Origin of the sequence: Amycolatopsis pithecellobii, from assembly GCF_009707865.1 — a bacterium.
GTDB lineage: Bacteria > Actinomycetota > Actinomycetes > Mycobacteriales > Pseudonocardiaceae > Amycolatopsis_E > Amycolatopsis_E pithecellobii.
Genome location: NZ_WMBA01000017.1, coordinates 1 through 55666, shown reverse-complemented (window position 1 = coordinate 55666; position 55666 = coordinate 1). Strand labels below are relative to the sequence as shown.

Annotated in this window: 61 protein-coding genes (1 of these 61 cut by a window edge); 27 read left to right on the top strand and 34 right to left on the bottom strand. The window is 69.4% G+C overall.

Annotated features, from left to right (window positions below):
- From GKO32_RS13775 to sigE, 3 genes are all read right to left on the bottom strand, one after another.
- Positions 1-931, bottom strand: partial view of a S1C family serine protease gene (locus GKO32_RS13775; protein ID WP_154757234.1) — the 5' portion only. Its footprint begins 584 nt before the window's first position; 931 of the gene's 1515 nt are visible here — the first part of the coding sequence; the start codon lies at positions 929-931; the stop codon falls past the left edge of the window.
- A gap of 81 nt (positions 932-1012) precedes the next feature.
- Complete coding sequence (locus GKO32_RS13770) at positions 1013-1666, bottom strand: anti-sigma factor family protein (protein WP_154757233.1); 654 nt, start codon at positions 1664-1666, stop codon at positions 1013-1015.
- Complete coding sequence (sigE, locus tag GKO32_RS13765; RefSeq protein ID WP_154757232.1) at positions 1663-2286, bottom strand: RNA polymerase sigma factor SigE; 624 nt, start codon at positions 2284-2286, stop codon at positions 1663-1665. Before sigE ends, GKO32_RS13770 begins: the two co-directional genes overlap by 4 nt.
- A gap of 175 nt (positions 2287-2461) precedes the next feature.
- Between sigE and GKO32_RS13760 the strand changes: the two genes are divergently transcribed.
- The 3 genes from GKO32_RS13760 to GKO32_RS13745 all read left to right on the top strand — a co-directional run bounded on the left by GKO32_RS13760 (position 2462) and on the right by GKO32_RS13745 (position 4675).
- Positions 2462-3103 (top strand): O-methyltransferase, encoded by a 642-nt coding sequence (locus GKO32_RS13760; protein WP_312867884.1) that lies wholly within the window; start codon positions 2462-2464, stop codon positions 3101-3103.
- A gap of 68 nt (positions 3104-3171) precedes the next feature.
- Complete coding sequence (locus GKO32_RS13755) at positions 3172-3393, top strand: hypothetical protein (RefSeq protein ID WP_246243664.1); 222 nt, start codon at positions 3172-3174, stop codon at positions 3391-3393.
- 508 nt (positions 3394-3901) lie between these two features.
- On the top strand, positions 3902-4675 hold the full coding sequence (locus tag GKO32_RS13745) for a helix-turn-helix transcriptional regulator (RefSeq protein WP_154757230.1): 774 nt from the start codon (positions 3902-3904) through the stop codon (positions 4673-4675).
- Here GKO32_RS13745 and GKO32_RS13740 read toward each other — a convergent pair.
- Positions 4650-5831, bottom strand: coding sequence for an MFS transporter (locus tag GKO32_RS13740; RefSeq protein WP_154757229.1), 1182 nt, complete (start codon positions 5829-5831; stop codon positions 4650-4652). The two genes, GKO32_RS13745 and GKO32_RS13740, sit on opposite strands and share 26 nt — an antisense overlap.
- A gap of 63 nt (positions 5832-5894) precedes the next feature.
- Here GKO32_RS13740 and GKO32_RS13735 point away from each other — a divergent pair, with 63 nt between their 5' ends.
- Positions 5895-6806: a LysR family transcriptional regulator gene (locus tag GKO32_RS13735; RefSeq protein WP_312867883.1), complete on the top strand. Its 912-nt coding sequence runs from the start codon at positions 5895-5897 to the stop codon at positions 6804-6806.
- Here GKO32_RS13735 and GKO32_RS13730 read toward each other — a convergent pair.
- Positions 6797-8149, bottom strand: coding sequence for a leucyl aminopeptidase family protein (locus GKO32_RS13730; RefSeq protein ID WP_154757228.1), 1353 nt, complete (start codon positions 8147-8149; stop codon positions 6797-6799). The genes GKO32_RS13735 and GKO32_RS13730 overlap by 10 nt on opposite strands.
- A gap of 111 nt (positions 8150-8260) precedes the next feature.
- Positions 8261-8428 carry a DUF3117 domain-containing protein gene (locus GKO32_RS13725; RefSeq protein ID WP_081617745.1) on the bottom strand — a complete coding sequence of 56 codons (168 nt, stop codon included), beginning with the start codon at positions 8426-8428 and terminating at the stop codon, positions 8261-8263.
- 175 nt (positions 8429-8603) lie between these two features.
- Between GKO32_RS13725 and GKO32_RS13720 the strand changes: the two genes are divergently transcribed.
- The gene (locus tag GKO32_RS13720) at positions 8604-9398 is read left to right on the top strand and encodes an enoyl-CoA hydratase-related protein (RefSeq protein ID WP_312867882.1); all 795 of its coding nucleotides are present in this window, start codon (positions 8604-8606) and stop codon (positions 9396-9398) included.
- Positions 9399-9402: 4 nt separating this feature from the next.
- On the opposite strand, the gene GKO32_RS13715 is transcribed toward GKO32_RS13720, so the two are convergent.
- From GKO32_RS13715 to GKO32_RS13705, 3 genes are read right to left on the bottom strand one after another with little or no spacing between them, the layout of a single operon-like run.
- Positions 9403-9969 (bottom strand): DNA-3-methyladenine glycosylase I, encoded by a 567-nt coding sequence (locus GKO32_RS13715; RefSeq protein ID WP_154757226.1) that lies wholly within the window; start codon positions 9967-9969, stop codon positions 9403-9405.
- Positions 9966-10421 carry an SRPBCC family protein gene (locus GKO32_RS13710; protein WP_154757225.1) on the bottom strand — a complete coding sequence of 152 codons (456 nt, stop codon included), beginning with the start codon at positions 10419-10421 and terminating at the stop codon, positions 9966-9968. Before GKO32_RS13710 ends, GKO32_RS13715 begins: the two co-directional genes overlap by 4 nt.
- Positions 10418-10714 carry a DivIVA domain-containing protein gene (locus tag GKO32_RS13705; RefSeq protein WP_312867881.1) on the bottom strand — a complete coding sequence of 99 codons (297 nt, stop codon included), beginning with the start codon at positions 10712-10714 and terminating at the stop codon, positions 10418-10420. Before GKO32_RS13705 ends, GKO32_RS13710 begins: the two co-directional genes overlap by 4 nt.
- Positions 10715-10823: 109 nt before the next feature.
- Between GKO32_RS13705 and GKO32_RS13700 the strand changes: the two genes are divergently transcribed.
- Complete coding sequence (locus GKO32_RS13700) at positions 10824-11495, top strand: lysophospholipid acyltransferase family protein (RefSeq protein ID WP_154757223.1); 672 nt, start codon at positions 10824-10826, stop codon at positions 11493-11495.
- 190 nt (positions 11496-11685) lie between these two features.
- Here the strand turns inward: GKO32_RS13700 and GKO32_RS13695 are convergent, their stop codons facing one another.
- The 3 genes from GKO32_RS13695 to dapE are packed head-to-tail and all read right to left on the bottom strand — an operon-like array spanning position 11686 to position 14145.
- Complete coding sequence (locus GKO32_RS13695; RefSeq protein ID WP_312867880.1) at positions 11686-12255, bottom strand: LOG family protein; 570 nt, start codon at positions 12253-12255, stop codon at positions 11686-11688.
- Complete coding sequence (locus tag GKO32_RS13690) at positions 12255-13025, bottom strand: LOG family protein (protein WP_154757221.1); 771 nt, start codon at positions 13023-13025, stop codon at positions 12255-12257. Before GKO32_RS13690 ends, GKO32_RS13695 begins: the two co-directional genes overlap by 1 nt.
- 10 nt (positions 13026-13035) lie before the next feature.
- A complete protein-coding gene (gene dapE / locus GKO32_RS13685) occupies positions 13036-14145 on the bottom strand; it encodes a succinyl-diaminopimelate desuccinylase (protein WP_154757220.1) in 1110 nt (369 codons plus the stop codon).
- 35 nt (positions 14146-14180) lie between these two features.
- Here dapE and GKO32_RS13680 point away from each other — a divergent pair, with 35 nt between their 5' ends.
- A complete protein-coding gene (locus tag GKO32_RS13680; RefSeq protein ID WP_208024398.1) occupies positions 14181-14609 on the top strand; it encodes a hypothetical protein in 429 nt (142 codons plus the stop codon).
- Positions 14610-14633: 24 nt separating this feature from the next.
- Positions 14634-15614: a 2,3,4,5-tetrahydropyridine-2,6-dicarboxylate N-succinyltransferase gene (dapD, locus tag GKO32_RS13675; RefSeq protein ID WP_312867879.1), complete on the top strand. Its 981-nt coding sequence runs from the start codon at positions 14634-14636 to the stop codon at positions 15612-15614.
- On the opposite strand, the gene GKO32_RS13670 is transcribed toward dapD, so the two are convergent.
- Positions 15589-16977, bottom strand: a complete 1389-nt coding sequence (locus tag GKO32_RS13670) for an FAD-dependent monooxygenase (protein WP_154757219.1) — start codon at positions 16975-16977, stop codon at positions 15589-15591. The genes dapD and GKO32_RS13670 overlap by 26 nt on opposite strands.
- A 50-nt stretch (positions 16978-17027) precedes the next feature.
- On the opposite strand from GKO32_RS13670, the gene GKO32_RS13665 reads away from it, so the two are divergent.
- Positions 17028-17645, top strand: a complete 618-nt coding sequence (locus tag GKO32_RS13665) for a TetR/AcrR family transcriptional regulator (protein ID WP_154757218.1) — start codon at positions 17028-17030, stop codon at positions 17643-17645.
- 9 nt (positions 17646-17654) lie between these two features.
- On the opposite strand, the gene dapC is transcribed toward GKO32_RS13665, so the two are convergent.
- Both dapC and fdxA read right to left on the bottom strand, forming a co-directional pair.
- Positions 17655-18737 (bottom strand): succinyldiaminopimelate transaminase, encoded by a 1083-nt coding sequence (gene dapC, locus GKO32_RS13660; RefSeq protein ID WP_154757217.1) that lies wholly within the window; start codon positions 18735-18737, stop codon positions 17655-17657.
- Positions 18734-19054, bottom strand: coding sequence for a ferredoxin (gene fdxA, locus GKO32_RS13655; RefSeq protein ID WP_139100190.1), 321 nt, complete (start codon positions 19052-19054; stop codon positions 18734-18736). Before fdxA ends, dapC begins: the two co-directional genes overlap by 4 nt.
- Before the next feature lie 107 nt (positions 19055-19161).
- Between fdxA and GKO32_RS13650 the strand changes: the two genes are divergently transcribed.
- From GKO32_RS13650 to GKO32_RS13630, 5 genes are read left to right on the top strand one after another with little or no spacing between them, the layout of a single operon-like run.
- Positions 19162-19890, top strand: a complete 729-nt coding sequence (locus GKO32_RS13650) for a GNAT family N-acetyltransferase (protein ID WP_154757216.1) — start codon at positions 19162-19164, stop codon at positions 19888-19890.
- A complete protein-coding gene (cofD, locus tag GKO32_RS13645; protein WP_166459535.1) occupies positions 19887-20882 on the top strand; it encodes a 2-phospho-L-lactate transferase in 996 nt (331 codons plus the stop codon). Before GKO32_RS13650 ends, cofD begins: the two co-directional genes overlap by 4 nt.
- On the top strand, positions 20875-22209 hold the full coding sequence (locus tag GKO32_RS13640) for a coenzyme F420-0:L-glutamate ligase (protein ID WP_154757214.1): 1335 nt from the start codon (positions 20875-20877) through the stop codon (positions 22207-22209). Before cofD ends, GKO32_RS13640 begins: the two co-directional genes overlap by 8 nt.
- On the top strand, positions 22206-22733 hold the full coding sequence (locus GKO32_RS13635; RefSeq protein WP_312867878.1) for an NUDIX hydrolase: 528 nt from the start codon (positions 22206-22208) through the stop codon (positions 22731-22733). Before GKO32_RS13640 ends, GKO32_RS13635 begins: the two co-directional genes overlap by 4 nt.
- Positions 22730-23089, top strand: a complete 360-nt coding sequence (locus GKO32_RS13630; protein WP_154757213.1) for a GntR family transcriptional regulator — start codon at positions 22730-22732, stop codon at positions 23087-23089. Before GKO32_RS13635 ends, GKO32_RS13630 begins: the two co-directional genes overlap by 4 nt.
- Here the strand turns inward: GKO32_RS13630 and GKO32_RS13625 are convergent.
- Both GKO32_RS13625 and manB read right to left on the bottom strand, forming a co-directional pair.
- Complete coding sequence (locus GKO32_RS13625; RefSeq protein WP_154757212.1) at positions 23082-23978, bottom strand: DNA-3-methyladenine glycosylase family protein; 897 nt, start codon at positions 23976-23978, stop codon at positions 23082-23084. The genes GKO32_RS13630 and GKO32_RS13625 overlap by 8 nt on opposite strands.
- Positions 23978-25057: a mannose-1-phosphate guanylyltransferase gene (gene manB / locus GKO32_RS13620; RefSeq protein ID WP_312867877.1), complete on the bottom strand. Its 1080-nt coding sequence runs from the start codon at positions 25055-25057 to the stop codon at positions 23978-23980. Before manB ends, GKO32_RS13625 begins: the two co-directional genes overlap by 1 nt.
- A 141-nt stretch (positions 25058-25198) precedes the next feature.
- On the opposite strand from manB, the gene GKO32_RS13615 reads away from it, so the two are divergent.
- The gene (locus GKO32_RS13615) at positions 25199-25546 is read left to right on the top strand and encodes a hypothetical protein (protein ID WP_166459537.1); all 348 of its coding nucleotides are present in this window, start codon (positions 25199-25201) and stop codon (positions 25544-25546) included.
- Between the two features lie 3 nt (positions 25547-25549).
- Here GKO32_RS13615 and GKO32_RS13610 read toward each other — a convergent pair whose 3' ends face one another.
- On the bottom strand, positions 25550-26419 hold the full coding sequence (locus GKO32_RS13610) for a glycosyltransferase family 2 protein (RefSeq protein WP_154757211.1): 870 nt from the start codon (positions 26417-26419) through the stop codon (positions 25550-25552).
- Between the two features lie 39 nt (positions 26420-26458).
- On the bottom strand, positions 26459-27067 hold the full coding sequence (locus GKO32_RS13605) for a LysE family translocator (protein ID WP_312867876.1): 609 nt from the start codon (positions 27065-27067) through the stop codon (positions 26459-26461).
- A 260-nt stretch (positions 27068-27327) separates the two neighbouring features.
- Between GKO32_RS13605 and GKO32_RS13600 the strand changes: the two genes are divergently transcribed.
- Complete coding sequence (locus GKO32_RS13600; RefSeq protein ID WP_154757210.1) at positions 27328-27855, top strand: hypothetical protein; 528 nt, start codon at positions 27328-27330, stop codon at positions 27853-27855.
- A gap of 221 nt (positions 27856-28076) precedes the next feature.
- On the top strand, positions 28077-28610 hold the full coding sequence (locus tag GKO32_RS13595) for a hypothetical protein (RefSeq protein ID WP_154757209.1): 534 nt from the start codon (positions 28077-28079) through the stop codon (positions 28608-28610).
- An 85-nt stretch (positions 28611-28695) separates the two neighbouring features.
- Here the strand turns inward: GKO32_RS13595 and GKO32_RS13590 are convergent, their stop codons facing one another.
- Positions 28696-29844 carry a glycosyltransferase family 4 protein gene (locus GKO32_RS13590; RefSeq protein ID WP_312867875.1) on the bottom strand — a complete coding sequence of 383 codons (1149 nt, stop codon included), beginning with the start codon at positions 29842-29844 and terminating at the stop codon, positions 28696-28698.
- A gap of 42 nt (positions 29845-29886) precedes the next feature.
- Positions 29887-30909 (bottom strand): glycosyltransferase family 4 protein, encoded by a 1023-nt coding sequence (locus tag GKO32_RS13585; protein ID WP_312867874.1) that lies wholly within the window; start codon positions 30907-30909, stop codon positions 29887-29889.
- On the opposite strand from GKO32_RS13585, the gene GKO32_RS13580 reads away from it, so the two are divergent.
- Genes GKO32_RS13580 through GKO32_RS13570 form a run of 3 tightly spaced genes read left to right on the top strand, consistent with a single transcriptional unit; the run spans position 30890 to position 35453 of the window.
- Complete coding sequence (locus GKO32_RS13580; protein ID WP_154757207.1) at positions 30890-31837, top strand: glycosyltransferase family 2 protein; 948 nt, start codon at positions 30890-30892, stop codon at positions 31835-31837. The genes GKO32_RS13585 and GKO32_RS13580 overlap by 20 nt on opposite strands.
- A 60-nt stretch (positions 31838-31897) precedes the next feature.
- Complete coding sequence (locus GKO32_RS13575) at positions 31898-34375, top strand: glycosyltransferase (RefSeq protein ID WP_154757206.1); 2478 nt, start codon at positions 31898-31900, stop codon at positions 34373-34375.
- A complete protein-coding gene (locus GKO32_RS13570) occupies positions 34368-35453 on the top strand; it encodes a glycosyltransferase family 4 protein (RefSeq protein ID WP_312867872.1) in 1086 nt (361 codons plus the stop codon). The genes GKO32_RS13575 and GKO32_RS13570 overlap by 8 nt, the downstream gene beginning before the upstream one ends.
- On the opposite strand, the gene rfbD is transcribed toward GKO32_RS13570, so the two are convergent.
- Together rfbD and rfbB are read right to left on the bottom strand one after the other, a co-directional pair.
- Positions 35429-36319, bottom strand: a complete 891-nt coding sequence (gene rfbD, locus GKO32_RS13565; protein ID WP_376765956.1) for a dTDP-4-dehydrorhamnose reductase — start codon at positions 36317-36319, stop codon at positions 35429-35431. The genes GKO32_RS13570 and rfbD overlap by 25 nt on opposite strands.
- An 8-nt stretch (positions 36320-36327) precedes the next feature.
- A complete protein-coding gene (gene rfbB, locus GKO32_RS13560; protein WP_154757204.1) occupies positions 36328-37320 on the bottom strand; it encodes a dTDP-glucose 4,6-dehydratase in 993 nt (330 codons plus the stop codon).
- A gap of 225 nt (positions 37321-37545) precedes the next feature.
- Here rfbB and GKO32_RS13555 point away from each other — a divergent pair, with 225 nt between their 5' ends.
- The 3 genes from GKO32_RS13555 to GKO32_RS13545 are packed head-to-tail and all read left to right on the top strand — an operon-like array spanning position 37546 to position 40758.
- Positions 37546-38850 (top strand): LCP family protein, encoded by a 1305-nt coding sequence (locus tag GKO32_RS13555; RefSeq protein WP_312867871.1) that lies wholly within the window; start codon positions 37546-37548, stop codon positions 38848-38850.
- A gap of 54 nt (positions 38851-38904) precedes the next feature.
- A complete protein-coding gene (locus GKO32_RS13550) occupies positions 38905-40071 on the top strand; it encodes an LCP family protein (protein ID WP_166459536.1) in 1167 nt (388 codons plus the stop codon).
- A 9-nt stretch (positions 40072-40080) separates the two neighbouring features.
- Positions 40081-40758 (top strand): TIGR03089 family protein, encoded by a 678-nt coding sequence (locus GKO32_RS13545; RefSeq protein WP_154757201.1) that lies wholly within the window; start codon positions 40081-40083, stop codon positions 40756-40758.
- Positions 40759-40768: 10 nt separating this feature from the next.
- Here GKO32_RS13545 and GKO32_RS13540 read toward each other — a convergent pair whose 3' ends face one another.
- Entirely contained in the window at positions 40769-40912 is a 144-nt protein-coding gene (locus tag GKO32_RS13540) for a hypothetical protein (RefSeq protein WP_154757200.1), read from the bottom strand.
- An 85-nt stretch (positions 40913-40997) separates the two neighbouring features.
- A complete protein-coding gene (locus GKO32_RS13535) occupies positions 40998-42179 on the bottom strand; it encodes an acyl-CoA dehydrogenase family protein (protein WP_154757199.1) in 1182 nt (393 codons plus the stop codon).
- A gap of 82 nt (positions 42180-42261) precedes the next feature.
- Here GKO32_RS13535 and GKO32_RS13530 point away from each other — a divergent pair, with 82 nt between their 5' ends.
- Positions 42262-43881: a class I adenylate-forming enzyme family protein gene (locus GKO32_RS13530; RefSeq protein ID WP_154757198.1), complete on the top strand. Its 1620-nt coding sequence runs from the start codon at positions 42262-42264 to the stop codon at positions 43879-43881.
- Here the strand turns inward: GKO32_RS13530 and purE are convergent.
- From purE to GKO32_RS13505, 5 genes are all read right to left on the bottom strand, one after another.
- Complete coding sequence (gene purE, locus GKO32_RS13525; protein ID WP_154757197.1) at positions 43864-44367, bottom strand: 5-(carboxyamino)imidazole ribonucleotide mutase; 504 nt, start codon at positions 44365-44367, stop codon at positions 43864-43866. The two genes, GKO32_RS13530 and purE, sit on opposite strands and share 18 nt — an antisense overlap.
- Positions 44367-45563 carry a 5-(carboxyamino)imidazole ribonucleotide synthase gene (locus GKO32_RS13520; RefSeq protein ID WP_312867869.1) on the bottom strand — a complete coding sequence of 399 codons (1197 nt, stop codon included), beginning with the start codon at positions 45561-45563 and terminating at the stop codon, positions 44367-44369. Before GKO32_RS13520 ends, purE begins: the two co-directional genes overlap by 1 nt.
- 6 nt (positions 45564-45569) lie before the next feature.
- A complete protein-coding gene (locus GKO32_RS13515) occupies positions 45570-46712 on the bottom strand; it encodes a glycosyltransferase 87 family protein (RefSeq protein ID WP_312867868.1) in 1143 nt (380 codons plus the stop codon).
- Positions 46690-48006, bottom strand: coding sequence for a glycosyltransferase 87 family protein (locus tag GKO32_RS13510; RefSeq protein ID WP_312867867.1), 1317 nt, complete (start codon positions 48004-48006; stop codon positions 46690-46692). Before GKO32_RS13510 ends, GKO32_RS13515 begins: the two co-directional genes overlap by 23 nt.
- Before the next feature lie 61 nt (positions 48007-48067).
- On the bottom strand, positions 48068-48931 hold the full coding sequence (locus GKO32_RS13505; RefSeq protein ID WP_312867903.1) for a nucleotidyl cyclase domain-containing protein: 864 nt from the start codon (positions 48929-48931) through the stop codon (positions 48068-48070).
- Positions 48932-49147: 216 nt separating this feature from the next.
- Between GKO32_RS13505 and GKO32_RS13500 the strand changes: the two genes are divergently transcribed.
- Positions 49148-51331 (top strand): sigma-70 family RNA polymerase sigma factor, encoded by a 2184-nt coding sequence (locus GKO32_RS13500; protein ID WP_312867866.1) that lies wholly within the window; start codon positions 49148-49150, stop codon positions 51329-51331.
- Between the two features lie 147 nt (positions 51332-51478).
- Complete coding sequence (locus GKO32_RS13495) at positions 51479-51997, top strand: GtrA family protein (RefSeq protein ID WP_312867865.1); 519 nt, start codon at positions 51479-51481, stop codon at positions 51995-51997.
- A 153-nt stretch (positions 51998-52150) separates the two neighbouring features.
- Here GKO32_RS13495 and GKO32_RS13490 read toward each other — a convergent pair whose 3' ends face one another.
- Both GKO32_RS13490 and GKO32_RS13485 read right to left on the bottom strand, forming a co-directional pair.
- Positions 52151-53440: a sensor histidine kinase gene (locus GKO32_RS13490; protein WP_312867864.1), complete on the bottom strand. Its 1290-nt coding sequence runs from the start codon at positions 53438-53440 to the stop codon at positions 52151-52153.
- 2 nt (positions 53441-53442) lie between these two features.
- Positions 53443-54135: a response regulator transcription factor gene (locus GKO32_RS13485; protein ID WP_154757276.1), complete on the bottom strand. Its 693-nt coding sequence runs from the start codon at positions 54133-54135 to the stop codon at positions 53443-53445.
- Between the two features lie 71 nt (positions 54136-54206).
- Between GKO32_RS13485 and hisN the strand changes: the two genes are divergently transcribed.
- Positions 54207-54974 carry a histidinol-phosphatase gene (hisN, locus tag GKO32_RS13480; protein ID WP_154757274.1) on the top strand — a complete coding sequence of 256 codons (768 nt, stop codon included), beginning with the start codon at positions 54207-54209 and terminating at the stop codon, positions 54972-54974.
- On the opposite strand, the gene GKO32_RS13475 is transcribed toward hisN, so the two are convergent.
- Together GKO32_RS13475 and GKO32_RS13470 are read right to left on the bottom strand one after the other, a co-directional pair.
- Positions 54960-55226 carry a hypothetical protein gene (locus GKO32_RS13475; RefSeq protein WP_312867863.1) on the bottom strand — a complete coding sequence of 89 codons (267 nt, stop codon included), beginning with the start codon at positions 55224-55226 and terminating at the stop codon, positions 54960-54962. The genes hisN and GKO32_RS13475 overlap by 15 nt on opposite strands.
- Positions 55223-55666 (bottom strand): TNT domain-containing protein (locus GKO32_RS13470; protein ID WP_154757195.1); only part of this gene is annotated, 444 nt, incomplete at its 5' end. The genes GKO32_RS13475 and GKO32_RS13470, both read right to left, overlap by 4 nt.

Genomic DNA, 55666 nt, shown 5'->3' with positions numbered 1-55666 from the left:
CCGCGATCACCGAATCCCCTGGCTCCAGATTCGAGGATTTGCCGATCTGGATGACGACCGGGTTGCGCACCGCGATCTTGATGACCGCGAGGTCGGTCTTCGGGTCGGTACCGACGACCTTCGCCTCGGTGCGGGTGCCGTCGGTGAACACCGCGGTGATCTTGGCCTGCGCGTCGTTCGTGGCCAGCGCGACGACGTGGTTGTTGGTGATGGCGTAGCCCGCCGGGTCGATCAGCACTCCGGACCCGACACTGCCGGACTGCCCGGATTTCACCTCGATCGACACGACCGCCGGCGCCACCCGCTGTGCGATGTCGGCGACGGACCCCGGCGCGCGTTCCTTACCCGCCTCCGCCTCGGAGATCGTGGCGCTGCCGGTGAGTGAGTCGCCGGCGCCGGCGATCCACCAGCCGACGAGTCCGCCGACAGCACCGATCAGCAGGGCCACCACACCGAGCAGGGCGAGCGCGACCGGTTTCACCCGCCGGCCGAACAGCACCTCGGGCAGCGAAAGCATCGCCCCGCGAGGCGGGTCTTCGTCGCCTGACTCCTCGCTCTGGGGTTCGAGTGCGGGACTGCCGAGCACCGCGGCCGCACCCGGGTCACGCCACGGGTCGGCCGTTTTGGACCACAGCGGGGACTCCGGCTCCGGGCCCTGACGATTGCCGTTGTCGTCACCGGGACGCTGAAGCCGCACGTCCTCCGCGCCGGCGGGACGGCCGAACGCCTCGGCCAGCGACTCCGGCGCCGGCGGTTTCGCGATGATCTGCCCGTTGTCCGAACGCGGCGTATACAGCTTGTCGAACGCGCCCTCGACACCCTGCGGCCTGCCGAAAGTGGCGGCCTGCGCGGGATCGACCGAGGGACGGTCCAACGGCTTCGGGGCAAGCCGGGGCTCGCCGGACTGCGCTGGATTGTTCGGCTGACTCATCGTTCCCCGGGGTGGACGGATTTCACGGCTCGGCGCGACCCTACGCCACCTGATTCTTCCGTCTCGACGGTGAAGCCGACGTCAGCGGCTCGGCTGCGCCGAAGTAGTGGTCGTGGTCGTCGTCGTGGTGACCGCAGCGGCCGGCTGGCCGCCGAGCTGCGCGCGGAGCACGCCCGGGTTCGCACCGGCGGGCTGCTGCGGGGTTTCGGCTGTGCCGCCACCGCCGGACGTGCCGACGATCGCGAGCGCGCTCAGCACGATGCCGGACACCACCACGCCCGCTCCTTGCGCGGCACGCCGGCGCACCGAACCGGACCGATGCGAGTTGAGCACCGCGGATCCGCTGCCGAGCCGGGTGCCGGAGCCGAGCGGCGCCGAGGAACCGAACGGCATCTGCCGCAGGCCGGCCACGCGTTCGGGCCGCTGGATGGCGACGAGCTGACCGTCCTCGGTCAGCGCGAGATTGTCCGGCGACATGGGCAGATCGGTGTGCTCGGGGATGGCGCGCAGGCTGGCCAGGAAACCGGCGGACATGCTCGGCGCCCCCGCGTCCTTGACCGCGGCCCTTGCCTGCCGCTGCGCCGACACCTCGGCCGCGCAGCACGGGCAACCGGCGATATGCGAAGCGGCCCGATCCCGCGCGCCCAGCGACAACTCGCCATCTACGAAGGCGACGACCACGTCGGGCAGCAGATGCGATTCGGGAAACAGGCCCCTGCCTCGCATGTCGGTCATGCGGAAGCCTCCAGGGGTTCCTCTTTCAGCGCGCGCCGCCGCTCCAGCGAGGCACGCAGCGCCTGCCGGCCACGGTGGATCCGGCTGCGCACGGTGCCCAGCTTCACGCCGAGCGTCGCGCCGATCTCCTCATAGGACAAGCCTTCGACGTCGCACAGCACCACCGCGGCACGGAACTCAGGCGGCAGCTCGTCGAGCGCGTCCTGCAGGTCCGGGTCCAGATGGGTGTCGCTGTAGACCTGCTCCGGGCTCGGGTCGTCCCCGACGATCCGGTCGGTGTCCTCGGGCAGGCCCTCCATCCGCACCCGCGAACGGCGGCGCGCCATGTCGAGGAAGAGGTTCGTGGTGATGCGGTGCAGCCAGCCCTCGAAGGTGCCGGGCTTGTACGACGCAAGGGACCGGAAGACGCGGATGAACGTCTCCTGGGTGAGATCCTCCGCGTCGTGGGCGTTACCTGTCAGGCGGTAGGCGAGCCGGTACACCCGGTCGGCGTGCTCCCGCACGACTTCGTCCCAGGACGGCGGCGTCCACGCGGCCTCGTCCACCGTCACCGGGCGGCCCTCGGTCACGAGCTGCTCGTTCATCGGGCTCTTCTGCATCGGCGGGGAAGGCACCTCCATCAGGCTGTTCTCCCTACTGCTCGTCCCAACGCGGTCTGATCGCGTTGTGTTCCCGGCTATGGGACTCAGCTTGCCCCTTGTCCTTATGTGTCTAGTGAGACCGGACTGAGAGGCGCCTGAGAGAAGTGTGCACGTCTTGCACGAATTTGCCGACGACCAGCGCTAGCCTTCCGGTGTGACCTCCGAGACGCACGCCGGCGTCGATGCCATCAACCTCGCTGTCGAGAGCTATCTGCCCGACGACGCCGTGTTGCTGGCCGCCCGGATGCGTGCGGAGGATCTCGGCTGCGCAGCGCTCGGCGGGGCCGCGGGTGCGGCGTTGTGCTTTCTCACCGCGAGCCTGCGGGCGCGTGCGGTGGTGGAGATCGGCACCGGCACCGGGGTCAGCGGGCTGTACCTGCTGCGGGGGATGGCGCCGGAAGGGGTCCTGACCTCCATCGATCTCGAACCGGAGTACCACCAGGCGGCCCGGCAGACGTTTCGCGACGCGGGTTTCGCGCCGGGGCGCACGAGGCTGATCATGGGCCGCGCGCTGGACGTGCTGCCACGCCTCACCAGCGGCGGCTACGACCTGCTGTTCGTTGACGCGCCGCGTGCCGAGTACCCGGGTTACTACGAGCACGGTGTGCACCTGCTGCGCGCGGGTGGCGTGATCGCGTTCCACGGGGTCCTCGCCCCGCGGTCCGACCCGGCCCGGCGGGACCCGGGTGTCCTCGCCGCTCGCGAGCTGGCCAGGGCGGTGCGCGAGGACGAACGCCTTGTCCCGACGCTCCTTCCCATCGGCGCCGGCCTTTTGGTCGCGGCGATGCGGGGCTGAGTCTGGCGGAGCTTGACGCATCCGCAGAGGCGCCACTCGCGCAGCTCACAGCCAGCCCGGACGGCCGCGTGACCATCCCGGCGCCGGTCCGGCGAGCCGCGGGAATCGAGTCAGGGCAGCGGCTGGTCGCACGCCGTATCCAGAATCGCGTAACCACGGCGACTGCCGGGCACACCGGCAGCGCCGCGGCTGAGCTGATCGCGGAACGGCGCGCTGAGGCGGCCCGCGAGGACTCGAGCGGCAACGCCACGGTGTCCGACGCCAAGGATCGCCGAACGGGACGGGCATGATCGCCGTGCTCGACGCCAGTGCAGTCCTGCCACTGCTGCGCACCGAGCCTGGCCACGAGAAGGTGGCAGATCTTTTGCCCGGCTCGATGATCTCCGCTCTCAACTACAGATGATGCGGCGGCGTTGATCGCGCTCGGCGCGACCGTCGCCGCGTTCGACGCCACCGCGGCCGCCAAGGCGGCAAAGCTGTGACCGGCGACCCGCAAGGCGGGGCTCTCTCTGGCCGATCGAGCATGTCTGGCCCTGGCCGACGACCTTCCGGACGGGGTGGCCGTGACGACCGATCGCGCGTGGGTTGAGCTCGAGCTCACCGTGCGGGTCGAGTTGGTCCGCTGAGCGTCCGCTGCGGACCGGTTTTTGTCGGTGCCCGAGCTCCAATCCGACCAAAAGTAGGCCGACCGCTCAACCGGAAGCCGAGCTACACAGGCTGTTTGCCGTAACTGTGGTCGGATTGGTATCGGTCGACACAGTACGGTGGCGCCATCGTGACTTCCGAGGAGGTGACCGGATGCGCAAGGCCGTGGTCGATGCCGCTCGCTTCATCGCCGGGCACTGCGGCGAGCGGATCACGTTGTGCGACGTGGCTGATCACGTCGGCTACAGCCCGTTTCACCTGTCCCGCGCCTTCGAACGCCAGCTCGGCCGGCCGCCGGGGCAGTTCATCGCGACACACCGGTTCCATCAGGCCAAACGGCTCCTGCTGGCGAGCGACGAACGCGTGATCGACATCTGCCACGCCGTCGGGTTCACCTCGGTCGGCACGTTCACCGCCCGGTTCACCAGCGCGGTCGGGCAGTCCCCTGCACGGTTCCGGCGATTACCCGAGTTGCTCGCGGACTCCCCGCCGCGGCCGATCATGGTGCCGGGCGCCGCGCGCGAGGGCGGAATGGTCACCGGGTCGGTGCGGTTGAGCGCCGCGGCCAGTGCGGCGGTCGGTGAGGCCGCGGTGTACGTCGGGCTGTTCCCCCGGCGCGCGGCTCGCGGCTATCCGGTGAGCGGCACCCTGCTCGGCCAGACCGGGGACTTTCTGCTCGCCGACGTCCCAGCCGGGCGCTACTGGCTGCTCGCCGCCGCCCTGCCTGCCAAGGCGTGCGCCGAGACGCAGCTGGTCCCCACGCGCACGGTCGCGGGTGCCGCGGCCGAACCGGTATGCGTCAGCCCGCGCGCCCCGCTCCACCACCGCGACGTGCAGCTGGACGTGCTGGCCGAATGGGACACTCCGGTGCTGGTCGCGTTGCCGCCGCTCGCGTCGCGGCTCACCGTCGCCGAGCGGTCAGCGTGACCACGGCGGCCGCGCCCGCGAGCCAGCACACGACCGCCACGACCAGCCAGCTCCAGCCGGCGTGTGCGAAGATCACGCTGCCCGTGGTTCCGCCGACGCTGCTGCCCAGGTAGTACGTCAGTGTGTAGGTGCCGGACGCCTGCCCGCGCGCCCCCTCGGGTGCCTCGGCCGCGGTCCAGCCGTTCGCGACCGCGTGCGCGGCGAAGAACCCGCCGGTCATCACCACGATGCCGAGCACCACCAGCACCAGCGAATCGGGCAACGTCAGCAGCACACCGGCCGCGGTGATCAGCAGCGCGCCCACGGCCGAGCGCAACCCTCCGAACCGCGCCACGGTCCGGCCCACGGTCGCCGAGGACACCGATCCGATGGCGTAGGCCAGGAACACCAGCGACGCGATCGCGGGCGAGAGGTTCAGCGGGGAGCCGGTCAGCCGGAACCCGACCGCGTTGTAGACCGCGACGAACGATCCCATCGCGAGCAGCGCCACGGTGTACTGCGCCAGCAGGATCGGTTTCTGCACGGCCATGCCGATTCCCGCCAGCACCCCGGTCCGTTCCGGCGACGGCCGGGCGGCCGATGGAGGCAGCGCAAAGACCGTCACCAGCGAGAAAATCGACCCGAGCACCCCCGCGACGGCAAGCGCGCCGTGGTAACCCAGCGGCCCGGCGCTGAGCCCGGCCGAGAGCCTGCCCAGCATGCCCCCGACCGAGTTGCCCGCGATCATCGCACCGACCGCCGCCGCGACCCCCGTCTTGCCGAGCTGCTCGACGAGATAGGCCGCGGCGACGCCGGTGAAGCCCGCGATCGAGATGCCCTGCAAAACCCGCAGGACCAGCAAAAAGCCGTACGACGGCGCGAACGGCAGCACCAGCGCCAGCGCGGCGGAGACGATGACCGACGTGAGGATCACCGGCCGCCTGCCCACGATTTCCGACAGCGCCGCGATCGGCAGCACAGCGATGGCGAGGGCGCCGGTCGCGACGCTGACCGCGAGCGAGGCACCACCGGGATCGAGGTGGTACTGGGCGGCGAGCTGCGGCAAAACCGACTGCGGCGCGTACAGCAATGCGAACGACGACAAACCCGCCGCAGCCACGGCAGTCTTCACGCGCCGGGCGCCGGCCGGCGCGGAAACGAGCAGGTCTGCGGTCATACGCTCGAAGCTAAGCGTGGCTAATCGATACGTCCAATACGTCAAACTGGCAACATCTATACGGTGACGTATGGAACTCAGGCGGAGCCCGCTGACCAGCGGCTCGTCGCCGCGCTGGTGCCTCATCTGGCGCTGCTGTCCGCACTACGTGAAACGCGCAACATCACCCGGGCAGCCGAGCTACTCGGCATCCCGCAGCCCACGGTGAGCCGGCGCCTGGCCGCGCTCGCCAACGTGGTCGGCGCCCCGCTGACCGAGCCGGACGGTCGTGGGATCCGGCTGACCAGGGTCGGCACGATTCTCGCCGACACCGCGGGCCAGGCGCTTCCGCCGGTCGAAGCGGGCGCGCGGCAGGTCCGCGAGGAGATCGAGCCGGACAGCGGGCATGTCGTGCTGGGCTTCCTGCATCTGCTCGGCCGTGCGCTGGTACCGAGCCTGCTGCGCGGGTTCCGGGCGAACCATCCGGGTGTGCGGTTCAGCCTCGTTCAGGGCTCGCGGCAGAACATCCTCGACCGGCTCACCTCGGGTGAGCTCGACGTCGCGCTCGTCGCGCCCATGCCCGAGGGCTTGGAATCGATCGCCATCGCCGAACAGGATCTGCTGCTGTCCGTACCGGCCGGGCACCGGCTCGCCGAGCGGCGGCGCGTCCGTTTCGCCGAACTCGCCAAGGAACAGTTCGTGATGCTGGAACACGGGTACGGGATCCGTCAGATCACCGACGCGCTGTGCGCGGAAGCCGGGTTCGAGCCGAAGGTCGTCTTCGAGGGGCAGGAGTCGGACACCGTGCGCGGCCTGGTCGCCGCCGGTTTCGGCGTGGCGGTGCTGCCGCGGTTCGGCGCGACCGCTCCGGCCGGTGTCGCGGAGATTCCGTTGTCGCCGAAATCCAGCCGGACGATCGGGTTGTGCTGGCGCCCCGGTGACCACTTCACACCCGCGGTGCGGGCCTTCCGTGACTATGTGCGCGCTCAGGCGTAGGACGCGGCAAGCTCCACCAGCGTCCGCGCCGCGAACCCCGTCGCACCGGGCACCACCTCGGCGTACGTGGTCTCCGCGCGTGCCGGGCCCGCGATGTCCAGATGCGCCCACGGCACACCGTCGACGAACTCGCGCAGGAACAGCGCGGCGGTGACGCCGCCGGGACCGCCCGGGGCCTGCCGCACGTCGGCGAGCTGGCCGCGCACCGCGTCGGCGTGGTCCTCCAGCAGCGGCATCCGCCACCATGCCTCGCCCGCCTGCTCCCCCGCCGCGAGTACGCGGGCGGCCAGGTCGTCGTCGGTTGCGAACAGGCCGCCCGTGCGCAGACCGAGCGCGACCTTCATCGCGCCGGTCAGCGTCGCGACGTCGACGACCGCGTCGGGGCGGAACCTGCGGATGCCGTAGACCAGCGCGTCGGCCAGGACCATGCGGCCCTCCGCGTCGGTGTTGCTGACCTCGGTGGTCATCCCGCCGTAGTGCCGGACCACGTCACCGGGGCGGTACGAACCACCGGACACCAGGTTCTCCGCCGCCGGGACCAGCGCGGTGACCCGAACACCGAGCCCGAGCCTGGCGATCGCGCTGGTCGCGGCGATGACCGCGGCGCCGCCGGCCATGTCCGTGCGCATCAGGTGCATACCCTCGGCGGGTTTGATCGACAGGCCACCGGAGTCGAATGTAATGCCCTTGCCGACCAGCAGCAGATGCCGCGATGCCCCGCGTGGCCGGTACGCCAGCTCGATCAGCCGAGGCGGGCTGGCCGAGCCGCCGCCGACCGCGAGCATCCCGCCGAAGCCCTGCTCGGCGAGCCATTTCTCGTCGTGGATCGTCGCCCGCACGCCGGACACCTCGCCGACGACCCGTTCGGCGGCCGCGGCGAGCCACTGCGGGTTCTTGATGTTCGAGGGCGAGTTCGCGAGGTCGCGCGCCAATGTCGCGGCGGCCGCGAGCTCCCTTACCCGGCCGACGATTTTCTCGTACTCGGGAACCGCGCGCTCGTGCGGCGTCAGCAACCGGAGGGTCCGCACCGCGGGCGCGGGCGCGGCAGTGACCTTGAACTGGTAACCGCCGAGCAGCGCGCCCATCGCCAGCTCGGCCACCGTCTGCCCGTCGGGCTCGGGACCCAGTTCGACCTGCACGGCGTTGGCCGGTTGGCCGTCGGACTGCGCCGCGCGGACGAGCGCGGCACCCGCCGTGCGCCAGTCCTGGGCCGAGCCTTCGCCGGCGCCGACCTGCCAGCGGAAGTCGCCGTCGCCGTCACGCACCTCACCGGCTTTGCCGCTGCCCAGGGTGGCGACCGGGATGCCACGGCGGCGGGAATCGGAGACCTCGATGTCGATCATGCGGCTGGGTACGGACGGCAACGGGAAGCGCGCCAACTTGGGAGACCTCCGGGCGGGGACAACGAAAGACCGGCGGACGGAACTGTCAGCCGGCTGGGGGAACGAGCAGCGTCAGCTCGTCGCCTCCTGCAGGGCGACGCCCAGGTCCTTGGCCTCCTCGGCCGAAAGCTCTACGACGAGTCGCCCGCCCCCTTCGAGCGGCACGCGCATCACGAGGCCCCGCCCCTCCTTAGTCACCTCGAGGGGACCATCTCCGGTCCGGGGCTTCATGGCCGCCATAGCGTGCTCCCTCCGTCTCAACCGGCGCGCCCGGGTCGCGCATGTCTGAGCCAACCGGGTGTCACACGCCATTCTCCCTCATCAGCGCGGGCGTGCGTACGCGGACCGATCTTTTCGTGTTTGCATAGGTGCTGGTATGCGGCTCGCCGATCGCCCATGCAGCAGGAGGACCCACGTGATCACCGAAGAAGTGTTGCTCACCGCCGACGCCGACGGAGTGCGGACGCTGACGCTGAACCGGCCGAACGCCTACAACTCGCTCACCGTGGAGCTGAAGGAACGGTTGCTCGCGGCATTGCAGGAGGCCGCGGACGCGCCGGACGTGCGTGCCATCGTGCTCACCGGCTCCGGAAAGGCGTTCTGTGCCGGGCAGGACTTGAAGGAACACGTCGCACGGCTGCAGGCCGGCGACTCGTCGCCGCTGCGGACCGTGCACGACCATTACAACCCGATCGTGCGGACCATCGTGGGGATGCCGAAACCGGTGATCGCCGCGGTCAACGGCCCGGCCGCTGGGGCGGGCGCGGCCTTCGCCTACGCCGCTGACCTGCGGATTGCCGCCGCTTCGGCGAACTTCATGATGGCGTTCGCGAACGTCGGGCTCGGGCCGGACTCGGGCGCGTCGTGGACGCTACAGCGGCTGGTCGGCTACGGCCGCGCCGCCGAGCTGATGCTGCTGGCGCGCACCGTGCCCGCGGACGAGGCGAAACAGCTCGGGCTGGTGGGCGACGTCGTGCCGGACGAGGAACTGGCCGAGCGCGCACATGCGGTCGCGGCGAAACTCGCGGCCGGACCGACTGTCACGTACGCGAAGATCAAGGAAGTGCTGGCCGTTTCCGCGGAGAGCAGCCTCGAGGACGCGCTGCTCGCGGAAGACGCGGCGCAGACCCTGCTCGGCGCGACCGCCGACCACCGCGAGGCGGTCGAAGCCTTTGTCGCCAAACGTAAGCCGGTGTTCCAGGGCAAGTAGTCGTTCAGGTGGCGCGGAAGCAGCCTTGCAGGTGATCGTCGACCATGCCGGTGGCCTGCATCAGCGCGTAACACGTGGTGGGGCCGACGAACGCGAAGCCGCGCTTTTTCAGCTCGCGGGCCATGGCTTTCGATTCCGGGGTGATCGCCGGGATGTCGGCCATGGCCCGCGGGCGCGGGCGGGTGTCCGCGGGCGCGAACGACCACAGCAACTCGTCCAGTGGCCGGTCCAGCTCGGCGACGGCGCGAGCGTTGGTGATCGAGGCTTGAATCTTCGCGCGGTTGCGGATGATCGTTTTGTTCTCGAGCAGGCGGGCGATGTCGTCCGCGCCGAACTGCGCGACCTTCTCCGGGATGAAACCGGCGAAGGCGCGCCGGAATCCTTCGCGTTTGCGGAGAATCGTGATCCAGGACAGGCCGGACTGGAAGGCCTCCAGGCACAGCCGCTCAAAGAGCGCGTCGCGGCCGTGCAGCTCGACACCCCATTCGGTGTCGTGGTAGACGGCGTAGTCGGGGGCGCTGTTGCCCCACGGGCAGCGGGCGATGCCGTCCTCACCGCGTTCGGCGGTCATGCCGCACCGATCGTGTAGTTCTCGGCGAACCGGGCGAACCGCCTCAGTGACTGGCGGAGCCCGAGCATCAGCACCGGCCGGGCCACGGGCCAGCCCAGCCTGCCGACCGGGCCGAACGGCGGTTCGAGGCTCTCGGACCAGACGAAAGTCGAGGCCTGCCCGCCTTTCGCGTGCACGTGGAATGCGCCGCTGCCGCGGATGACGGAGCCGGAGTGCCGGACGGTGCAGCGCACCGGCGGCTCCCATGCGGTGATTTCCATCGTGTCGGTGAAGCCGACACCGTGCAGGCCGGTGAACGCGGACAGCTGCGAGCCGACGCTGCGCCCGTCACCCTGGACGATCCGCACTTCGGTGCCGAGCATCCATTCGTGCTGCCGTTCCCAGTCGGTGAGCGCCAGCCAGGTCGTCCCGGCGGGTGCCGCGATATCAACGGACGTGACGAGGTCGGTCATCTCGAGGACTCTTTTTCCAGCTCGGCGACCCGCGCACGGAGGGAGTCGATCTCGGTGCCGAGCCTGCGCACCACCCAGTCCACTTCGGACATCTTGTAGCCGCGCAGGACAAGTTGGAACTTCACGGCCTGCACGTCGTCGCCCGTGATGTCGCGGACCGGCAGCCTGGTGGGCGAGCTGCCGGGCGGCAGGGGCGCGAGTTCTTCACCGCGGCCGAACACGACTGCGGCCAGCAGGAACACCACCGCCGCCACGAGCAACATGACTACGAGGTAGATCAGCGCGGTCGTCACGCCACGATTGTGACACCCGTGGCCGTTCATGCTCGGTCAGACGGCTACACGTGCCTGGATGCGGGCGGGCGGGGGTGTCATGCTGGGAGTCAGGAGAGTTGGAGGAACCTTGCTGCAGCTGTTGATCCGACGGGTGCTGGCACCGCTGGCGCGCCTGGTCTACCGTCCGGAAGTGCACGGGGCGGAGAAGGTACCGCTGACCGGCCCCGTCATCTTCGCCGCGAACCACCGGGCGGCGGTGGACACTTTCCTGATCCCCATCGTCGCGCCGCGTCCCGTTTCATTCCTGGGGAAAGCTGAGTACTTCACCGGCAGAGGCCCACGGGCGCGACTGTTCGCGGCGTTCCTCCGAGCGCTGAACTACATCCCCGTGGAACGCGGAAACGCCGCGGCGGGCCTTGCCGCATTGGAGGCGGCGCGCAAGGTACTGGACGCCGGTGGGGCTTTCGGGATCTATCCGGAGGGCACCCGATCACTCGACGGACGAGTGCACCGTGGCCACACCGGGGTCGGCGCACTAGCACTGGCCACCGGCGCGAAAGTGGTTCCCGTGGCGCTCACCGGGACGGAGAAAATGCTGCCGATCGGAAAGAAAATCCCCCGGCCGGCCAAGGTCTGCGTCCACTTCGGTGAGCCACTGGAATTCTCCCGGTACGAAGGAATGGAGAACTCACCGGCCATCCGGCGCTCCATTACCGACGAGATCATGTACAAAATCCTGGAATTGACGGAACTGGAATACGTGGACCGCTACCACAAACGCCCAGGCGAAGCAGCATAAAAACCTCGACCACCCACTCAAGGTGAGGTCCCGTTGGGTCTGTCATCCCGGAGCCAGCCCGCCGGCGAGGCATTCTTTTGATCTTCGTGTTGGTCCGGGGGTGGGAGTGGGCGGCGGGTCCCTTGGCCGGCTTTTTGTTGCACAGCGCCGGATGTTCGGGCGGACTGACTTTGTTGGCCCCCCGCTGCTCCTACTTGATCCACTTCCCCACGGTGGGCGGCTTGTGCGCGGTGAAGGTGTCCAGCAATCTCGCCGGGTCGGCGTCCACGGACACCAAATCCCGGAGTTCTTGTTTCAGGAAGCCTTCCGCAACCATGTGGTCCATGAATTGTCGCAGCGGCTGATAGTAACCCGCGACATCGACCAGGCCCAGGGGCTTCGTATGTAAACCCAGTTGCGCCCAGGTCCACACTTCGGCCAGTTCCTCAAGTGTACCGGCACCGCCGGGGAGGGCGAGGAAACCGTCAGCAAGCTCCGCCATTTTGGCTTTGCGCTCGTGCATTCCGTTGGTCACCTGCAAATCGGTGAGCCCGGCGTGGGCGATCTCGGCACGCATGAGGTTTTCCGGGATCACACCGATCACTTCGGCACCGGCCGCGAGTGCCGCATCCGCAACGATCCCCATGATGCCAACGCTCGCCCCACCGTATACGAGACCGATGCCCCGTTCGGCGAGCAGCTTCCCCAGTATCGCTGCCTGTTCAGCGTAAACCGGATCGTTCCCTGTCGAGGAACCGCAGAATACACAGATCCGACGCACTAGTGCGTGTCCTCCCAGGACTTGTAGGCCTCCTGCACAACCCGCACAGCATCGTCGATGTCGTCGGTCAGGTGCAACAATGCCAAGTCTTTTTCGCCGATTTTTCCTTCACCGTAAACGGTATTTTTCACCCAGTCGTACAGCCCGCCCCAGTATGACTCTCCAAAAAGGACAACGGGGAACTTCGTCACCTTCTTGGTCTGTACCAGAGTCAGTGCTTCGAACAGTTCGTCAAGAGTTCCGAAACCGCCGGGCAGGCAGATGAACGCCTGCGCGTACTTGATGAACATTGTCTTGCGGGTGAAGAAATACCGGAAGTTCACCCCGAGATCGACCCAGGGGTTCAGGCCCTGTTCGAACGGTAGCTCGATCCCCAGCCCGACGGAAAGTCCACCGGCCTCCGACGCGCCACGGTTGACCGCCTCCATCGCGCCAGGGCCGCCACCCGTGATGCACGCGAACCCGGCGTTCGCGAGTGCGGCACCGATCTTGCGGCCGAGCTCGTACTCGGGATGGTCACGCGGAGTCCGCGCCGAACCGAACACCGTCACCGCCCGCGGAACCTCGGCCAGCGCGCCGAAACCCTCGACGAACTCGGCCTGAATCCGCAGCACCCGCCACGGATCGGTGTGCACCCAGTCGCTCGGCCCACGCGTGTCCAGCAACCGTTGATCGGTGGTACTGCTCTCCTCGCGGCGACCCCGCCGCAGCACAACCGGCCCCCGGTGCTTCTCGCGCGGGTGCTCGGCGTACTCCTCTGTCTCGTCCATTACCACGAGATTACTGCCGCGCGGAGCGCGTCCGTGAGGGGTGGTGGTCGGGCGAGGGGCTGGCGCGACCTGTCAGAAACTGCCGCAGGACACCGGTTACCTGCCGGATTTCCGCTGCATGAACGAATTCCTCCCGGGTGTGCGCGAGCGTCGGGTCACCGGGGCCGAAATTCACCGCCGGCATCCCCAGCGCCGCGAACCGGGCGACGTCCGTCCACCCCAGCTTCGCCGCCGCCTTCCCGCCCGCCGCCTGCACCAGTTCGGCCGCGGCCGGAGCCGACAAGCCCGGCAGGGCACCCGGCGAAAGGTCCACAACGGACAGATCGAAGCCGTCGAAGATCTCCCGCACGTGCTTTTCCGCCTGCTCGGCCGAACGGTCCGGGGCGAACCGGAAATTGACCGTCAGCACCGCCTCGTCCGGCACCACGTTGCCGGCCACCCCGCCCGACAACCGCACGGCCTGCAACCCTTCGCGGTACCGCAGCCCGTCGATCTCGACATCCCGCGCCTGGTACCCGGCGAGCCGCCGCATCGGCTCCGCCAGCGCGTGGATCGCGTTCTGCCCCATCCACGCCCGCGCGGTGTGCGCACGCCGGCCCGCCGTGCGGAGTTCAACCCGCATCGTGCCCTGACACCCAGCCTCGATGACTGCGTTCGACGGCTCACCGACGACCGCCAGGTCCGCCCGCAACCAGTCGGGCAGTTCCCGCTCGATCCGGCCCAGCCCATTGCGGACCGCGTCGACCTCTTCACAGTCGTAGAAGATGAAAGTCACGTCGTGCCGTGGTTCAGGCAGCGTCGCGGCGAGGCTCAGGAAGACCGCGTCCCCGCCCTTCATGTCGACCGTGCCGAGACCGTGCAAGGTATCGCCGTCGCGCCGGAGTGGCAGGTTTTCGTTGACCGGCACGGTGTCCAGATGCCCGGCGAAGATCACGCGTGACGGCCGCCCAAGGTTCGTGCGCGCGAGCACCGCGTTCCCGTTGCGCACAACCTCCAGATGCCCGGCTTGCTCGGTCAGCGCGGCCTCCACCGCGTCGGCGATCGTGGCCTCCGCACCGGACACACTCGGGATGTCCACCAGGGTCGCGGTGAGGTCCACAGGGTCGGCGTGCAGGTCCATGAAGCGAGAGTAGACGGTGCGCGTACCGTGACAGAGTGCGCACGCGAAAGACCACGGCCGTCCTCGCTCTCGCGCTCGTGCTCGCCGGTTGTGGCACTGAAGCAGGGCCGACACCCAAGGGCGGCCAGGTCGCCACGGACCCGGCCGCGCTCGCGACGAAACTTCGGGTCTACAGCACCGACACCTGCTTCACCGCACCCGAACAGCAAACCCCGAAGGGCTGCCAGAAGTACGTCACCGAACTGGGCGGCAGCCTCGGCATGATCCGCGAGCAGGCCAGTGCGAAACATCCCGAGCTGAACACGCTCGCCGGCTCGCTCGACAAAGCCATCGGGGCCTACCGCGGCGCGCACTGTGACACCGTCGCCGAGCCGGGAAACCCCTGTTCACCGGCGCTGCGTGACATCGCGACCAGCCTGCGTGACATCAAGCAGGTCGTCGACACCCAGGTGGCACCCAGCTGACTCGCGGTCGGTTACCGTGGGGCCGTGAGCGAAGCGACCCCGAACCCCGAGACCACCGGCGCGCACGGCGTCGGGCTGGCGACCGTCGCAGGCGACGGGACCGTGCTGGACACCTGGTTCCCCCACCCGAAACTCGGCCGGCCGGCCACCCCCGGAACGGAGCGGCTCTCCCACGCGCAGGCCGTCGAAGCACTCGGCGCCGCCGCCGCCGCGCTGCTCGGTCCGGATGACGACCGTGGCGTCGAGGTGATCGCGGTCCGCACCGGCATCACCCGCCTCGCCGACGCCCCCGCCGACGCGCACGACGTCTACCTTCGCCTGCATCTGCTGTCCCACCGGCTGGTCCAGCCCCACGGGCAGAGCCTGGACGGTATCTTCGGACTGCTGAGCAACGTGGTCTGGACCAACCACGGGCCGTGTCCGGTGGAGAACTTCGAGGTGACGCGTCTTCGCCTGCGGGGCCGCGGCGCGGTGACGGTGTACAGCATCGACAAGTTCCCGCGCATGGTCGATTATGTGACGCCCGCCGGGGTCCGCATCGGTGACGCCGACCGCGTGCGACTCGGCGCGCACCTGGCGACCGGCACGACCGTGATGCACGAGGGCTTCGTCAACTACAACGCCGGCACGCTCGGTGCGTCGATGGTCGAGGGCCGGATCTCCGCGGGGGTAGTCGTGGGCGACGGCACCGACGTCGGCGGCGGCGCGTCGATCATGGGCACGCTTTCCGGCGGTGGCAAGGAAATCATCTCACTCGGCGAGCGGTGCCTCATCGGCGCGAACGGCGGGGTCGGGATCTCCCTGGGTGACGACTCGGTGGTCGAGGCCGGGCTTTATGTCACGGCGGGCACGAAGGTCATGGTCGAAGGCCGGTCCGTCAAGGCACGCGAGCTGTCGGGCATCGCCAACGCCTTGTTCCGCCGCAACTCCGCCACCGGCGCGGTCGAAGTCGTGCCCCGGCCGGGCGCGACGGTCGAGCTCAACGCCGCGCTGCACGCGAACTGACGTAGCCGTCCGGCCGCACGAGGACGCTGAGCCCGTCGAAAGCGTCGTACCCGGCGAAGGCATGTCCTTCGGTGTCGACGACGTACGCACCCCGAGCCTCCTGGCCGGGACGTAGGACGTTGTAGGTGTGGTCTTCGGCGGGTGCATCACCGCCGAAGACGAGCCTCGTCGCGTGCGGCCCACGGAACAGGTCGAACAGCCGGATACTGTTGCCGCTCGCGTCCTTGACCGGGGCGTCCGGGGCTCGGTCGCCTGCGACGAGCTTGCCGGATCCGGTGCGGTAGCTGATGTCCAGCTGCTGGGTGTCCGCCCCACGCTCGTGTGCACTTTCGTCCCCCTCGGTGTACTTGCGCAGGATCCCGGTGGTGACGCCGAGGACGCGCGCGGCAACCGCCCGGCGCTCGGTTTCGTAACTGCCGAGCAGCTCGGGCGAGCCGTCGGCGAGCTTCCAGCCGAGGTTGTACGCGTCCTGCACCCCGGTGTTCAGCCCCTGGCCTCCCGTCGGCGGGTGCACATGTGCGGCGTCACCGGCCAGGAAGACCCGCCCGGAACGGAACTGCCTCGCCAGCCGGATGTTGGGCCGCCAGACGGTGGACCAGGTCAGCCGCGACAACCTGACTCCACTCGACAGCTCGTCGAGCTTGGCCTGCAACGTCTCCAGGGACGTCGAATCGTCGTCCTCGGTCATCGGCGCGGCGAACTGGAACAGCCCGGTGCCCGGCAGAGGACTGAGCATGATGCCGCTCATCGGCTGAGCCTCCTTCGCGAACCAGTACCCGTAGGCAGGGTCGAGATCGGCCGCGACATCGCCGAGCAGCATCCGGATCGACTCATCGGTGACGCCCTCGAAGGGAATTCCGAGCGTCTTGCGCACGAAGCTGTGCCCACCGTCGGCACCGACGAGATAGGACGCCCGCACCACCTCTCCGCTCGACAGGGTCACGGTCACACCATCGTCGTCCTGGTGGAACCCGGTGACCGCGGTACCGAGCTCGACGTGCACGCCGAACTCCGCGAGCCGCCGGCGCAGGATCCCCTCCGTCTGCGACTGCCCGAGCACCCACGCGTTCGGATAGGGCGTACCGGATGAGGGCTCGCGCAACGGCGCCATCCGCCGCTCCGTCGAGAACTTCCCATCGAGATGGACCCGGAAGGCCGGGGTCGACATCCCCGCGGCCAGCACCTCGTCGATCACCCCCAGGTCGTCGAACACCTCCAGGGTGCGCGGCTGGATCCCGTCCCCGCGCGACCCGGCCAAGTGCTCACCCGCTTTGTCGACGATCCGCACCTCGACACCCCGGCGGGCGAGCTCGATGGCCACCGTGACCCCGGTCGGTCCGCCTCCTGCGATCACTACCCTCATTTCATGAACCCCTATTCACTGAATTACTATTCACTGAAACTGGATTCAGGATGCACCCTGCTAGCGTTCCGTGTCAAGGAGGTGCGGTGAAGCGCAAGGAGAAAGCGGCCGAAACGGAGGCCGCGCTGAAGGAGGCGGCGAAGCGGTTGTTCGCCGACCGCGGCTACCTGAACACCAAGATCACCGACGTCACCACGGAAGCGGGACGTGCGGCCGGCTCCTTCTACAACCACTTCGCGAGCAAGGAAGAACTCCTCGAAGCGCTGCTCGCGGATGTGTCCGCGGAAAGCGACAAGATCACGACGAGGACCGGCCACAAAGGCGACTTCTCCGACCCGGACGCGATCCGCTGGCATGTCCGGGCGTTCCTGGACCTCTACCGGAAGAACGCCCCGACCATGCGAGCCCTGCGGCAGGCGGCTCTGGTGAGCGACACGTTCGCGGACACGCTCGCGCGCTTCGGCGCGGACGAGGCGGCAGACGTACTCGACCATCTCCGCGGGCTAGCACTGCCGGCGGATCCCCGCACCACGTTCACGATGATGTCCGCACTCGTCGACAACTTCGTCCAGCAGTGGCCCGCCGTCCTACCCGGACTGTCCGAAGAGGACGTTGTGGAAGCGCTGACTCGCTTCCTCTACCGGGGTTTCACCGGTAAGGACTACTGATCGGGGAGCTCAGCCCAATCGCTCGGCCGCCGCCTCGACGCGCTCGTCCGTCGCGGTGAGTGCGACGCGGACATGCTTGCCGCCGCGCGGACCGTAGAACGTGCCGGGCGCGACGAGAATGCCCCGCCCCGCGAGCCACGCCACGGTCTGCCAGGCGTCCTCGCCCCTGGTGGCCCACAGGTACAGCCCGGCTTCGGAGTGGTCGATCTGGAAACCGTTGTCCAGCAACGCCTTCTGTAGCACGAGCCGGCGCCGCGCGTAGCGTTCACGTTGCGCCCGCAGCACTTCGTCGTCGCCGAGCGCGACCTTCATGGCCTCCTGCACGGGACGCGGCACGATCATGCCGGCGTGCTTGCGTACCTCCAGCAACCGCGCGACCACCGCGGGGTCACCGGTGACGAACCCGGCGCGGTAGCTGGCGAGGCTGGCCGTCTTGGACAGCGAATGCACGGCGAGCAGCCCGTCCATCCGGCCGTCGTTGACCGAGGGATGCAGGATCGAAACGGGTTCCCCGGTCCAGCCGAGCGCGAGGTAACACTCGTCGGAAACCACCAGCACGTCACGCTCGCGCGCCCAGTCGACCACCTTGCGCAGGTGCTCGGGGCCGAGCACGCGGCCGGTCGGATTGGACGGTGAGTTCAGCCAGATCATCGCCGGGCGCATCGGCCCGAGCGCGACCAGACTGTCCGCGCGCAGCACGGACGCGCCGGCGAGCAGCGCCCCAACCTCATACGTCGGGTACGACAGCTCCGGGATCACCACGGTGTCCCCGGCACCGAGGCCGAGCAGTTTCGGCAGCCAGGCGACGAGTTCCTTGGACCCGATGGTGGGCAGCACGGCATCCGGTTCGAGGCCGGTCACCCCATGGCGGCGCCGCAGCGCGTCGATCGCGGCGGCGCGCAACGCGGGCGTGCCGTGTGTCTGAGGATAGCCGGGGATCTCCGACACCGACGCCAGCGCGTCCCGGATCGTGGGGGCGACCGGATCGACCGGTGTGCCGACAGACAGGTCGACCACACCGCCCGGGTGGGCGGTCGCGGTCGCTGCGGCCTCGGCCAGGGTGTCCCAGGGAAAATCAGGCAGTGCGATCATTCGCCCTGCGGGGGCAGGTCCTTGATCCACTGCGGGTCGTCACTGGTCTTGCCGACCTTGGAAGCGCCACCGGGGGACCCGAGTTTGTCGAAGAAGTCGACGTTGGCCTTGGTGTAGGCGGCCCAGTCGTCCGGGACGTCATCCTCGTAGTAGATGGCTTCCACCGGGCACACCGGTTCGCACGCACCGCAGTCCACGCACTCGTCGGGGTGGATGTAGAGCATCCGGTCGCCCTCGTAGATGCAGTCGACTGGGCACTCGTCGATGCACGCCTTGTCGAGCACGTCGACGCAGGGCTCGGCGATCACGTAGGTCACTGCGCACTCCTGCTGTGTGAATGAGATCCAGCTACGACCTCGGACATTACGCGTTCCTGACGGGGCATTCCCAGGTAAGGCCACCCTTATTCAGGCACACTGTCCTCATGCACCCCGCCGAGACCATGGAGCTGTCCTGTGCCGACGCCTGGCGTGCGGTGACCGAGGAAGACCTCGGCGCCTGGCGGCTACGTGCGGCTTCGGGTTTCACCGGCCGCGCGAACAGCGCACTGGCCGTCGGGGACGCAGGTGTGCCACTGTCCGAAGCGCTGGACCGGGTTTGTGAGTTCGCCCACGTGCATGACATCCCGCCCGTCGTGCAGACAGTGGTCGGCAGCGCAACCGAGCGCGCGGTCGAGGCGGCGGGCTGGGTGCCGAACACCGCGCACGCCGCGGGGCATCTCGTCTCGGTGCTCACCGGGCCGCTGGGCGGCGGCGACGACGCGGTTTCGTTCCTGCCCGAACCGACGCGGGCCTGGTGGGAACTGGTCGCCGGAACGCCGGAACCGACGCCGGCGCAACGACATGTGCTGACGACCGGCGAGATCGGCCACGGCATGGCGGGGGTGACGGCGGGCGCGGTCCGGGCGGCGGTGGTCGGCGAGCTGCTGCACATCTCGCGGCTGGCCGTGCGCCCGGCACACCGGCGGCGCGGGCTCGCGCGGGCGCTCATGTCCGCGGCCGGGTCCTGGGCGGCCCGGCGCGGGGCGGCGCGATGCGTGCTGCAGGTCTCCGTGGACAACGCGCCCGCGCTGGCGTTGTACGAACGCCTCGGGTTCACCGAACACCATCGGTACCGGTACTGGGTTCCGGCGTGGAAGGATCGCTTCCTGTGAAGGTTGTCGTAGTAGTCGGCGGGGTCGGCGGAGCCCGGTTCCTGCTCGGTGTGAAGGCCGCACTCGGCCTGCCCGCCATCGGACCCGGTGAAAGCCCCCATGAGGTCACCGCGCTGGTGAACACCGGTGACGACGTGTGGATGCACGGGCTGCGGATCTGCCCGGATCTGGACACGTGCATGTACACCCTCGGCGGTGGAATCGACACCGAACGCGGCTGGGGACATCAGGGCGAAACGTGGGTGGTCAAGGAAGAGCTGGCCGCGTACGGGGCCGAACCGAGCTGGTTCGGGCTCGGCGACAAGGATGTGGCCACGCACCTGATCCGCAGCCGGATGCTCCGTGCCGGCTACCCGCTGTCCGCGGTCACCGAGGCGTTGTGCGACCGGTGGCAGCCCGGGGTGCGCCTGCTGCCGATGAGCGACGACCGCGTCGAAACGCATGTCGTGGTGGACGATCCGGACGAGCCCGGCAGCCGCAAGGCGATTCACTTCCAGGAATGGTGGGTGCGGTATCGCGCCGGGCTGCCCGCGCAGTCGATCGTGCCCGTGGGCGCGGAGGAGGCGAAACCGGGGCCCGGTGTGCTCGAAGCGATCGCCGAGGCGGACGCGGTGCTGTTCGCGCCTTCGAACCCGGTGGTGTCGGTCGGCACGGTGCTGGCGGTGCCCGGCGTCCGGGAGGCACTGCGCAAGACGGCCGCCGGGGTGGTCGGCGTGTCCCCCATCATCGGCGGGAAAGCCGTGCGGGGCATGGCGGACGAGTGCCTGACCGCGATCGGCGTGGAGACCTCGGCGGAAGCGGTCGGCCGGCATTTCGGTTCACGACAGACCTCCGAGGACGGCCTGCTCGACGGGTGGCTGGTGGCCTCGGGGGAGTCGGTCCACGTGCCAGGGGTGGCCGTGCGCGCCGTGCCCCTGCTGATGACCGATGTGGAGGCGACCGCGGCGATGGCCCGCGCGGCGCTCGAACTGTCCGGAGTGGACTTTGAGTGAACATTCCGTTGACCGCCTGGAGATCCTGCCGGTGGCAGGGTTGCCGGAGTTCCGCCCTGGTGACGATCTGACCGGCGCGATCGCGAACGCGGCCCCGTGGCTGCGCTCCGGTGACGTCGTCGTGGTCACCAGCAAGGTCGTGTCGAAGATCGAGGGCATGCTGATCCGCGTGCCTTCCGACCCCGAGGAGCGCGACGCCGTCCGGCGCGAGTGGGTGGAGAAGGAGGCCGTCCGAATCATCGCCCGGTTCGGCCGCACCCTGGTCACCCAGAACCGCATCGGTGTCGTGCAGGCCGCATCCGGGGTTGACGGGTCCAATGTGGACAAGGGCGAGATTGCGCTGCTCCCGACCGATCCGGACGCCTCCGCGCTCGCATTGCGCAACGGGCTGCGGGAACGCCTCGGCGTGGAGGTCGCCGTGGTCGTCACCGACACGATGGGCCGGGCCTGGCGCGTCGGCCAGACCGACGCGGCGATCGGCTCGTCCGGCTTGAAGGTGCTGCACTCCTACGAGGGCGAGGTCGACGGCCAGGGCAACGAGCTGCAGGTGACCGAGATCGCCGTCGCCGATGAGGTGGCCGCGGCCGCGGACCTGGTCAAGGGCAAGCTGAAAGCGACCCCGGTCGCCGTCGTTCGTGGACTGTCCCTTGTGGACGACGGTTCGACCGCGCGCAAGCTGGTGCGCCCGGTCGAGGAGGACATGTTCCGCCTCGGTGTCGCGGAGGCGATCGCGCAGGGCCGACGTGAGGCCGTGCTCGTGCGCCGGTCGGTGCGCGAGTTCACCGACGAGCCGGTGGATCCGGTACTGCTGCGGCGTTCCATCGCGGCCGCACTCACCGCGCCGGCCCCGCACCACACGAAGCCGGTCCGGTTCGTGTGGCTGCGTGACCGTGGGCTGCGCACCAAACTCCTTGAAGCGATGCGGGAATCGTGGCTCGCCGATCTCCGCGCGGACGGGTTCACCGACGAACAGCTTGCGAAACGGGTCAGCCGCGGGGAAATCCTGTTCAACGCGCCCGAGGTGGTGCTGCCGTTCCTCGTACCCGAAGGCGCGCACACGTACCCGGACGCGCGCCGGAACGACTGTGAGCGCACGATGTTCACGGTCGCGGGCGGCGCGGCGGTACAGGGCTTGCTGGTCGCGCTGGCCGCGGAGGAACTCGGCTCGTGCTGGATCGGCTCGACGATCTTCGCGGCCGACGTCGTGCGCGAGGTGCTCGGGCTGGAGACGAACTGGCAGCCGCTCGGCGCCGTGGCGATCGGGCATCCCACCACCGCGGCCGGGGTGCGTTCGCTCGGCCAGCCGGACGGGTTGGTGGAACTGTGAGCCCGCGCCTCGACGCGATATCCACTTTGGACAAATGGCGGCCCGCGCCGGGTGCACAGGAGTCGCTGCGGCAGGCTTTCCTCGGTTTCCTTGCCGCACGGGAGGATTCCTGCCTGCGTTCGTGCGAGGCGGGGCATGTCACGGCGTCCGCGGTGGTGCTCGACGCGGACCGGTCCCGGGTGCTGTTGACGCTGCATCCGCGGGTGGGCCGGTGGCTGCAGCTGGGCGGGCATTGCGAGCCCACGGACACTTCGCTGGCCGGCGCGGCTTTGCGTGAGGCGCGGGAGGAGTCGGGAATTCCGGACCTGTGGCTGGAACCGGAGCCGGTGCACCTGGACGTTCATCCGATCACGTGCTCACTCGGAGTGCCGACCCGGCATTTCGACGTGCGGTTCGTGGTGCAGGCCCCACGCGGGGCGGAACCCGTGCGCAGCGCGGAGTCCGACGACCTGCGCTGGTGGCCGGTCGATGCCCTGCCCGACGGTTCGGAGGATCTCGCGGAACTGCTGGCGGCCGCCCGATGATCGTGTCCGTCGACGCCACTTCCGCCGTGCCGCCCTACGAACAGGTCCGGTCTTCGCTGGCGGCGGAGATCAACGACGGCCGGCTCGCGGTGGGGACGAAGCTGCCGACTGTGCGGCAGCTGGCCGCCGATATCGGCATCGCGCCGAACACGATCGCCCGCGCGTACCGGGAACTGGAAGAGGCGGGCCTGATCGAGACACGCGGCAGGGCGGGCAGCTTCGTTTCCTCGTCGGGTGACGAATCCCGCCGCCTGGCAAGGGATGCGGCGTCCACCTACGCGGCGACCTGCCGAGCGCTGGGGATTTCCGCTGCCGAGGCGCTCGCGATCGCGAAAGCCGCGTTGAACGTCACATAGCCCGGTAGTCGCGAATCGCCAACCGCGGCCCGAACCGGGGACGCGTGTGGCCGGCCGCCTCCAGATACCGCACGGCCCGCTGCCGCTGCGGGGCATACGGTGCCAGCACTTCGGCCAGTCCTTCGTCGTCGAGCGGCTCGCCGAGTAGCGCGTAACCCACGATCGCCGGAATGTGGAAATCGCCGAAACTGACCGCGTCGGCGTCGCCCCAAGCACGTTGCGCCACCTCGGCCGCGGTCCACACGCCGATCCCCGGCACCTTCCGCAGCAGCGCCCGGCCTTCGGTGCCACGAAGTTCCGCCGCACGCTCCAACCGATGCGCGACCTGCGCGGCGAAGATCAACGCGCGACGCCGGGTCAGATCGACGCCGGCCCGATGCCATTTCCAGTCCACAATGGACATGATGGCGCGCGGCGTCGGCGGCACGCGCATGCCGGCCGGCACCGGGCCGGGCGCCTGCTCGCCGTACCACCGGCACAGTTCACGCCACGACCGCCGCGCCTCATAGCCGGTGACCTTTTGCTCGAGCACCGCGGGAATCAGTACGTCGAAGACCCGCCCGGTCGCGCCGAACCGGAGGCCCGGCATGGACCGGCGCGCCCGCGCCACCGCGTCGTGGTGCGCGACGAACTCGCTGTCGTCATCGTCCGCACCGAGCAACGCCGGGACGCCGTCGAGCAACCTGTCCGCGCCCGGCCCCCATGCCTGGCCCTCGATCTCACCGTCGGAAAACCGCCGCAGCGCAAGCGTTCCCGGCCCGTCGGCGGTGTTGCCGGTCAACCACGTGACCCCGGATTCCTCCGCCCGGAAGCACGGATCACCCTTGCCGCGGCGGAGCGGAGCCAGGACCCCGCCGAGGTCCACAGTGAACGGTGGCCGGTACCGCATCAGCAGTCGCTGGAAAACCGGATCGAGGCGTCGGGCAACGTGATCTCCGGCCACACCCGGGCGCCGTGCAGCAGTTCGCAACCGGCACCGACGCTCGCACCGTCGCCGAGCACGACCCCACGCAGCACCGCGCCCTTGCCCACGATGGTGCCGTTGCCCAGCACCGAATTCTCGACGGTCGCGTCCTCGGCGACCTTGACGCGGTCGAACAGCACCGACCCCGTCACCCGCGCACCGGCGGCGATCGCGGAACCAGGGCCGATCGTCGATCCCCCTGAGACGGTCGCCCCGCCGGCGACCTTCGCGCCGTCGAGCACCAGCGACTCCCCGACCGGGCCCGGTAGCGCCGATGTCGGCGCAAAACCCCGGACAAGATCGGCCGAACCACGCACGAACGCTTCCGGCGTGCCGACATCAAGCCAGTACGACGCGTCCACGAAACCGTGCACATACGCGCCGTCCGCGAGCAATCCCGGGAACGTCTCGCGTTCGACCGACACGCGCCGCCCGGCAGGAATGGACTCGACCACCGACCGGCGGAAGACGTAGCAACCGGCGTTGATCTGATCCGTCGGCGGATTCGGCGTTTTTTCCAGGAAAGCGGTCACTCGCCCGTTTTCGTCCGTGGGAACCGAACCGAAGCGGCTCGGATCATCCACCCGCTGCAGGTGCAGCGTCACGTCGGCCGACGCCTTGCAGTGAGCGTCCACAAGAGCGCCGAGATCGGCGCCCGACAGGATGTCACCGTTGAAGATCACCGCGTGCTCGGCGCGCAGCCGGTCATGGACGTTGCGGATCGCACCGCCGGTGTCCAGCGGTTCGTCCTCCACGACGTACTCCAGCTCGAGGCCGAGCGAAGCGCCGTCACCGAAGAACTCTTCGAAAACCTCGGCGCGGTAAGAAGTACCGAGCACGACGTGGGTGATGCCCGCGGCGCGAATCCGGGACAACAGATGCGTCAGGAACGGCACCCCCGCGGTGGGCAGCATCGGCTTGGGAGCGGACAACGTGAGCGGCCGCAGGCGGGTGCCCTTGCCACCCACGAGCACGACGGCATCGACATCTCGCGTGGGCGTCACAACTTCCTCCCGTCATTGAGCACCGGCCGGGCGACAAGCCGCGCAAGTTGCTGACGGCGGCACCCCGGAGGGCCTACCCTAGACAGCACACGGGCGGCCCTGGTCGGAGAGGGCCTCAGGTCAAGTCGGGAGGCCGAGGGGATGGACCCCCGCGAACGAGCGGACGCGTTGCTGGCCCGGGCACGGGCGCGCGGCGCTTTCGTGGTGACGCCCGAGGATGCGGTCTCGCCGATGGACGCGTCGAACACGCAGCAGATTCCCCGGGCGGTGGTGGAGCGGATCGACCACGAAGGTGACCCGGACACCACCGCCGTCGTGCCCTCGTCGGTGATCGAATCGGTGCAGGGCAGCCTGGAGGAGAAGCCGGGCACCCGGGTCATGCGGCCCGTCGCACGGGAGCCGTATGAGCAAGAGGTCGATGGCCTCATCCCCACCACCACACAGATCACCGGCCGTTCCGAACTGTCCCGTCGCCTCGAAGGCTTCTAGCGGCTACTGCCCGCGGGTTTCGAGCTTGAGCCGCACCGCGAGCCCGAGCTTGATCGCGGCGAGCACCGGTTTCCACGCCGGACCGCGGTGACGGTCGGCGAGGTAGCGATACGCGCTCTCGTGGTGCGCGGCCAGCATTTTCTTCGGTGCCCGGGAAGTCGCGGTGCCACCGACATGCGTTACCGCGGCCGAGGGCACGTACACGTTCTGCCACCCGGCGCGGCCGATGCGTTCGCCGAGGTCGACGTCCTCGAAGTACATGAAGTAGCGCGAGTCGAAACCCTCCACGGAGTCGAAGGCCTCGCGGCGGAACAGCTGGCAGGAACCGGAAAGCCAGCCGGAGGTGCGTTCCACCGGTGCGCGTTCCTGGCGGTAGGCGCGGGTCCACGGGTTCGCCGGCCACACCTTCCCGAACAGCGCGTGCCCGATCCCACGGCCGAGTGATGGCAGTAACCGCGCTGAGGGATAGACCGTCCCGTCGGGATCCTGGATGAGGGGGCCGAACGCGCCACCGCGCGGCCAGCGTTTCGCGGCGTCGAGGAGGACGTCGAGCGAGCCGGGCTCCCACTCGAGGTCGGGGTTCGCGACGACGACCCAGCCGTAGCTGTGGTCGAGCTCGGCGACCCCGCGGTTGGCGCCCCCGCCGTAGCCGAGGTTCTCGCCGATCCGCAGCAGGTGAACGTAGTCCCGCTGCGCGGCCCGGTCGAGCGCTTCGTCGGTGGAGTCGTTGTCGGCCAGCACCACACGGACGTCCCCGGTGGTCGCCTTCTCAAGGCTGTCGAGGAAACGGTCCAGCTCGTCGCCGGGGAAGTAGGTCACGACGACCACGGCGACGCCGTCGCCATAACGTGTCGACTCGGTCACCCGGCTCATTGTGCCGGGTTCACGGATGATGTTGCGCCGGGGTATGCGTCAGGCCTCGGCCGCGAGGAGGCCGGCGATCCCGAGAAAGCAGACACCGGTGGCGACGTCGAGCCGCCGCTGGGCGCGGGCCTTGATTCCGCGCGCACCCAGGACGCTCCCGACCGTGATGTAGCCGAGCCCGACGACGAGCTCGATGCCGAGAGCCCCCGCACCGAGCAGGACGAGACCGTCGGCGCTGGTGGTGAACTGGGGCAGCAACGCGGCGAACATCAGCAGCGCCTTCGGGTTGCTGATGGCGACCACGAATTCCTTCGTGACCACCGGCCACACCCCGCGGGCCGCCGGCGGGTCCACCACCCCGTTCGCGATCGGCGACCGGAGCGCCTGCCGCACCGCGGAGATCCCGATCCACGCGAGGTAGACGACGCCGACCCACTTGATGACCGTGAGGGTGGCCGCCGATGCGGCGAGCACGGCCCCCAGTCCGGCCGCGACGAGCCCAACCAGGACCGCCAAAGCCGCGAGCCGCCCACCGAGGCCGGCGATCGCGGGACCAGGCCCGTACCGGACCGCGTTGCTCAGGCCGAGCAACTGGTTCGCACCAGGCATGAGCGAAACGAGTGTCGCCGTAGAAAGGAAAGCCACCCAGTTGACCACATTGGGGAGCGTACTGTGCCGTTCGTTAATAATCCGACCACAGTCACGGCGATCCGGCTTGCGTGGCAACGGTTACGTGCTGCTTGGGGTCTGCCTACTTTTGGTCGGATTAGTAACTCCTTGCTACGGCCGAGAATCCGGTCAGGACGGAACGGGCAGACAGGTGTGCGCCGTGGGACACCGCCGGTGTGTCACGCGGCGCACCGCGTCATTCAGCGACCGCGTGGGAAAGCGTCGTACCCCTGCGCCACGATGAGCCGATGTCAGTGCACGCGTTCATCGACGAGTCCGGCCGGGGCCGCCGCTATTTCATTTGTGCTGCGGTCGTCGAGCCTGCCGAGCTGGCGCCTGCACGCAAGCGGCTGTCCGGGCTGCTCCTGCCCGGCCAGCGGGAGTTGCATTTCAAGACCGAGAAACCGCCACGCCGGCGGTTGCTGGCAGACCGAATCGCCGAGCTGCCCGTCGCCACCAACATCTACGAAACCGCGTGCACGCCGAAAACGGAGGAACAGGCTCGTCAACGGTGCCTGGAGCAGGCGATGAGCGACCTCATCGAGCGGCGCGCTCACCGTGTCGTGCTGGACAGCCGGGAGGAACAGGACCGACACGACAGGACGACGATCTATCGCGCGCTGGGTCGGCAGGGAACCGAGCTGGCACACGAACATCTGAACTCCGCGTCCGTGCCGCTGCTATGGATTCCCGACGCGGTCGCATGGTGCTACGGTGCCGGTGGCGACTGGCGCCGCCGGGTCATGCCGGTCGTGTCGAAAGTGATCGAGGTCTAGACAGCGCAAAGCCCGCGACACGACCGTCCGGACGCACCACGGGCTCACTTCTCGGCCCTAAGGGGGCCTCGCACCATCGAGGCTACCACCCGAGCACGCCCACCTACCAGCCACATATTCCGGAAACTCCCAGGCCAACCGACGCGACTCGGGCCGCGCAGTACCGCGGTGGCCAGCTATCGCCTGTCAAGAGTGTCGTACCCCCAGGTCACCATAGGCCGATGTCAGTGCACGCCTTCGTCGACGAGTCCGGACGCGACAGTTCCTACATCGTCTGCGTCAGCATCGTTGATCCGGCGCAACTCGGGCCGGCTCGGCGGCAGTTGTCTTCGTTACTGCTTCCAGGACAGCGCGAGCTCCACTTCAAAAAGGAGAAGCCGCGGCGGCGGCGTTTGCTCGCCGATCGGATCGCCGCGCTCCCCACGACTTCGTGGATCTACGCAACATCGTGCACTCCCAAGACTGCGGAGCAGGACCGCCAGCGATGCCTCGCCGAGGCGGTCCGTGATCTGCTCGCTATCGGTGCGCGCCGGGTGGTGATCGACAGCCGGCAGGAGCAGGACCGGCACGACGAGGCAACCATCTACGAAGGACTGGGCGGTCGGCCGTCGGAAACGGGCGTGGTTTATGAGCACCACGAATCGACGTCGACGCCGCTGCTGTGGATTCCCGACGCCGTCGCGTGGTGTTACGGGGCGGGAGGCGACTGGCGACGCAGGATCGAATCCGCGGTCGCCAAAGTTGCAAAGGTCTAGACAGCGCAAAGCCCGCGACACGACCGTCCGGACGCACCACGGGCTCACTTCTCGGCCCTACGGGGGCCTCGCAGCGTTGAGGTTATCACCTCCGCCGGTGGGCGAGCCAGGCCTTTTCGTACACCTCGCGGTGCCGTTCGGCGCTGGTTGCCCACGAGAACTCCTTCGCGCGCAGCAAAGCGGCTTCGGCGAGGGACGCTCGGCGGGCGCCGTCGTCGAGGAGTTCCGTCAGGGCCGCAGCCACGTCACCCGCGCCGACACCGCAATACGCGACCGCGTCGCCGCCGACTTCCGGTAAGGACAGCCGCCGGGTGGTCAGGACGCACGCGCCGCACGCCATGGCCTCCAGCACCGGCAGGCCGAAACCTTCGCCGAGGCTCGGGTACGCCACCAGCTCCGCCCCGCCGAGGAAACCCGCCAGCGTGTCGAACGGCAGGTACCCCGCCCGGATCACCCGCAGCCGCAACGGCACCGCCTCCAGTGCCTTTTCCACCTGCGTGTCCCAGCCCGGCTGCCCGGCAAGCACAAGCGCCGGCGCGTCACCACGCCGTTCGACCGCCTTCGCGAAGCCGCGGATCAACGCCGGCACATTTTTCCGCGGCTCCAGCGCCCCCAGAAAAGCGATGTACGGTCCCGTATCCACGCCGATCGCCGCGCGGGCCGCCTTGATCTCGACCGCCGACGGGGGATGAAACCGCTCCACGTCCACACCGTGCTCGATGATCTCCAGCTGCCGCGGCCGCGCCCGCGTCACGCGCAACAACTCGGCGGCCGTCGCGTGACTCGGCACCACACATGCTGCCGCGCGCCGCAGCGCGGTGGCCGTCCAGCCGCGGAAAAACCGCGCCTTCACCGAGGAATGCAGTACCGCGTCAGTGAAAAACGTCGCGTCGTGCAAGGTGACCACTGAGGCGGCGGAGTTCGCGAGCGGCATCGTGTAGTGCGGCGAGTGCACGACCTGCACGTTCAGCCGCCGCGCGAGCATCGGCAGGGTGGTCTGCTCCCACACCAGCCGCGCCGTCCGGGTGACGGTGGCAGGCCCGGCCGGCACGATGCGTGACCGTGGGGCGAGCTCGGCGAACAACTCGCTGTCCCGCGGCTGACACACCACGCTGACCGGCGCGCCCGCGGCGTCCAGCGCCTGCGTCAGCGAATCGACATAGCGACCGACCCCACCCCGGTCCGCGGGCACGGCGGTCGCATCGATCAGGACGCTCGGTTCGCCTCTTCCCACCTGTGCAGCCTACGACCGTACCGGGTGAGTTTGGTCAAGAACTCACGATCCTGCGCCCTGGTGAACACCCCACACAGCCTCCGCGGCACGTTCCCACGAAAACCGCGCCGCCCGCGCGCGTCCGGCCGCGACCAGCTCAGCTGCCTTCGCCGGCGCCGAGAGCACCTCCCGCAAACCGGCCGCGAGCGCCTTCGCATCCCCGCGCGGCACGCACACGCCGGCCCCACCGGCGACTTCCACCAAGGCCGGCGCGTCCGAATGCACCACGGGCACACCGGCAGCCATCGCCTCCAGCACCGGCAGGCCGAAACCCTCCGCGAGACTCGGCGCCGCCAGCACGCTCGCCCGGCGCAGGACCGTGGCCAGCACGTCGTCGGAAACCCGGCCGAGCACTCGCACCCGGTCTCCGCGCGGCGCGACCCCGCCCCATCCCGGCTGACCAGCCAGCACCAGCGGCACCTCCAGCTCGGCCATAGCGTCGAGGAGCACGTCGATACCCTTGCGCGGTTCCAGCGTGCCGACCGCCAGTACGTAATGTTCCGGCAGGTCTGCGACGTCCACACCGGACGACAACGCCGCCGTGACCCCATGCCCGGCCACGCGCACGGGCACCCGCACGGGCACCCACCGCCGGAGGTCATCGGCCACGGCCTGCGTCGGCACTATCAGTCCACGTGCCCGCCGCGCCGCGCGCCGGATCATCGCCCGGTGCCAGGCGACGCCGCGCGGGGTGAGAGTCCCGGGATGCGTCCACGGCACGGTGTCGTGCACCGTCACCGACACCCGCCCCCTCGGCGGCGCGAGCGGGGTCGGCGCGTGCACCGCGTCACCGCCTGGCCAGTACGGCACGCCGAGTTGCCACGCCGCGACCAGCGCACGCGGCGGCAGCGCCAGCACGCGAACACCGTCGACCGGCACGTCGGAGCGGCGCGCCACGACACCGGCGACCTCCCAGCCGGGCGGCGCGGTCACGGCCAGCGCGCGCAGCAGCTCGGCGGTGTAGCGCCCGGTCCCGCCGGGGACGGGCGCGAGCAGCTGCTCGGCGATGACCACAAGTTCCGGCACGAGCCGTATTGTGCTCGCCGTGACCGAGGTCAGCTCGACGGTGGTGGTCGTGACGTGGCGCGGCGCCGGGCACATCACCGCGTGCCTCGACGCACTCGCCTGCCAAGATCGTCCACATAGGACACTAGTGATCGACAACGCGTCCGATGACGGCACTGCCGCACTGCTCGCCGCGCACCCGTCGAAACCACGAATCGTGCGGCTGCCACGCAACAGCGGTTACGCCGGCGCGATGGACGTGGCATTGTCGCTTGTGGACACTCCGCTGCTGGCCTGGCTCAACGACGACGCCGAACCGGCCGCGGACTGGCTCGGCGCACTCGAAGACGCGCTCGGTGCCGCGGCCGCGGCCGGCGCACGGCTCGAGCGCCCGGACGGGGCCACCCAGTCCCTTGGCGTCCACCTCACCGCGGATGGCTACGGCGCGGATGCGGCCAGCGAGCCGGTGTTCGGTTTCTGCGGTGGCGCCGCGCTTCTGCGCACTGATGTCCTCCGGTCGATCGGCGGCGTCCCGGCGAGCTTCTTCTGTTACTACGAGGACACGGATACGGCGTGGCGCCTGCGCCTCGCGGGCCACGACATCGTCGCCGTCCCCAGCGCACGGGTGACCCATCGTCACGGCGTCAGCACACGGCCTGGTTCACGGCAGTTCCACCGCTGGAACGAGCGCAACCGGCTGCTGACGCTCATCCGCTGCGCCCCCGCCGCCGTCGCCGTCCGCGAACTGGCGCGCTTCGCCGCGATCACCGCCGTCCTTCCCGTGCGACGGAATGTCCCGCGCGCGGCGAACTTCCGTGTGTCGCTGCGCTTTCAGGTTGTGGCCGAGGTCATGCTGCGGCTGCCCGCGGCCTTGTGGGCGCGGCGGGCCATCGGCCGGTTCGCGACCGTCCCGCGAGGGCAGGTCTGGCGAAACTGGGCCGATCGCTAAGCTTCGGCGACAGATCCGAGCAGGGAGGGCGCGGTGGCTCAGGGGGCAGCACCTTTACCGATGGTCTCGGTGATCGTGGTGAACTACCGCGGCGCGGAGGACACGATCACCTGTCTGCGCGCGCTCACCAGAGAACTCGACTACCCGCGGCTGGAGATCATCTGCGTCGACAACGCCTCCGGCGGGGATGACGCCGCCCGTATCAAGGCCGCCGTCCCGGACGTCCGGCTGATCGAATCGCCGCGGAACCTCGGTTTCGCCGGCGGCTGCAATCTCGGCGCCCGCCACGCGGAAGGCAGCGTGCTGGCGTTCCTCAACAACGACGCCCGGCCTGGCGCGAACTGGGCGCGCGCGGCGGTCGCCACGCTCACCGCCGACCCGACGGTCGCGGCCGTGGCCAGCAAGGTGCTCGACTGGGACGGCACCGGGGTCGACTTCGTGGACGCCGGCCTGACCTGGTTCGGCATGGGCTACAAGCGGCACGCGGGCGGGCCGCTCGCCGAGTTGCCGGCCGCCGAGCACGAGAACGCCAAGGATGTGCTGTTCGCGACCGGTTCGGCGATGTTCGTGCGGGCCGGTGTGTTCGCCGAACTCGGTGGGTTCGACGAGCGGTTCTTCATGTTCTACGAGGACGTGGATCTGGGCTGGCGGCTGAATCTGCGTGGCTGGCGGGTGCGTTACGTGCCCGAGTCGGTCGCCTACCATCGCCACCACGCCACGATGTCCGAAGTGGACGCTCCCGACACGGGCCGCGAGACGTTCCTGCTGGAACGCAACGCACTTGCCGCGCTGTACAAGAACGTCTCCGACGAAACCCTCACGAAGGTGCTGCCGGCGGCGCTCGCGCTCGCGATCCGCCGGGCAACGGCGCGCGGCGAGCTGGACCCGACACAGCTCGACCTCGGACACGGGGTCGGCAAGGTCGACACCTCACCCGTCGAGGTCCCCCGGACGACACTCGCCGGAATGCTCGCGGTCGACCAGTTCGTGGAGCTGCTGCCGTCGCTCGCCGAGTCACGCAAAGCGGAGCAAGCCGCACGGGTGCGCACCGACGCCGATCTGATTCCCTTGCTGCGCAAGGCTTTGGAGCCCGCATACCCGCTCCCCCGTTACCTTGCCGCGCACGAAATCCTGGTCGAAGCGTTCGGCATCGAAAGCGTTTTCGGGCAGCGGCGCAAGGTTCTCGTGCTCACCGGCGACGCGATCACCGAACGGATGGCGGGTCCCGCCATCCGTGCCTGGAACATCGCCATGACTCTTGCATCCGAGCACGACGTCCGGCTCGTCACGGTGAATCCGCTGGCCGCGCCGCCGCCCGCGCCGTTCCCGGTCAGCGCCGCCCGCAAGCGCGACCTGGCCGAGCCGATCGAGTGGGCCGATATCGTGATCCTGCAGGGCCATGTGCTGGAAATGGCGCCCGCGCTCAAGGATTCGCCCAAGCTCGTCGTGTGCGACATCTACGACCCGATGCACCTGGAACTGCTCGAACAGGGCAAGAGCGCGGCCGACGACCAGCGCGCCGCGGATCTCGCCGGTGTCACCAAGGTGCTGGACGCCCAGCTTGAACGCGGCGACTTCTTCCTGTGCGCATCGGAACGGCAGCGGCACTTCTGGCTCGGTCACCTCGCCGCGCTCGGCCGGCTCACGCCCCGGCTCTACGATGCCGACCCCACAACGCAATCGCTGCTCGCGGTCGTCCCTTTTGGACTTCCGGCGGAACCGCCGGTACGCACCGGCCCCGGCCTGCGAGCCACCCTCGACGGCGTAGCCGAGACCGATCACGTCGTGTTGTGGGCGGGCGGCGTGTACAGCTGGTTCGATCCGCTCACCCTGGTCAACGCGATCGACCGGTTACGCGCGCGCCGGCCGGACGTGCGGCTGGTGTTCCTCGGCATGAAGCATCCCAACCCCGAAGTCGCCGAGATGGACATCGGCGCGCGCACGATGCGGCTGGCGGATCGGCTCGGGCTGACCGGAAAGCACGTGTTCTTCAACGAGCAGTGGGTCCCTTACGGCGACCGGCAGAACTGGCTGCTGGACGCGGACTGCGGTGTCACCACGCATTTCGAGCATGTCGAGACCACGTTCGCGTTCCGTACCAGGGTGCTGGACTACCTGTGGTCCGGGCTGCCGATCGTGACCACCGACGGGGACGCGTTCGCGGACCTGGTGCGGGACGAGCGGCTCGGGGTGGTCGTCCCGGCCGAGGACGAGGAAGCGCTTTCCGAGGCGCTGGAACGCGCGCTGTACGACACGGAATTCGCAGCCGCCTGCAAGGAACGAATCGCGACGGTGGCGCAACGCTATGCCTGGCCGCAAGCGCTGGCCCCGCTCGTCGAGTACTGCCGCAACCCCCGGCCCGCCGCCGACCGGTTGCCGGGTTCGGCGGACCTGGTGACCACGAATCCCTTGCGTGGCGCCGAAGCCGTCCGGCGGGATCTGGCGCTGGTGAAGGAATACCTCACTGACGGCGGCCCGAAGGAGCTCGCCCGCCGCGTCGCGGGACGGTTGAAGAAGGCAGCGCGCGGCCGTGCGTGACCGGCGGCTCAAGGTACTACTCGACGGGACCCCGTTGCTGGGCGACCGGACGGGCATCGGCCGGTACACCGCGTCGCTGGCCGAAGAGCTGGCCTCACGGTCCGATGTGGACACTCACGCGGTCGCGTTCACCCTGCGTGGCTGGCGGCGGCTACGCCACGTGTTGCCGCACGGCGCCCGCGGCCGCGGCCTGCCCGTCTCGGCACGGCTGCTGCGCAAGAGCTGGCTGCGCTCGCGGTTCCCGCCGATCGAGCTGTTCGCCGGACTGACGGATGTCGTGCACGGCACCAACTTCGTGTTACCACGGTCCGTACGCGCGGCCGGGGTGCTCACCATCCACGACCTCGCTTTCCTCGACGCATTCGAGGAACTCGCACGAAGTGACCGCGATCTTCCCGAGCTGGTCCGGCAAGGCGCGGCGCAGGCACGCGTGATCTGCACCCCGACCGCCGCCACGGCCGACGTGGTCGCCGACCGGCTGGGCGTGCCGCGGGAAAAGATCGAGGTGACTCCGCTCGGCGTGGACGCGGCGTGGTTCACCGGGCGACCGCCGAACGACGACATGCGGGCGCGTCTGCGCCTGCCCACCGAGTACCTGCTCTTCGTCGGCGCGTCCGGTCCCCGCAAGGGCCTCGACTGGCTGATGAAGGCGCACGAGGCGACGCCGGACCTCCCGCCGCTGGTGCTGGCCGGTCCCGGGCGGACCCGGGTTTCCGGCCGCGCACAGCACATCGGCTATCTGTCCGAAGTGGACTTGCGGAACCTGGTCGCCGGCGCGGCGGCGCTCGTCCTGCCCTCGCGTGAGGAAGGTTTCGGGCTGCCGGTACTGGAAGCGCTGGCCTGCGACGTGCCGGTCGTCTGCACCGACCTTCCGGCGCTGCGCGAGATCTCCGGCGGTTACGCGCATCTGGTGCCGTACCAGGACGTGGAAGCGCTTTCCGAGGCGATGCGCCAAGCCGTGTCCGAACCGCGAGTCGCTTCGAAATCCGTGGAACGCCGGGCACACGCCGCCGGGTTCACCTGGCGGCGGTGCGCCGACGCCACGGTCGCCGCCTACCGCCGGGCAGCCGCGAAGTAAGCGGAAAGGGCCTCGCGCCACGGGCGCAGCGCCGTCAGCCCGGAGTCCACCCAGGGCGTGTTCGACAGCACGGAATACGCGGGCCGGGGCGCCGGGCGCGGGAACTCCTCGGTCGTGCAGGGCCGGACGCGCGCCGGATCCGCGCCCAGCTCCTCGAAGATCGCCCGCGCGAACCCGTACCAGGTGGTCTCGCCGCCGCCGGTGCAGTGCACCACCTTCCGCACCGCAGCACGGCCATCCACAATGGACTCGCCGAGTTCGATCAGTCCGTCGGCCAGATCGGCCGACCATGTCGGCGAGCCGTGCTGATCGTCCACAACGGACACCGTCTCGCGCTCGCCTTCCAGGCGCACCATGGTCTTCACGAAGTTCGAGCCGCTCGCGCCGTAGACCCACGACGTGCGCACGATCCACGAACGGGCGCCGGAACCGAGCACCGCGTCCTCCCCCGCCGCCTTCGTGCGACCGTAGGCGGTGCGCGGACCGACCGTGTCCTCGGGTTCGTACGGTGTGCTCGCGTCACCGGGGAAGACATAATCGGTCGACACGTGCACCAGGGGCACCCGGTGCGAAGAACACGCCGCGGCAAGCACCCGCGGACCGTCTACATTGACCGCGAAAGCCCGCCGTTCGTCGGTCTCGGCGGCGTCCACCGCGGTGTACGCGGCCGCGTTGATCACCAACGGCCGCCGTCCCGCCCCGCGCGCCCGGTCGGCCAGCGCGCCGACCGCCGCGATCACAGCGCCCGCGCTGGTCAGGTCCAGCTCCGCCGAACCCGGCGCCACGATTTCCCGCGATGGCGAGGAAAGCGCGGCGAGATCACGGCCGAGCTGACCCGTTCCGCCTGGTACCAGCACACTCAGCATGTCCCACCTCATTTCCCGGCCACGGCGGCACGGTGCTTGAGCGGTTCCCACCACGAGCGGTGCTCGCGGTACCACCGGACCGTGTCGGCCAGGCCTTGCTCGAACGGCACCTCGGCGCGATAACCGAGTTCGGTGCTGATCTTCGTGATGTCCACTGAGTACCGGCGATCGTGCCCGAGCCGGTCGGGTACCTGTTCGACCCGGTCCCACCCCGCGCCGACCGCCGCGAGCAACCGTTCGGTCAGCTCACGGTTGGTCAGTTCGGTCCCGCCGCCGATGTTGTAGATTTCCCCGGCCCGGCCACGGTCGGCGACCAGTTGGATGCCGCGACAGTGATCATCCACGTGCAGCCAGTCACGGACGTTGAGCCCGTCACCGTACAGCGGAACCCTTGCCCCATCGAGCAAATTCGTGACGAACAGGGGAATGACCTTCTCCGGGAACTGATACGGTCCGTAGTTGTTCGAGCACCGTGTCACGCACACCGGGAGCCCATGTGTGCGATGGAACGCGCGGGCGAGCAGATCAGAAGACGCCTTCGACGCCGAGTACGGCGAATTCGGCTCCAGCACATGGTCTTCCGCCCAGGAACCTTCGGCGATCGAGCCGTACACCTCGTCGGTCGAGACATGCACGAGCTTGCGGACGCCGGCGTTCAGGGCCGCCTGCAACAGGGTCTGCGTACCGAGCACATTGGTCAGCACGAAGTCGGCGGAGCCGGAGATCGATCGGTCCACATGCGACTCGGCGGCGAAATGCACCACCAGCCCGACCCCGGCCAGCAGCCGCGACACCAGCGCGCCGTCGCAGATATCTCCTTGCACGAAACGGAAACGCGGACTGTCCGCCACCGGCGCGAGGTTGGTCAGGTTCCCGGCGTAGGTCAGCTTGTCGAGCACCACGAGCTCGGCGTCCGCCAGCGCCGGGTACGCGCCCGAAAGCGCCTGCCGTACATAGTGCGATCCGATGAAACCCGCACCGCCGGTCACCAGCACCCGCATGGCGCCCGCCTCCCGTTCGTCCGATTACACAACCCGGGCAACGTAGCCCACTCCGCACACGTCTGTAGTAGAGGAAACAGTACTGTGCCATTCGTTACCAATCCGACCACAGTCACGGCTATCCGGCTTGCGTGGCAACCGTTACGCGCTGTTCGGGGTCCGCCTACTTTGGTCGGATTGGTAATCTGGGACCATTCACAACGGATGGGGTCGGGAGGAGCGAGCGTGACCGACGGGGTGACCACCCGCCAGGACGCTGCGGAAGAGCTCAGCTGGCCGCCACCGCCCATTCCTTCGCCCAGACGACGCAAACGCGCGTTCGTCCTCTTCGCACTGCGCAGCGGCAAGGTCATCATCGCTTTCGCCTCGGTCGCCGTGCTGCTGGCGAGCTGGTACGGCTGGCAGTTCATCGGCGACCCGAACAGCGGGCTGGCCACCAGCCAGGTGTTCGAGGACAACGAGTTGCATGCCGTCCCGCTCGACGGCGCGGTCGACATCCTGCTGGTCGGGATGGACAGCAGAACCGACGCACAGGGCAACCCGCTGCCGCGTGAGGTGCTGGATCTGTTGCACGCCGGGGACGCCGACGGCGAAAAGCAGACCGACACGATGATCCTCGTGCACATCCCCCAGGACGGCCGCCAGGCGGTGGCCATCTCGTTCCCCCGCGACTCGTGGGTCGAGTTCACCGGCGGGTACGGCCGGCACAAGCTCAACGGCGCCTTCGTCTACGCCTACAACGACCGGTTCGAGCAGTTGCAGCGCCAAGGCGTCAGCGCCGCCGAGGCCGATCGCCAAGCGAAGATCGCCGGCCGGAAGAACCTCGTCGCCACGCTCGAGAAGTTCATGGGCAAACCGGGCATGATCGACCGGTACGCCGAGGTGAACCTGGCAAGTTTCTATGAGGTCACGAAAGCGCTCGGCGGCGTCGAAGTGTGCCTCAACGGTCCGGTGCACGAGCGCAAGTCCGGGGTGGACCTTCCCGCGGGGCGCCAGACCGTCGAAGGCGTGCAGGCACTGGCTTTCGTGCGGCAGCGTTACGACCTGCCGAACGGCGACCTCGATCGCATCGCGCGGCAGCAGGCGTTCCTGTCCGGGCTCGCCAGGAAGGTGCTTTCGCCGGACCTGCTGGCGAACCCGGCGGAACTCGGCGGTGTGATCAACGCCGTGAAGAAGTCGGTGGTGCTCTCGGACAACTGGGATCTCGTGCAGTTCGCGGCGCAGATGCGCGGACTCGACAGCGGCAGTGTCCGGTTCCAGACCATTCCCGTCGTCGGCCCCGCGACGATCGGCGGCGCCGATGTGCTGCGCGTCGACCCGGCCCAGGTCCAGGAATTCGTCACCGCACTGACCACTGACGGCACCACGGAAAGCCTGGCGCCCACGACAACGACTCCGGCCCCCAGTTCGACGAAAACCCCGCCGAGTTCGGCCAAACGGTCGAGCACCACATCGGCCAGTACGTCCAGCGCACCGCCGTCGAGTGTCACGCCGCCCATCACGGGTGGTGAAGTCGCCTGCGTCAACTGACAAGGTCGCCTAACCTTGTCACCGGAAGCGGGGAGAGCAGGGGGAAAAACGACCTTGGACGACGACGCGGGCAGAAAACCGGCAGGAGCGCGTTCGATTCCGCGGCGAGTGGGGCTGAGCCTGCTCGCGCTGCTGTCGGTCATCGCGCTCGCGGCGACGGGCTACGCGTACCTGACCTATCACGAGGTGCAAAGTGATCTGCGCACCACGGACATCCTCGGTGAACCGGACACCCCTGACGTCAAACCGCCGCCCGCGGACGACGGCGCGGAGGACATCCTTCTCGTGGGGGTGGACGCGCGAACCGATATGCAGGGCAACCCGCTGCCGTTGTCGATGCTGCGGACGCTGCGCACCGAGCAGTCCGGCACGATCAACACGGACACGCTGATCGTCTTACGGGTGCCGAGGAACGGCGCGAAACCCACGGCGATCTCCATTCCGCGGGACACCTATGTGGACATTCCGCACGGCGGCCAGGCAAAGATCAATTCGGTGTACGGCATGGCGAAGGCCACCGCCGCGGCCCAGCTGCACGCGACGGGCCGGCGCGACGCGGCGGGAATCGAGCGGGATTCGGACCAGGCCGGCCGCAAGGCACTCGTCCAGACCATTCAGAACCTCACGCAGGTGCGGATCGACCACTACGCCGAAGTGAACCTGCTCGGGTTCTACCTCATCACCGAGGCGCTCGGCGGTGTCGACGTGTGTCTCAACCATGCCACCGAGGACAAGGATTCCGGCGCGGACTTCACCGCAGGCCGCCACACCGTCACCGGCGCCGAGGCGCTTTCCTTTGTGCGGCAACGCAAGAATCTGCCGCGCGGTGATCTTGACCGGATCGTGCGGCAGCAGGTGTTCCTCGGTTCCGCGCTGAACAAGGTACTTTCCGGCGGGGTGCTGACGAATCCGGCGACGCTGGGGCAGCTGACCGACGCGCTGCGCCGCTCCCTCGTGCTGGACCCGGGCTTCGATCTGCTGCAGTTCGCGGACAAGGCAAAGGGACTGGCGTCGGGCGATATGCGGTTCGAAACGATTCCCGTGATCACCATCAACGGCCGCAGCCCCGACGGGCAGAGCATCGTCCAGGTCGATCCCCATGCGGTGCAGCAGTTCGCCGCGGGCCTGGCCGGTCGCGCGTCCGGTGGTGGCGGCGCGGCAGCGGGCGGACTCGTTCCGGCGGCGCACTCCGCGCGGCCGAACGTCACCTGCGTGAACTAATTTGGGCCTATGAGCCTTACCGAAGCCCTTTTCCGCCGTCTGTCGCCGTCGCGTCCGTTGATCACGCATTACGACGACGCGGCGGGCACCCGGGTCGAACTGTCCGTCGCGACCGTGGCGAACTGGGCCGCGAAGACGGCGAACTGGCTGGTCGACGAGTTCGACGTCGAGCCGGGTGACGAGGTCGCCGTGCGGCTGCCCGCGCACTGGCAGACCGCCGGGGTGCTGCTGGGCGCGTGGTGGTGCGGAGCACACGTGGTCGACCACTCGGACAGCGCGCGGGTGACGTTCGTCGCGCCCGGTGCGCCGGTGTCCGGGGTGACGGCGGTCGTCGCGCTCGACCCGATGGGCCGCGGCCTGACCTCACCGCCACCGGACGGCGCGTTCGACTACCTCGCCGAAGCTCGACTGGCCGGGGACAACTTCCGCCCGCTGGTCCCGATCTCCGGCGACACACCGGCGCTCGCGGGCTCCACTGTGGACGAAGTGCTCGCGACTGCCGGCGACTTCCCCGCCGACGCGCGAGTTCTGTCCACAGTGGAATGGACCGTGCCGGACGGGGTGCTGCGCGGGTTCGTCACCCCGTTGTCCGCCGGTGCGCATCTGGTGCAGGTGTCCAATCCGGACCCCGCGAAGCTGGCCGACCGCCGACGCGCGGAGCGCACGACCGCCGACCTGCTGGACTGAGCAGCCCGGGTCAGGCGTCGACGGGCTGCTCGATCAGGAAAACGAGAGCCACGGCACCGGCAAAGAACCACCAGGCGTCACCGTTCGCGGCAGCCGCGATGATCCCCAGGAGGATCGCCGCGAAAGCCATGATCGGAGTGGCCTCTTCAGCCATGCCTCCAGGGTGCCCCACGCGTCGTGGGCCGGCTGTGTGAAATCGGGCCGAATCCGGGCGGTGCAGGGTGCACCGCCCGGATCGGTCAGCCCTTCAGCAGGGCGCGCGCCATCACCATGCGCTGGATCTGGTTGGTGCCCTCGTAAATCTGGGTGATCTTCGCGTCGCGCATCATGCGTTCCACCGGGAAATCGCGGGTGTACCCGGCGCCACCGAAAAGCTGGACCGCGTCCGTGGTCACCGACATCGCGACATCCGAGGCGTAGGTTTTCGCGGCCGAGGCCAGGAAACCCGACCGGGCGTCACCGCGCTCCGTCGCCGCGGCGGACACGTACACCAGGTGGCGCGCCGCTTCGACCTGGGTGCCCATGTCGGCGAGCATGAACTGCACACCCTGGAATTCCGCGATCGCCTTGCCGAACTGCTTGCGCTCCTTCACATACGCCACCGCCGCGTCGAGCGCGCCCTGCGCGATGCCCAGCGCCTGCGCGCCGATCGTCGGGCGGGTGTGGTCGAGCGTGCGCAGCGCCGTCTTCAAGCCGGTACCCGGCTCACCGATGATCCGGTCCGCCGGAATGGTGCAGTTCTCGAAGTACAGCTCCCGCGTCGGCGACCCCTTGATGCCGAGCTTGCGCTCCTTCGGGCCCACCGAGAAGCCCGGATCATCCTTGTGCACCACGAAAGCCGAGATGCCGTTCGACTTCTTGGGTGCGTCCGGGTCGGTCACGGCCATCACGGTGTACCAGGTCGACTCGCCCGCGTTGGTGATCCACGCCTTCGTGCCGTTGAGCACCCACGTGTCACCATCGAGCCGTGCGCGGGTGCGCATCGAGGCCGTGTCCGAGCCGGCTTCGCGCTCCGACAACCCGTACGAGGCCGACGCGCCCGCCGCGATCTCCGGCAGCACGAGCTTCTTCAAGTCCTCCGACGCCGACAGGATGATCGGCTGCGTGCCCAGCTTGTTCACCGCGGGAATCAGCGAAGCCGACGCGTCGACCCGCGCGATCTCCTCGATCACGATGCACGCCGCGATCGCGTCGGCACCCTGGCCGTCGTACTCCTCGGGGATGTGCACCGCCGAAAAGCCGGACTTCACCAGCGCGTCCCTGGCCTCGACCGGATAGCGCTCCTGCTCGTCCACCTCGGCCGCATACGGAGCGATTTCCTTCTCCGCGAGCGCACGGACGGCGGCGCGCAGCTCCTCGTGTTCCTCGGCCAACTGGTACAGGCCAGGCCCTTCCGACACCGGTGTCACCCCTTTTCGCATGGCACGGAATTCGCCAGTTCAGGTTAGCGCTCGTTCACTGAGTTCGGTGTGATCGGTCGCACTTCAAGCCTATGGTGGAACGATGCCGATCACGTTGCCGGCCCCTGTACCAGGTTCGCTCGATTACCCCGAAGTTCCCGTCGGGGCCATCGTCGCCGGAGCCGCCGCCCGCTGGGGCGAACGGGTCGCGTACCGCCACCACGACCGTCAGCTGACCTTCACCGAGGTCTACCGTGCCGCCTGCCGGTTCGCGAACGCCTTGCGTGCGAACGGTATCGCGCCTGGCGACACGGTCGCGATCCACGCACCCAACTGCCTCGCCTATCCCGTGGCGTACTACGGGATCCAGCTGGCCGGCGCCACCTTCGTGCCCGCGAACCCGTTGCTGCCGCCCGCGGATCTGGCCGCGCAGCTCGCCGATTCCGGCGCCGTCGCGGCGGTGACCTTCGGAAAAGCCGCGCAGACGCTGGCGGCGATCCAGGACCGGACCGCGGTGCGGCTCGTCGTCACGGTCGGCGACGACTTCGACGAGTTCCATGCCGGGCAGCCGGAAACCCCGCCGGACGTGCCGATCGACGTGCACCGCGCGCTGGCGCACCTCGCGTACACGGGTGGCACCACCGGCCGGTCCAAGGGCGTCGAACTGCCGCATCGCAATATCGTCGTCAACGCCTTGCAGTACACGCTGTGGAACAACGGGACCGTGCCCGTCGTGGACCCGGCCGGTGGCCTGACGCTGGATCAGGTCGGCAGCGCCGACGAGTGGCCGGTCCGCCTCGGCACCGGGGTGATCATCAACCTGACCCCGTGGTTCCACGCAATGGGCATCATCTCCGGCGTCAACATGTCCATGCTGACCGGCACGACCGTCGCGCTGCAGGACGGTTTCGAGCCGAGGCGCTATCTCGCCGAGGCCGAACGCCTGCGGATCACGTCGATCGGCGGCGCGCCCGCACTCTTCGCCGGACTGGTGGCCTGCCCGGATTTGGCGACCCGGGACCTGTCCTCGGTGCGCACCCTCGGCTCCGGGGCCGCGCCGATGCCGCATGAGACGACCCGCGCGCTTCATGACCGCTTCCCCGACGCCACCATCGTCGAGGGGTACGGGCTCACCGAGGTCACCTTGATCGCGACGGGCGGACCAGCCTTCCGTTCCGGGATCAGGAAACCGGGCACCGTCGGCGTCCCGGTACCCGGAACCGAAGTGAAGATCGTCGATGCCGACGGCGAACCGTTGCCCGCCGGGGAAAAAGGGGAGGTCTGCGTCCGCGGGCCTCAGGTGATGCCCCGCTACCACAACCGTCCCGAGGAGACGGACGCCACGCTCGTCGACGGATGGCTGCACACCGGCGACATCGGCGTGCTCGACGAGGACGGTTACTTGTCCATTGTGGATCGCAAGAAGGACATGTTGCTGTACAAGGGATACAACGTGTACCCACGGGAGCTGGAGGAGCTGCTGATGGCGCAGCCCGGCGTCCGGCAGGCCGCCGTAGTGGGTCGCCACCGCACGGACGTCGGCGAGTTGCCGGTGGCGTTCGTCGTGCGCACCGACGAAGCCGTGACCGATGAGTCCCTGCTGGCGGCGGTCAACGACAATGTCCTGCCGTACAAGCGAATCCGGGAACTGTACTTTGTGGACGAGATACCGGTGTCCGCGGCGGGCAAGGTGCTCAAACGGGAGCTACGCGCCCGGCTCTAGCTTCTCACGAAGCGCGGAGTCCTTGGCCAGCACCAGCTTTTCCAGCTCAGTCTGGAACGCCGCCATGCGTTCACGCAACGCCGGATCGTGCGCGGCCAGGATGCGAACCGCCAGCAGACCCGCGTTCCGGGCGCCGCCGATGGACACGGTTGCCACCGGGACACCGGCCGGCATCTGCACGATCGACAGCAGGGAATCCATGCCGTCCAGGTATTTCAGCGGTACGGGCACGCCGATCACCGGCAGCACCGTCGCCGACGCGACCATGCCCGGCAGGTGCGCGGCTCCCCCGGCGCCGGCGATGATCACCCGCAGCCCGCGATCGGCCGCCGACGAGGCGTAGTCCAGCATCCGTTGCGGGGTGCGGTGCGCCGAGTACACGCCGACCTCGTAGCCCACCCCGAATTCGTCCAGAGCCTGGCCCGCGGCCTCCAGCGTCGGCCAGTCCGAGTCGCTGCCCATGATCACGCCCACCTGCGCGCTCATCACCGCTCCTTGCCGTGAATGTCGTACCCGTCAAGCCATTCCGCATGCGAGAGCCAGTGCGCGGCCAGCGTCGCCCGTGACCGCAGCTCGGCCAGGTCGTGGCCGGTGAAGTTGACGTGCCCGAGCTTGCGGCCCGGCCGTTCACCCTTCCCGTACAGGTGCACCTTCGCGTCGGGGAACCGCGCGAACAGGTGGTGCAGCCGCTCGTCCGGCCCCATCTGCGGCAACACCGGCGCGCCGAGCACGTTCGCCATCACCGTCGGCGCGAGCAACTCCGTCGAGCCGAGCGGGTAGTCCAGCACCGCGCGCAGATGCTGTTCGAACTGCGACGTCCGCGAACCGTCCATGGTCCAGTGGCCGGAATTGTGCGGGCGCATCGCCAGTTCGTTGATGATCAGCCCGCCGTCGGTCTCGAACAGTTCCACCGCGAGCACACCGACGACGTTCAGCGCTTCCGCGATGCGCAGGGCCAGATCCTGTGCCTCGTCGACCTTTCGCGCGGTCAGGCCCGGCGCCGGCGCGAGCACCTCGGTGTTGATTCCGTTCTCCTGCACGGTTTCCACGACCGGCCACGCCGCGCCCTGCCCGAATGGCGAGCGCGCCACCAGCGCGCACAACTCGCGCCGCATCTCCACCCTGCGCTCGACCATCAACTGCGTACCGGCCGCCAGCAACTCCGGCACCAGCGAGCGCGCTTCGGCGTCGGAATCCAGCATCCACACGCCTTTGCCGTCGTAGCCGCCAGTGGCGGCCTTGAGCACGACCGGCCACGAATGCTCCGCACCGAACTTCAGCACATCGTCCACTTCGGACACTTCGGCGAACGCCGGGCACGGGTAGTCCTCCGCCGCGAGGCGCTCACGCATGATCAGCTTGTTCTGCGCGAAGGCCAGCGCGTCCGGGCCCGGCCGGATCGGGACGTCCGTGTTCAGCGCGATCGCCAGCAGATGCTCCCCCGGCACATGCTCGTGGTCGAAGGTCAGGACGTCGACCGTTTTCGCGAACGCCAGCAGCGCGTCGAAATCCGTGTGGTGCCCGATCGTCACGTCCGCGGCGACCATGGCCGCGGCGTCGTCCTTGTCGGCCACGAGCACGCGCAGCGACTGGCCGAGCGCGATCGCGGCCTGGTGAGTCATCCTGGCGAGCTGGCCGCCGCCCACCATGCCAACAACGGGCAGACCGGTACGTGAATCCACAAGGGATCAGAGTACGGGGCGACGCAGCTCACGGGCGGTGAGGCCGAGGATTCCGGCCACCGCCGCCAGCACATACGCGTTGCCGGCCACCCACCAGCCCCAGCCCCAGCCGAACTCGGCGTCCCCACCGTTCGGCACCACCAGCACCACACAGCTGACGAAGAACACCGTGACCGCGACGGCCCAGACCCACCGCCGCTTCACCATCAGCAACGCGACCAACGGCACCGCCCAGACCCAGTGATGTGACCACGAAATCGGCGAGGCCAGCAGCCCGAGGAAGGCGGTCACCAGCAACGCCGCCAGGTGCTCGCCACGCCTGTACCACCGCCGCACGAGCCACACCGCGGGTACCGCGAGCACGGCCGCGATCAACAGCGCGACCTTCGTCGACCACGGTGCATCGTGCGTCGCCCGGTGCAGCAGGCCGTTGAGCGACTGGTTGAAGGCCCAGTGCACCCCGCCGACCCGGTCGGGGTCGAACGCCGCCCGCGTCCAGTAGGCGATCGCATCGCCCGGAGTCAGCGCGAACATCAACGCCTGCAACACCACGAACGTGCCGAGTGCGCGCAGCCCGTCACGCCACCGGCCGACCACGAACAGGTGCGCGACGAAGATGAGCGGCGTCAGCTTCACCGCGGCCGCGATCCCCACCAGCACGCCGGACCAGCGCGGCCGGGCCAGTACGTCGACCACGATCAGCGCGAGCAGGATCAGGTTGATCTGCCCGAGCGAGAACGTCTTCCACACCGGCTCGAACGCGAGCCCGAACGCGGTCAGCCCGGCGACCGGTAACCATCGCGTGGGCCGCAGGCACACGTACACCACGACGGCCAGAGAAACCACGGACGCCACCGAGATCAGCGCCCAGGCGAGCCCGGCCGGTAACGCGGCCAGTGGCACGAACAGCAACGCGGCCGCCGGCGGGTAGGTGAACGGCAGCGCGACCCACGACGGTAAACCAGCGAGCCGATCCAGCGTGTACAGCGGATCACCGTGCAGGAACGTCAGCGCGCCCGACCGGTACACCGCACTGTCCGCCCCGCCGTGCCAGCCCGCGAGCCAGCCCCACACCCCGAACACCAGCGTGCCGGCGACGAGCAGGCCGATCAGCGCCCGCCCGGGATCAGCGGAGGGTCGGCTCGACACGACGCCGCCGCAGCCGGATCGCCCGCACGGCAAGCACAGCGGCGAGCACGAGTGGCATCAGGATGTAGGCGTTACCCAGCACCGACTCCCAGAACTTCCAGTGCAGCTCGATGTTGCGCCCGTTCGGGAGCACCAGCAGCACGCAGCTGACGAACACCACGATCACCGCGGCAGTACCGAGCCACCGGCGCCACGCCGTCGCCGGGGTGGTCCGCGGTAGCCGCGAAATCAGCAGCACGATCAGCGGCGCCGCCCACACCCAGTGATGCGACCACGAAATCGGCGAGGCCAGCAGCCCGAAAAACGCGCTGACCAGCAACGCGGCCAGCGCTTGGCCACGGCGGTGGAACCGCATCAGCAGCCAGAACGCCGGGATCGCGAGCAGCACGCTGATCCCGATCGCGGCCTTCGACGCCCACGGCGCCAGGTCGGTCACGCGGTTCATCAGGCCGTTGAGCGACTGGTTGCCCGCCCAGTGCACGGGCCCGATCCGGCCGGTGTCGGAGATCGTCTTGGTCCAGTAACGGATCGTGTCGCCGGGAATCAGCACCAGCATGAGCAGCTGCAGGCCGAGGAACGTGACGAGCGCACGCACGGCGTCGGCGCGTTTGCCGGTCAGGAACAGGTGCACCACGAAGATCAACGGGGTCAGCTTCACCGCGGCCGCGACCCCGACCATGATGCCTCCACCACGGCCGCCGCGTGCCGTGACGACGAGGACATCGACCACCACGAGCGCCATCAGGATCAGGTTGATCTGGCCGAGGAAAATGGTGCGCCACACCGGTTCCAGGCACAGCAGCACAACCGAGAACACGAGGGTCGCGCGCGCGGGCGAGGACCACCAGCGAGGCCCGGCCAGCGGTGTCGGCAGCGAACCGATGGTGACCCGGATGACCAGCGCCAGTGCCAGCACGGAAATCGCCGCGAGCACTCCCCACGCGATCTGGGTCGGCAGGATCGCCAACGGCACGAACAGCAACGACGCCGACGGCGCGTAGGTGAACGGCAGCAGCGCCCACCACGGCTCGGGGGCCAGCGTGCTGCCGTCGTACAACGGGTCCCCGTGGAGCAGGGTCAGCGCACCCGCGCGGTACACCGCGCTGTCCACGCCGAGCCGCCAGTCGAGGAGCCAGCCGACGACGCCGAGCCCGATGAACAGCACCGGCCCCGCGGCCAGCAGCAACATCGACCGCGGCCGCACCGAAAGCCGCGCGAGCGAGGTGCGCAACGCCAGGCGCGGCGACGTCCGGAACAACGGCTCGCTGTCCGCCGCGGGCACTGACTGAGTCACCCCACCAGGAAATCACGAAAGCCCAGCGCCCGGCGCACAGCCCCGGGTTCGCGTGCGGGCCTCAGGTCCGGGCAAGGCGATACAGCAGTTCGCACGCCGCCTCGTGGCTACTGGGCAGCCGGACCAGACGGATCCGTGGCCCGCCAAGGTCGTCGAGCTGGTCATCGACCGACAACCGCTCGTGCAGCGCACGCCGCAGCCCGATCGCCTTCGAGGTGATCTGCCCATCCTTCGGCAGCACCGCGACGAGCGTGGACGGGCCGAGCGAGGCGACGGTCTCCCCGCCGTCGAGGACCGCGCGCAACGCTTCGCCGAACAGGATCGTCCCGGTCACCCGCTGCCAGCCGGCCAAAGTGGACAGATCGAGATTGACCACCAGCAGCGTGTGGTCCTCACTGACCGACCGTCCGGCGAGCTGGGCCTGGCGGTAGATCTCGCGCAGGCGCGTGCGCAGGTACGCCGCGGTCGGCAGTCCGGTGAGCGAATCGACGACCTCCAGGTGCGCGAGCTGGTCCATCGCCACGTCGGCCCACGCGAGCGCGGTCACCCGCAGCAGCCGGGCCGGGATCGCGTCGACGTCGGGCGAGACGAACCCGTCTTCGGCGGCGGGGTCATCGAGCACGGCGCAGAACGCGGCGAGATCGTTCAGCACTTCGGCGAGCCCGGCACCGGTCGCCGCCCGCGCCCTGGCGAGCCCGGCCAGCGGGATTTCCGTCCCGCCGCCCCTGATCGCCGCCGCGCACACCGCGTCCACCTCCGGCAGCGCCCAATCGCTCGGAAATCGCCATCCCGCAGCGAGACTCGCGGTTCGCCATTTCGCTCGCAGCGCACGCAGGGAGCGATCGGTTTCCGGGTCGGTGAGCGCACCGCGCGGGCTCCAGCTCCACTGCCGGGAATCCTCCCCGCCACTGGCCGGTACATCCACTCGCGACCGTCCTTTCGCTCCGTCCTGCACCTGGGTGACGCGGTTACCACAACGCCGTGACGGGAAATCCAGTGACGTCGTTGCACCCTTGGTGTTATCCACGACCCCGGAGGGTGACCCAGGCGACAACGTCCGTCACACTGGCCAGTGCGCGGCGTCAAGATTCATAGGCGGTGCGGGGGCCGTCGTTACAAATGCCTGGACAGAAGGAGACCAGTGTCCACCGTTCCTGCGGATTTCGACGAAAAGAGTGACGCGGAACTGATCGCCGCGGTCCGCAACGGGAATCTCGCCGCGTACGGCACCCTTTACGAACGTCACGTCGGTGCCGCCTACAACCTGGCCCGGCAGCTGGCCCGGTCGAAGGCCGAGTCCGACGACCTGGTCTCGGATGCGTTCGCGAAGGTGCTCGACACGCTGCGCGCGGGCAAGGGTCCGGACTCCGCCTTCCGCGCCTACCTCCTGACCGCGCTGCGGCACACCGCGTACGACAAGACGCGCAAAGACAAGCGGCTGGACCTCAACGACGACATGACCACGCTCAGCGGTGCCGGTGGCGCGGCGACCGAGGCGCTGACCGTGCCGTTCTCCGACACCGCCGTCGCGGGCCTGGAACGCACGATGGCCGCCAAGGCGTTCGCCCGGCTGCCCGAGCGGTGGCAGGCCGTGCTGTGGCACACCGAAATCGAGGGCCAGACCCCGGCCGAGGTGGCACCGCTGTTGGGCCTGACTGCGAACGGCGTGTCCGCGCTCGCCTACCGTGCCCGCGAGGGGCTGCGGCAGGCGTACCTGCAGGTGCATCTGGCCGAGACCTCCGCGGAACGTTGCCGCGCGACGGCGGACCGGCTCGGCGCCTGGACTCGTGACGGTCTGTCCAAACGGGAGCGTGCACAGGTCGAGGCGCATCTCGACGAGTGCGACCGGTGCCGCGCGCTGGCCGCCGAACTCGCCGACGTCAACGGGGCGCTCCGTGCTGTCGTCGCCCCGATGGTTTTGGGCGGCGCGGTTTTCGCGTATCTCGCGGCTTCAGGTGCGAAGGCGACCGCGGCGACCGCGACGGTGGCCGCCGCGTCCGCCGGTTCGGCCGGTGGCGCCGCGAGCGTGGCCGCCGCCGGGCCACGGCAGTTCCTCGGGGTCGCCGCATCCGGCGTCGCGATCGCCGCCGCGGTCGCCGTCGCGCTGGCCGCCGGTGGCGGCAACCAGGAGATCCCGGCGGCCGCTGCCGTACCGGCGCCGCCCGCGGCCGTCGCCCCACCGCCCGCACCGGCTCCCGCTCCGGCACCGCCACACGCGGCACCGGCACCGCCGCCTGCCGCACCACCGGTCGCCCCACCGCCGGCACCGGTCGTCCCGGCTCCCCCGGTCGCGCCCGCGCCTGCCCCGGCGCCGGCTCCCGCCAAGCTCAGCGCACAGGCACCGGCCGAGGGCATCGAGCTCGAACCCGGTTCAGGCACGCCGGTCGAGCTGCCGATCACCGTGCGGAACGACGGCGGCAGCGTGTCCGACCCGGTGTCGGCGTCGCTGAACCTGCCGCCCGGCGTGCGCGCCGTGGGTCCCGGCGGCGGTGGCGGCACGGTCGCCGCGCGCGGTTTCACCCCGCAGGCGGCCGAACCGGCAAGCGGCCCGATCAGCGTCGACTGCCCGCCCGGTAGCGGCACGGTCACCTGCTCCACGAGCAGCGGGCTGCAGCCTGGCGAGACCGCGGTGCTGAAATTCCGGCTGCTCGCCGACCCCGGCGCCCAGCCGGGAGAGGTGACCGGAACCGTCATGGCCGGCTCCGCGATCCGGGTGTCGATCAGCGTGCCGGTCAGGGTCACTCCGCTGCCCGCCGACGGCGTGGGCCTGGCCGTCGAGGCGAACTGGAACTCGCCATGGCCGTGGGTCGGCCCGGCCTGGCTGAGCGTGGATGTCACGAACACCGGCCAGAGCACCAAACCGGCGACCGTGACCGTCGACCAGCCCGCTCACGTGGTGCTCGGCAGCTTCCACGCGAACTGCGCGCCGGGCGGGACCAGCCCCTGTACGAGTGACAAACCGCTGGCGCCGGGAGAACACCTGAGGCTGTGGTTCGTGGCGGACCGGTTCGACCACGACGAGACGATCACCGTCACCGCGACGATCGGCACGGCGACCCAGTCGCAGATGGTCCAGCGCGGGTGCTGGTCCTGGGGTGCCCCGTTCTGCCGCCCTGCCGTACCACCGGCGCCACTGCCGCTCCCCACGACCACGACGACTACTTCCGAGCCACCGAGCTCGACCTCCAGTACGTCGAGTTCGCCTTCCACACCGACGACGACCGCCACGACGTCGTCATCCGAACCGGCCACCACGACCACGACGAATAGCAAGCCGGAGAAACCCGGAAGGCCGTGGTGGTGGCTGCCGTGGATTCCACGGTGACCGGGCTGCGGAATATTTCCACCGAATGATTCCGGGCCTGGTCGTGCTGGTTTTCCGCGGCGCTGCTCGGTTGCCCGGAATCGGACGAACCAGGCCAACGGGCCGCCTGACCAGCAACGGTTTACCCGACGTCCGTACACTGCGGTCGTGACCGTTGTGGAAAGCGTGCTGTCGCATACTCCGGAGTCCGTGCGCTCGGTGTTGATCAAACATCGGGAACTGCTGAAATTCGGCATAGTCGGTGGCACGACATTCGTCGTCGACAACGGTGTGTGGTACTTGCTCAAACTGAGCGTGCTCGAAGACAAACCGACCACAGCGAAAGCGATCGCGATCATCGTCGCGACGATCGTGTCGTATGTCCTGAACCGCGAATGGTCGTTCCGCACACGCGGCGGCCGGGAACGCCATCACGAGGCGGCGCTGTTCTTCGTGATCAGCGGGCTCGCCGTGGTGGTGAACCTGATCCCGCTGCTCGTGTCCCGCTACGGGTTACACCTCGAGGTGCCGAACGTCAGCCGATTGGTCCAGGAGACGGCCGACTTCCTCAGCGGGTCGATCATCGGCATGCTGCTCGCGATGGTGTTCCGCTTCTGGGCCTTCAAGAAATGGGTGTTCCCCGACGAGCTCGGCCAGCGCCGCCGCGACCTGACGCTGCGGCGCTAAGCAGGCCGCGCGAGTTGAGCGTTGGGAGCGCGCGAGTTGAGCGTTGCGCGCGCCGGGAACGCGCAACTCGCGCAGCGGGAACGCGCAACTCGCGCGGGGCCGGGTCGGGTTCCGCCACCCGCGCCCGCCACGCAAGTCACTTTGAAGCAGTCTCTAGCGCGGCACCCGCTCCGACGGCCAGCGCACCTCGCGGACGTCACCGGGGCTGGGCACCCGCAGGAACAGGCTGAACACCGCCGGCCGCCGGCTCGACAGCTCCAGCCGCCCGCCGTCCGCCTCCGCCAGCGCACGCGCCAGCGCGAGGCCGACGCCCGTCGATCCGCCACCGGAGAACCCGCGCTCGAACACGTGCGGGACCAGCTCGTCGGGAATGCCGGAGCCGTTGTCGCTGACCTCGACCACCACCGTCCCCTCGGCGTCACCGCGCCGCGCGGCGAGGGTCACCGTGCCGGCGCCGTGGCGCAACGCGTTGTCCAGCAACACTCCGACGACCTCCCGCAACCGTCCCGGGGTGGCCCGCGCGATCAGGCCGTCGCCGATTCTCAACCGCAGGTTCCGGCCCTCGGCGCGCAGCAACTGCCGCCACTCCTGGGCGACTTCCGGCAGCGTGGCGCCCAGCTCGACCGGTTCCGCGTCGACCTCGCTCGCCGCACGAGCCGCCGCGAGCAGTTCCTCCAGTGCTTCGGAGAGCCGCTCGGCCTGCTCCTGCGCCGCTCGCACGTCCTCGGCGACATCACTGTCCTCGACGATCGTGAGCGAGTCGAGCCGCAGTTGCAACGCGGTGAGCCTGCTGCGCAGCTGATGCGACACGTCGCCGACGAGCTGCCGTTCCCGCTGCACGAGCTGGGCCAGCGCGGTCCCCGACGTGTCGAGCGCCTCCGCCACCATGTCGAGCTCGCCGACCCCGTACCGGCTGGGGTCTGGGCGGAAGTCGCCGCCGCCGAGCTTCGCCGCGCGTTCGGCGACGTGCCGCAGCGGCCGGGCCAGCCGGCGGGCGGTGACGGTCGCGACGATGGTGCCGATGCTCACCGACAGCACCACCAACAGCAGCACGGCCAGGGTGACGGTGGTCTGCCGGGACCGGGTCGGACCGGCGGGCGTCGCGAGCTCGAGAGTGCCATCGCGGGCCAGCTGCACCCGCGCGGTGACCACGTCGCTGCCCGGGTCCTCCCCCTCGGTCTGCGGCGGCCGGCCAGGCAAGCGCACGGTCAGCCGGCCGCCCGCCGGGATGGCGACCGCGACCTTGGCCAGCTCGTCGCCGGTCAGCGCACCATCGGCGAGGTCGGTGTCGAGTGTCGCGGCGATCTGCGAGGCGCGGGCGCCCAGGTCCTCCGTGGTGATGCTGTCCACGAGCTTCCAGGCCGTGATCCCCAGCGGGATGCCGAGCGCCGCCGCGGTCACCGCGACGGCCAGCAGAATGGCCAGCAGGATCCGGCGTCGCACGGTTATTCGGTGTTGAACCGGAAGCCGACGCCGCGCACCGTCGCGATGCGCCGCTCGCCGTCACCCGAGTGCACCACGGCACCCTTGCCGTCGCTGGTGACCGAGAGCTTGCGGCGCAACCAGGACATGTGCATGTCGAGCGTCTTCGAGGTTTTGGACTCCAGCTCGTTCCACACCTCGGCGAGGATCTCGTCACGGCTGACGACCTGGCCCGCGTGGCTCATCAGCACCCGCAGCAGCTCGAACTCCTTGTTGGCGAGCTGGATCTCGCGGCCTTCGACGGTGACGAGCCGGGCGCCGAGGTCCATCCGGACGCCCGCGACTTCGAGCACCTCCGGCGCGCGGCGGCGCAGCAGCGCCCGGATGCGGGCGAGCAGCTCGGCCAGCCGGAACGGTTTGGCGACGTAGTCGTCGGCGCCCGCGTCGAGGCCGACCACGAAATCGACCTCGTCGGTGCGTGCGGTGAGCATCAGCACCGGCAGCTCGGTGCCGCTCGCACGCAGGCGGCGGCACACCTCGAGCCCGTCCATGCCGGGCAGGCCGAGGTCGAGCACGAGCAGGTCCACGCGATGATCCCCGGTCGCCTCCAGCGCTCTCGGCCCGTCTTCCACGACCTGGACCTCATAGCCCTCCCGCTGCAACGCGCGTGACAGCGGTTCCGCGATCGCCGGATCGTCCTCGGCGAGTAACACCATGCTCACCTGGCCAACTCTACGACCGGCGCCCGTGAAACCATCGTCGCGTGGCCAGCTACTCAGCGGATCTCATGCTCGCGGGGCGTCTCGCCGACGTCGCCGACACGATCACCACCGCCCGGTTCCGTGCGCTCGACCTGTCGGTGCGCAGCAAACCCGACCGCACACCGGTCACCGACGCCGACACCGCAGTGGAGGACGCGGTGCGCTCGGTGCTCACGGCGGAGCGACCCGCCGACGCCGTCGCCGGTGAAGAACGCGGCGGTTCCGGCTGGTCGGCGGGGCGGACCTGGATCCTCGACCCGATCGACGGCACGAAGAACTTCCTGCGCGGCGGGCCGGTGTGGGCGACGCTGATCGCCCTCGTCGAGGACGGCACGCCCGTGGTCGGCATGGTGAGCGCGCCGCTGCTGGGCCGCCGGTGGTGGGCCAGTCTCGGCGAGGGCGCGTGGCTGCGTGACGTGACGGGCGAGCGGCGGATTGCGGTTTCCGGGGTGTCGTCGCTATCGGACGCGTACCTGTCGACGACGCACTTGAACTCGTGGGCCGAGTACCACTCGCGGGAGGCGTATCTGGCGCTGAACGACGCGTGCTGGGAAACCCGTGCCTTCGGGGATTTCTGGCACCACTGTCTGGTGGCGGAGGGCGCGATCGATCTGGCCGCGGAGGCGATCGTGAACCCGTGGGACGTCGCGCCGATGCAGGTACTGGTGACGGAGGCCGGCGGGCGGTTCAGTGATCTGGGCGGCGAGGTCCGGTTCGACGGCGGTTCGGCGCTGTCGTCCAACGGGCAGCTGCACGACGCCGCGCTGGAGATCTTGAAGTCAGCGGGCGGGTAGCAGCCCGAGCGCGCCGCGGGCGACCTGTGACCAGGCGAGCCGGCCGAACAGGTAGTGGCACGCGACCTGTTCGTTGGTGAAGCGCGCCCAGTCGTAGCGGTTGCCCTGCTCGCGCCAGAAGACTTCCCACACGGGGTCTGGATCGTCGACGCGCAGGAGGCACCAGGCGTTGTCGGCCTCGGCGCCGACCGAGATGACCTCGGGTGGTACGCCGATGGACTCCAGCCAGCGCGCGATCGATTCGACGTTCACTGCCCCTCCTCGATGGCCAGGTAGCCCATGGCGACCAGCTCGCCGGCGGAATACAGTGCGCGGTAACGGATTCCGCCGCCGGGCTGACCGAACCAGGGTGCCGACACCGCTGTCCACAGTGGAGTGTCCCGCAGCACGCGGTAGCACTGATATTCGGTGTCCACTGTGGACGGAGGCAGGGAACGCCTGGCGTACCACGTGCCTTGGGGCGCGAAGACCCGGCCGTCCGGGCCGCCGAACCGGTCGAGCATGGTGCCTGCGGGGAGGATCTCGGGTTCGCCGGCTTCGTAGCCGCCCTCGGGATAAAGCTCGCCGGGCGGCCAGGCGTATTCCGGCGTGGAGTCGCGGACACCGGCGAGGAACCTTCGATCCCAGTCGCGTCGATCCATCTCGCCGAGTGGCTCGTACCCACGGAACAGCCCGGCGGGTGCGTCGGTGGC

Coding starts and splice junctions, on each gene's coding strand:
- GKO32_RS13770 (WP_154757233.1), bottom strand. CDS start 1,666: ATGACCGACATGCGAGGCAGGGGCCTGTTTCCCGAATCGCATCTGCTG.
- sigE (WP_154757232.1), bottom strand. CDS start 2,286: ATGGAGGTGCCTTCCCCGCCGATGCAGAAGAGCCCGATGAACGAGCAG.
- GKO32_RS13745 (WP_154757230.1), top strand. CDS start 3,902: ATGCGCAAGGCCGTGGTCGATGCCGCTCGCTTCATCGCCGGGCACTGC.
- GKO32_RS13740 (WP_154757229.1), bottom strand. CDS start 5,831: ATGACCGCAGACCTGCTCGTTTCCGCGCCGGCCGGCGCCCGGCGCGTG.
- GKO32_RS13730 (WP_154757228.1), bottom strand. CDS start 8,149: ATGATCGACATCGAGGTCTCCGATTCCCGCCGCCGTGGCATCCCGGTC.
- GKO32_RS13725 (WP_081617745.1), bottom strand. CDS start 8,428: ATGGCGGCCATGAAGCCCCGGACCGGAGATGGTCCCCTCGAGGTGACT.
- GKO32_RS13715 (WP_154757226.1), bottom strand. CDS start 9,969: ATGACCGCCGAACGCGGTGAGGACGGCATCGCCCGCTGCCCGTGGGGC.
- GKO32_RS13710 (WP_154757225.1), bottom strand. CDS start 10,421: ATGACCGACCTCGTCACGTCCGTTGATATCGCGGCACCCGCCGGGACG.
- GKO32_RS13690 (WP_154757221.1), bottom strand. CDS start 13,025: ATGGACGAGACAGAGGAGTACGCCGAGCACCCGCGCGAGAAGCACCGG.
- dapE (WP_154757220.1), bottom strand. CDS start 14,145: ATGGACCTGCACGCCGACCCTGTGGACCTCACCGCGACCCTGGTGGAC.
- GKO32_RS13670 (WP_154757219.1), bottom strand. CDS start 16,977: ATGAGGGTAGTGATCGCAGGAGGCGGACCGACCGGGGTCACGGTGGCC.
- GKO32_RS13665 (WP_154757218.1), top strand. CDS start 17,028: ATGCACCCTGCTAGCGTTCCGTGTCAAGGAGGTGCGGTGAAGCGCAAG.
- dapC (WP_154757217.1), bottom strand. CDS start 18,737: ATGATCGCACTGCCTGATTTTCCCTGGGACACCCTGGCCGAGGCCGCA.
- GKO32_RS13650 (WP_154757216.1), top strand. CDS start 19,162: ATGCACCCCGCCGAGACCATGGAGCTGTCCTGTGCCGACGCCTGGCGT.
- GKO32_RS13630 (WP_154757213.1), top strand. CDS start 22,730: ATGATCGTGTCCGTCGACGCCACTTCCGCCGTGCCGCCCTACGAACAG.
- GKO32_RS13625 (WP_154757212.1), bottom strand. CDS start 23,978: ATGCGGTACCGGCCACCGTTCACTGTGGACCTCGGCGGGGTCCTGGCT.
- GKO32_RS13615 (WP_166459537.1), top strand. CDS start 25,199: ATGGACCCCCGCGAACGAGCGGACGCGTTGCTGGCCCGGGCACGGGCG.
- GKO32_RS13610 (WP_154757211.1), bottom strand. CDS start 26,419: ATGAGCCGGGTGACCGAGTCGACACGTTATGGCGACGGCGTCGCCGTG.
- GKO32_RS13600 (WP_154757210.1), top strand. CDS start 27,328: ATGTCAGTGCACGCGTTCATCGACGAGTCCGGCCGGGGCCGCCGCTAT.
- GKO32_RS13595 (WP_154757209.1), top strand. CDS start 28,077: ATGTCAGTGCACGCCTTCGTCGACGAGTCCGGACGCGACAGTTCCTAC.
- GKO32_RS13580 (WP_154757207.1), top strand. CDS start 30,890: ATGACCACAAGTTCCGGCACGAGCCGTATTGTGCTCGCCGTGACCGAG.
- GKO32_RS13575 (WP_154757206.1), top strand. CDS start 31,898: ATGGTCTCGGTGATCGTGGTGAACTACCGCGGCGCGGAGGACACGATC.
- rfbD (WP_376765956.1), bottom strand. CDS start 36,319: ATGCTGAGTGTGCTGGTACCAGGCGGAACGGGTCAGCTCGGCCGTGAT.
- rfbB (WP_154757204.1), bottom strand. CDS start 37,320: ATGCGGGTGCTGGTGACCGGCGGTGCGGGTTTCATCGGATCGCACTAT.
- GKO32_RS13545 (WP_154757201.1), top strand. CDS start 40,081: ATGAGCCTTACCGAAGCCCTTTTCCGCCGTCTGTCGCCGTCGCGTCCG.
- GKO32_RS13540 (WP_154757200.1), bottom strand. CDS start 40,912: ATGGCTGAAGAGGCCACTCCGATCATGGCTTTCGCGGCGATCCTCCTG.
- GKO32_RS13535 (WP_154757199.1), bottom strand. CDS start 42,179: ATGCGAAAAGGGGTGACACCGGTGTCGGAAGGGCCTGGCCTGTACCAG.
- GKO32_RS13530 (WP_154757198.1), top strand. CDS start 42,262: ATGCCGATCACGTTGCCGGCCCCTGTACCAGGTTCGCTCGATTACCCC.
- purE (WP_154757197.1), bottom strand. CDS start 44,367: ATGAGCGCGCAGGTGGGCGTGATCATGGGCAGCGACTCGGACTGGCCG.
- GKO32_RS13485 (WP_154757276.1), bottom strand. CDS start 54,135: ATGGTGTTACTCGCCGAGGACGATCCGGCGATCGCGGAACCGCTGTCA.
- hisN (WP_154757274.1), top strand. CDS start 54,207: ATGCTCGCGGGGCGTCTCGCCGACGTCGCCGACACGATCACCACCGCC.